Annotated in this window: 72 protein-coding genes (2 of these 72 only partly in view); 8 read left to right on the top strand and 64 right to left on the bottom strand. The window is 71.7% G+C overall.

The genetic code is table 11. From position 1 onward, the window contains the following. Nucleotides 1-501 carry the 3' portion of a TetR/AcrR family transcriptional regulator gene (locus ACWZEH_RS13145; protein ID WP_456198310.1) on the top strand. Its footprint begins 138 nt before the window's first position, so the window shows 501 of its 639 coding nt (coding positions 139-639); its start codon lies beyond the left edge, outside the window; it ends in the stop codon at nt 499-501. A 123-nt stretch (nt 502-624) separates the two neighbouring features. On the opposite strand, the gene galE is transcribed toward ACWZEH_RS13145, so the two are convergent. Both galE and ACWZEH_RS13135 read right to left on the bottom strand, forming a co-directional pair. Then, nucleotides 625-1,614 (bottom strand): UDP-glucose 4-epimerase GalE, encoded by a 990-nt coding sequence (gene galE, locus ACWZEH_RS13140; RefSeq protein ID WP_456198308.1) that lies wholly within the window; start codon nt 1,612-1,614, stop codon nt 625-627. Nucleotides 1,615-1,704: 90 nt separating this feature from the next. Next, complete coding sequence (locus ACWZEH_RS13135; protein WP_456198306.1) at nt 1,705-2,229, bottom strand: MarR family winged helix-turn-helix transcriptional regulator; 525 nt, start codon at nt 2,227-2,229, stop codon at nt 1,705-1,707. Nucleotides 2,230-2,363: 134 nt separating this feature from the next. On the opposite strand from ACWZEH_RS13135, the gene ACWZEH_RS13130 reads away from it, so the two are divergent. Next, on the top strand, nt 2,364-2,777 hold the full coding sequence (locus ACWZEH_RS13130; protein ID WP_456198305.1) for an organic hydroperoxide resistance protein: 414 nt from the start codon (nt 2,364-2,366) through the stop codon (nt 2,775-2,777). 65 nt (nt 2,778-2,842) lie between these two features. On the opposite strand, the gene ACWZEH_RS13125 is transcribed toward ACWZEH_RS13130, so the two are convergent. From ACWZEH_RS13125 to ACWZEH_RS13115, 3 genes are read right to left on the bottom strand one after another with little or no spacing between them, the layout of a single operon-like run. Continuing rightward, entirely contained in the window at nt 2,843-3,757 is a 915-nt protein-coding gene (locus tag ACWZEH_RS13125; RefSeq protein WP_456198304.1) for a carbohydrate ABC transporter permease, read from the bottom strand. Then, a complete protein-coding gene (locus ACWZEH_RS13120; RefSeq protein ID WP_456198303.1) occupies nt 3,754-5,100 on the bottom strand; it encodes a carbohydrate ABC transporter permease in 1,347 nt (448 codons plus the stop codon). The genes ACWZEH_RS13125 and ACWZEH_RS13120 overlap by 4 nt, the downstream gene beginning before the upstream one ends. Before the next feature lie 7 nt (nt 5,101-5,107). Then, on the bottom strand, nt 5,108-6,418 hold the full coding sequence (locus ACWZEH_RS13115) for an ABC transporter substrate-binding protein (protein ID WP_456198302.1): 1,311 nt from the start codon (nt 6,416-6,418) through the stop codon (nt 5,108-5,110). On the opposite strand from ACWZEH_RS13115, the gene ACWZEH_RS13110 reads away from it, so the two are divergent. Continuing rightward, nucleotides 6,399-6,659, top strand: a complete 261-nt coding sequence (locus tag ACWZEH_RS13110; protein WP_456198300.1) for a hypothetical protein — start codon at nt 6,399-6,401, stop codon at nt 6,657-6,659. The genes ACWZEH_RS13115 and ACWZEH_RS13110 overlap by 20 nt on opposite strands. Nucleotides 6,660-6,824: 165 nt before the next feature. Here ACWZEH_RS13110 and ACWZEH_RS13105 read toward each other — a convergent pair whose 3' ends face one another. Continuing rightward, the gene (locus ACWZEH_RS13105) at nt 6,825-10,679 is read right to left on the bottom strand and encodes an FHA domain-containing protein (RefSeq protein ID WP_456199582.1); all 3,855 of its coding nucleotides are present in this window, start codon (nt 10,677-10,679) and stop codon (nt 6,825-6,827) included. Between the two features lie 900 nt (nt 10,680-11,579). Here ACWZEH_RS13105 and ACWZEH_RS13100 point away from each other — a divergent pair. Further along, the gene (locus ACWZEH_RS13100; protein ID WP_456198299.1) at nt 11,580-11,816 is read left to right on the top strand and encodes a helix-turn-helix domain-containing protein; all 237 of its coding nucleotides are present in this window, start codon (nt 11,580-11,582) and stop codon (nt 11,814-11,816) included. Between the two features lie 457 nt (nt 11,817-12,273). On the opposite strand, the gene ACWZEH_RS13095 is transcribed toward ACWZEH_RS13100, so the two are convergent. Beyond that, nucleotides 12,274-12,492, bottom strand: a complete 219-nt coding sequence (locus ACWZEH_RS13095) for a hypothetical protein (protein ID WP_456198298.1) — start codon at nt 12,490-12,492, stop codon at nt 12,274-12,276. Then, entirely contained in the window at nt 12,489-12,860 is a 372-nt protein-coding gene (locus ACWZEH_RS13090; RefSeq protein ID WP_456198296.1) for a hypothetical protein, read from the bottom strand. Before ACWZEH_RS13090 ends, ACWZEH_RS13095 begins: the two co-directional genes overlap by 4 nt. A gap of 156 nt (nt 12,861-13,016) precedes the next feature. On the opposite strand from ACWZEH_RS13090, the gene ACWZEH_RS13085 reads away from it, so the two are divergent. After that, entirely contained in the window at nt 13,017-13,274 is a 258-nt protein-coding gene (locus ACWZEH_RS13085) for a GntR family transcriptional regulator (RefSeq protein WP_456198295.1), read from the top strand. Between the two features lie 103 nt (nt 13,275-13,377). Here ACWZEH_RS13085 and ACWZEH_RS13080 read toward each other — a convergent pair whose 3' ends face one another. The 34 genes from ACWZEH_RS13080 to ACWZEH_RS12915 form a co-directional block, all read right to left on the bottom strand. Next, nucleotides 13,378-13,734 (bottom strand): hypothetical protein, encoded by a 357-nt coding sequence (locus ACWZEH_RS13080; protein ID WP_456198293.1) that lies wholly within the window; start codon nt 13,732-13,734, stop codon nt 13,378-13,380. A gap of 1 nt (nt 13,735) precedes the next feature. Further along, entirely contained in the window at nt 13,736-14,095 is a 360-nt protein-coding gene (locus ACWZEH_RS13075; RefSeq protein ID WP_456198291.1) for a hypothetical protein, read from the bottom strand. Nucleotides 14,096-14,166: 71 nt separating this feature from the next. After that, a complete protein-coding gene (locus tag ACWZEH_RS13070; RefSeq protein ID WP_456198290.1) occupies nt 14,167-14,433 on the bottom strand; it encodes a hypothetical protein in 267 nt (88 codons plus the stop codon). Between the two features lie 41 nt (nt 14,434-14,474). Then, the gene (locus tag ACWZEH_RS13065) at nt 14,475-15,317 is read right to left on the bottom strand and encodes an N-acetylmuramoyl-L-alanine amidase (protein WP_456198288.1); all 843 of its coding nucleotides are present in this window, start codon (nt 15,315-15,317) and stop codon (nt 14,475-14,477) included. 16 nt (nt 15,318-15,333) lie between these two features. Continuing rightward, nucleotides 15,334-15,816, bottom strand: a complete 483-nt coding sequence (locus ACWZEH_RS13060; RefSeq protein WP_456198287.1) for a hypothetical protein — start codon at nt 15,814-15,816, stop codon at nt 15,334-15,336. A 1-nt stretch (nt 15,817) separates the two neighbouring features. After that, entirely contained in the window at nt 15,818-17,026 is a 1,209-nt protein-coding gene (locus tag ACWZEH_RS13055; RefSeq protein ID WP_456198285.1) for a hypothetical protein, read from the bottom strand. Continuing rightward, entirely contained in the window at nt 17,023-18,108 is a 1,086-nt protein-coding gene (locus ACWZEH_RS13050) for a hypothetical protein (RefSeq protein ID WP_456198283.1), read from the bottom strand. Before ACWZEH_RS13050 ends, ACWZEH_RS13055 begins: the two co-directional genes overlap by 4 nt. 15 nt (nt 18,109-18,123) lie before the next feature. Beyond that, entirely contained in the window at nt 18,124-19,536 is a 1,413-nt protein-coding gene (locus ACWZEH_RS13045; RefSeq protein WP_456198281.1) for a phage distal tail protein, read from the bottom strand. 2 nt (nt 19,537-19,538) lie between these two features. Next, nucleotides 19,539-23,084, bottom strand: a complete 3,546-nt coding sequence (locus tag ACWZEH_RS13040; RefSeq protein WP_456198280.1) for a hypothetical protein — start codon at nt 23,082-23,084, stop codon at nt 19,539-19,541. Nucleotides 23,085-23,088: 4 nt separating this feature from the next. After that, nucleotides 23,089-23,241 carry a hypothetical protein gene (locus tag ACWZEH_RS13035; protein ID WP_456199580.1) on the bottom strand — a complete coding sequence of 51 codons (153 nt, stop codon included), beginning with the start codon at nt 23,239-23,241 and terminating at the stop codon, nt 23,089-23,091. Further along, entirely contained in the window at nt 23,214-23,729 is a 516-nt protein-coding gene (locus ACWZEH_RS13030; protein WP_456198278.1) for a hypothetical protein, read from the bottom strand. The genes ACWZEH_RS13035 and ACWZEH_RS13030 overlap by 28 nt, the downstream gene beginning before the upstream one ends. Nucleotides 23,730-23,829: 100 nt before the next feature. Then, complete coding sequence (locus ACWZEH_RS13025; RefSeq protein WP_456198276.1) at nt 23,830-24,393, bottom strand: phage tail protein; 564 nt, start codon at nt 24,391-24,393, stop codon at nt 23,830-23,832. Nucleotides 24,394-24,425: 32 nt separating this feature from the next. Beyond that, nucleotides 24,426-24,707 carry a hypothetical protein gene (locus ACWZEH_RS13020; RefSeq protein ID WP_456198274.1) on the bottom strand — a complete coding sequence of 94 codons (282 nt, stop codon included), beginning with the start codon at nt 24,705-24,707 and terminating at the stop codon, nt 24,426-24,428. After that, a complete protein-coding gene (locus tag ACWZEH_RS13015) occupies nt 24,704-25,156 on the bottom strand; it encodes a hypothetical protein (RefSeq protein ID WP_456198273.1) in 453 nt (150 codons plus the stop codon). The genes ACWZEH_RS13020 and ACWZEH_RS13015 overlap by 4 nt, the downstream gene beginning before the upstream one ends. Further along, complete coding sequence (locus tag ACWZEH_RS13010; protein ID WP_456198271.1) at nt 25,156-25,629, bottom strand: HK97-gp10 family putative phage morphogenesis protein; 474 nt, start codon at nt 25,627-25,629, stop codon at nt 25,156-25,158. Before ACWZEH_RS13010 ends, ACWZEH_RS13015 begins: the two co-directional genes overlap by 1 nt. After that, entirely contained in the window at nt 25,629-26,315 is a 687-nt protein-coding gene (locus ACWZEH_RS13005; RefSeq protein ID WP_456198270.1) for a hypothetical protein, read from the bottom strand. The genes ACWZEH_RS13010 and ACWZEH_RS13005 overlap by 1 nt, the downstream gene beginning before the upstream one ends. Before the next feature lie 3 nt (nt 26,316-26,318). Further along, nucleotides 26,319-26,609: a hypothetical protein gene (locus ACWZEH_RS13000; protein WP_456198269.1), complete on the bottom strand. Its 291-nt coding sequence runs from the start codon at nt 26,607-26,609 to the stop codon at nt 26,319-26,321. Nucleotides 26,610-26,684: 75 nt separating this feature from the next. Then, a complete protein-coding gene (locus ACWZEH_RS12995) occupies nt 26,685-28,001 on the bottom strand; it encodes a phage major capsid protein (RefSeq protein WP_456198267.1) in 1,317 nt (438 codons plus the stop codon). 217 nt (nt 28,002-28,218) lie between these two features. Next, nucleotides 28,219-28,875: an HK97 family phage prohead protease gene (locus tag ACWZEH_RS12990; RefSeq protein ID WP_456198265.1), complete on the bottom strand. Its 657-nt coding sequence runs from the start codon at nt 28,873-28,875 to the stop codon at nt 28,219-28,221. After that, nucleotides 28,872-29,219, bottom strand: a complete 348-nt coding sequence (locus ACWZEH_RS12985) for a hypothetical protein (protein ID WP_456198263.1) — start codon at nt 29,217-29,219, stop codon at nt 28,872-28,874. Before ACWZEH_RS12985 ends, ACWZEH_RS12990 begins: the two co-directional genes overlap by 4 nt. Further along, the gene (locus ACWZEH_RS12980; protein ID WP_456198261.1) at nt 29,219-29,416 is read right to left on the bottom strand and encodes a hypothetical protein; all 198 of its coding nucleotides are present in this window, start codon (nt 29,414-29,416) and stop codon (nt 29,219-29,221) included. Before ACWZEH_RS12980 ends, ACWZEH_RS12985 begins: the two co-directional genes overlap by 1 nt. A 2-nt stretch (nt 29,417-29,418) precedes the next feature. Further along, the gene (locus tag ACWZEH_RS12975) at nt 29,419-31,752 is read right to left on the bottom strand and encodes a phage portal protein (RefSeq protein ID WP_456198260.1); all 2,334 of its coding nucleotides are present in this window, start codon (nt 31,750-31,752) and stop codon (nt 29,419-29,421) included. 8 nt (nt 31,753-31,760) lie between these two features. Next, nucleotides 31,761-33,107, bottom strand: coding sequence for a terminase large subunit domain-containing protein (locus ACWZEH_RS12970; RefSeq protein WP_456198258.1), 1,347 nt, complete (start codon nt 33,105-33,107; stop codon nt 31,761-31,763). 7 nt (nt 33,108-33,114) lie between these two features. Continuing rightward, the gene (locus tag ACWZEH_RS12965) at nt 33,115-33,372 is read right to left on the bottom strand and encodes a hypothetical protein (protein ID WP_456198257.1); all 258 of its coding nucleotides are present in this window, start codon (nt 33,370-33,372) and stop codon (nt 33,115-33,117) included. Next, on the bottom strand, nt 33,369-33,794 hold the full coding sequence (locus ACWZEH_RS12960; RefSeq protein ID WP_456198255.1) for a hypothetical protein: 426 nt from the start codon (nt 33,792-33,794) through the stop codon (nt 33,369-33,371). The genes ACWZEH_RS12965 and ACWZEH_RS12960 overlap by 4 nt, the downstream gene beginning before the upstream one ends. 129 nt (nt 33,795-33,923) lie before the next feature. After that, the gene (locus ACWZEH_RS12955) at nt 33,924-34,334 is read right to left on the bottom strand and encodes a DUF6221 family protein (protein ID WP_456198253.1); all 411 of its coding nucleotides are present in this window, start codon (nt 34,332-34,334) and stop codon (nt 33,924-33,926) included. Nucleotides 34,335-34,358: 24 nt separating this feature from the next. Beyond that, nucleotides 34,359-34,847 (bottom strand): hypothetical protein, encoded by a 489-nt coding sequence (locus tag ACWZEH_RS12950; RefSeq protein ID WP_456198252.1) that lies wholly within the window; start codon nt 34,845-34,847, stop codon nt 34,359-34,361. Nucleotides 34,848-35,000: 153 nt separating this feature from the next. Continuing rightward, nucleotides 35,001-35,138: a hypothetical protein gene (locus ACWZEH_RS12945; RefSeq protein ID WP_456198250.1), complete on the bottom strand. Its 138-nt coding sequence runs from the start codon at nt 35,136-35,138 to the stop codon at nt 35,001-35,003. 39 nt (nt 35,139-35,177) lie between these two features. Beyond that, a complete protein-coding gene (locus ACWZEH_RS12940; RefSeq protein ID WP_456198248.1) occupies nt 35,178-35,324 on the bottom strand; it encodes a hypothetical protein in 147 nt (48 codons plus the stop codon). Nucleotides 35,325-35,460: 136 nt separating this feature from the next. Further along, a complete protein-coding gene (locus tag ACWZEH_RS12935; protein ID WP_456198246.1) occupies nt 35,461-36,063 on the bottom strand; it encodes a hypothetical protein in 603 nt (200 codons plus the stop codon). Beyond that, nucleotides 36,060-36,572, bottom strand: a complete 513-nt coding sequence (locus ACWZEH_RS12930) for a hypothetical protein (protein ID WP_456198245.1) — start codon at nt 36,570-36,572, stop codon at nt 36,060-36,062. Before ACWZEH_RS12930 ends, ACWZEH_RS12935 begins: the two co-directional genes overlap by 4 nt. After that, nucleotides 36,569-36,907: a hypothetical protein gene (locus ACWZEH_RS12925; RefSeq protein WP_456198243.1), complete on the bottom strand. Its 339-nt coding sequence runs from the start codon at nt 36,905-36,907 to the stop codon at nt 36,569-36,571. Before ACWZEH_RS12925 ends, ACWZEH_RS12930 begins: the two co-directional genes overlap by 4 nt. A gap of 209 nt (nt 36,908-37,116) precedes the next feature. Further along, nucleotides 37,117-37,263, bottom strand: a complete 147-nt coding sequence (locus ACWZEH_RS12920; RefSeq protein WP_456198242.1) for a hypothetical protein — start codon at nt 37,261-37,263, stop codon at nt 37,117-37,119. 5 nt (nt 37,264-37,268) lie between these two features. Continuing rightward, on the bottom strand, nt 37,269-38,150 hold the full coding sequence (locus ACWZEH_RS12915) for a DUF2637 domain-containing protein (protein ID WP_456198240.1): 882 nt from the start codon (nt 38,148-38,150) through the stop codon (nt 37,269-37,271). 187 nt (nt 38,151-38,337) lie between these two features. Between ACWZEH_RS12915 and ACWZEH_RS12910 the strand changes: the two genes are divergently transcribed. Then, nucleotides 38,338-38,619, top strand: a complete 282-nt coding sequence (locus tag ACWZEH_RS12910; RefSeq protein ID WP_456198239.1) for a hypothetical protein — start codon at nt 38,338-38,340, stop codon at nt 38,617-38,619. A 176-nt stretch (nt 38,620-38,795) separates the two neighbouring features. Here the strand turns inward: ACWZEH_RS12910 and ACWZEH_RS12905 are convergent, their stop codons facing one another. The 21 genes from ACWZEH_RS12905 to ACWZEH_RS12805 form a co-directional block, all read right to left on the bottom strand. Further along, complete coding sequence (locus tag ACWZEH_RS12905; RefSeq protein ID WP_456198237.1) at nt 38,796-38,972, bottom strand: hypothetical protein; 177 nt, start codon at nt 38,970-38,972, stop codon at nt 38,796-38,798. 70 nt (nt 38,973-39,042) lie between these two features. After that, nucleotides 39,043-40,122 carry a coiled-coil domain-containing protein gene (locus tag ACWZEH_RS12900; protein ID WP_456198235.1) on the bottom strand — a complete coding sequence of 360 codons (1,080 nt, stop codon included), beginning with the start codon at nt 40,120-40,122 and terminating at the stop codon, nt 39,043-39,045. Further along, nucleotides 40,119-40,358, bottom strand: a complete 240-nt coding sequence (locus ACWZEH_RS12895) for a hypothetical protein (RefSeq protein ID WP_456198234.1) — start codon at nt 40,356-40,358, stop codon at nt 40,119-40,121. Before ACWZEH_RS12895 ends, ACWZEH_RS12900 begins: the two co-directional genes overlap by 4 nt. Nucleotides 40,359-40,458: 100 nt before the next feature. Beyond that, a complete protein-coding gene (locus ACWZEH_RS12890; protein WP_456198233.1) occupies nt 40,459-40,872 on the bottom strand; it encodes a hypothetical protein in 414 nt (137 codons plus the stop codon). 24 nt (nt 40,873-40,896) lie between these two features. Next, nucleotides 40,897-41,457 (bottom strand): WhiB family transcriptional regulator, encoded by a 561-nt coding sequence (locus ACWZEH_RS12885; protein WP_456198232.1) that lies wholly within the window; start codon nt 41,455-41,457, stop codon nt 40,897-40,899. 44 nt (nt 41,458-41,501) lie between these two features. Then, a complete protein-coding gene (locus ACWZEH_RS12880; protein WP_456198230.1) occupies nt 41,502-42,185 on the bottom strand; it encodes a zinc finger domain-containing protein in 684 nt (227 codons plus the stop codon). Then, on the bottom strand, nt 42,182-43,084 hold the full coding sequence (locus ACWZEH_RS12875; RefSeq protein WP_456198228.1) for a hypothetical protein: 903 nt from the start codon (nt 43,082-43,084) through the stop codon (nt 42,182-42,184). The genes ACWZEH_RS12880 and ACWZEH_RS12875 overlap by 4 nt, the downstream gene beginning before the upstream one ends. Before the next feature lie 89 nt (nt 43,085-43,173). Next, complete coding sequence (locus tag ACWZEH_RS12870) at nt 43,174-43,611, bottom strand: hypothetical protein (RefSeq protein WP_456198227.1); 438 nt, start codon at nt 43,609-43,611, stop codon at nt 43,174-43,176. 38 nt (nt 43,612-43,649) lie between these two features. Then, the gene (locus ACWZEH_RS12865; RefSeq protein WP_456198226.1) at nt 43,650-44,024 is read right to left on the bottom strand and encodes a VVA0879 family protein; all 375 of its coding nucleotides are present in this window, start codon (nt 44,022-44,024) and stop codon (nt 43,650-43,652) included. Beyond that, nucleotides 44,021-44,320, bottom strand: a complete 300-nt coding sequence (locus ACWZEH_RS12860) for a hypothetical protein (protein ID WP_456198225.1) — start codon at nt 44,318-44,320, stop codon at nt 44,021-44,023. The genes ACWZEH_RS12865 and ACWZEH_RS12860 overlap by 4 nt, the downstream gene beginning before the upstream one ends. Further along, entirely contained in the window at nt 44,317-44,766 is a 450-nt protein-coding gene (locus ACWZEH_RS12855; RefSeq protein WP_456198223.1) for a hypothetical protein, read from the bottom strand. Before ACWZEH_RS12855 ends, ACWZEH_RS12860 begins: the two co-directional genes overlap by 4 nt. After that, nucleotides 44,763-45,263 carry a hypothetical protein gene (locus ACWZEH_RS12850; RefSeq protein WP_456198221.1) on the bottom strand — a complete coding sequence of 167 codons (501 nt, stop codon included), beginning with the start codon at nt 45,261-45,263 and terminating at the stop codon, nt 44,763-44,765. The genes ACWZEH_RS12855 and ACWZEH_RS12850 overlap by 4 nt, the downstream gene beginning before the upstream one ends. Continuing rightward, complete coding sequence (locus ACWZEH_RS12845) at nt 45,256-45,495, bottom strand: hypothetical protein (protein WP_456198220.1); 240 nt, start codon at nt 45,493-45,495, stop codon at nt 45,256-45,258. Before ACWZEH_RS12845 ends, ACWZEH_RS12850 begins: the two co-directional genes overlap by 8 nt. Then, a complete protein-coding gene (locus ACWZEH_RS12840; RefSeq protein ID WP_456198219.1) occupies nt 45,492-46,283 on the bottom strand; it encodes an ERF family protein in 792 nt (263 codons plus the stop codon). The genes ACWZEH_RS12845 and ACWZEH_RS12840 overlap by 4 nt, the downstream gene beginning before the upstream one ends. Before the next feature lies 1 nt (nt 46,284). Then, nucleotides 46,285-47,319 (bottom strand): YqaJ viral recombinase family nuclease, encoded by a 1,035-nt coding sequence (locus tag ACWZEH_RS12835; protein WP_456198217.1) that lies wholly within the window; start codon nt 47,317-47,319, stop codon nt 46,285-46,287. Continuing rightward, nucleotides 47,316-47,699 carry a hypothetical protein gene (locus ACWZEH_RS12830; RefSeq protein WP_456198215.1) on the bottom strand — a complete coding sequence of 128 codons (384 nt, stop codon included), beginning with the start codon at nt 47,697-47,699 and terminating at the stop codon, nt 47,316-47,318. Before ACWZEH_RS12830 ends, ACWZEH_RS12835 begins: the two co-directional genes overlap by 4 nt. Continuing rightward, complete coding sequence (locus ACWZEH_RS12825) at nt 47,696-47,947, bottom strand: hypothetical protein (protein ID WP_456198213.1); 252 nt, start codon at nt 47,945-47,947, stop codon at nt 47,696-47,698. Before ACWZEH_RS12825 ends, ACWZEH_RS12830 begins: the two co-directional genes overlap by 4 nt. Further along, nucleotides 47,944-48,177: a hypothetical protein gene (locus ACWZEH_RS12820; protein ID WP_456198212.1), complete on the bottom strand. Its 234-nt coding sequence runs from the start codon at nt 48,175-48,177 to the stop codon at nt 47,944-47,946. Before ACWZEH_RS12820 ends, ACWZEH_RS12825 begins: the two co-directional genes overlap by 4 nt. Further along, on the bottom strand, nt 48,174-48,839 hold the full coding sequence (locus ACWZEH_RS12815) for a hypothetical protein (RefSeq protein ID WP_456198210.1): 666 nt from the start codon (nt 48,837-48,839) through the stop codon (nt 48,174-48,176). Before ACWZEH_RS12815 ends, ACWZEH_RS12820 begins: the two co-directional genes overlap by 4 nt. Beyond that, nucleotides 48,836-49,216 carry a DUF6197 family protein gene (locus ACWZEH_RS12810; protein WP_456198208.1) on the bottom strand — a complete coding sequence of 127 codons (381 nt, stop codon included), beginning with the start codon at nt 49,214-49,216 and terminating at the stop codon, nt 48,836-48,838. Before ACWZEH_RS12810 ends, ACWZEH_RS12815 begins: the two co-directional genes overlap by 4 nt. A gap of 148 nt (nt 49,217-49,364) precedes the next feature. Further along, the gene (locus ACWZEH_RS12805) at nt 49,365-49,643 is read right to left on the bottom strand and encodes a hypothetical protein (protein ID WP_456198206.1); all 279 of its coding nucleotides are present in this window, start codon (nt 49,641-49,643) and stop codon (nt 49,365-49,367) included. 536 nt (nt 49,644-50,179) lie between these two features. Here ACWZEH_RS12805 and ACWZEH_RS12800 point away from each other — a divergent pair. Both ACWZEH_RS12800 and ACWZEH_RS12795 read left to right on the top strand, forming a co-directional pair. Then, the gene (locus ACWZEH_RS12800; protein WP_456198205.1) at nt 50,180-50,581 is read left to right on the top strand and encodes a hypothetical protein; all 402 of its coding nucleotides are present in this window, start codon (nt 50,180-50,182) and stop codon (nt 50,579-50,581) included. 165 nt (nt 50,582-50,746) lie between these two features. Next, the gene (locus ACWZEH_RS12795) at nt 50,747-50,965 is read left to right on the top strand and encodes a hypothetical protein (RefSeq protein ID WP_456198203.1); all 219 of its coding nucleotides are present in this window, start codon (nt 50,747-50,749) and stop codon (nt 50,963-50,965) included. 129 nt (nt 50,966-51,094) lie between these two features. Here ACWZEH_RS12795 and ACWZEH_RS12790 read toward each other — a convergent pair whose 3' ends face one another. Next, nucleotides 51,095-51,765: the 3' portion of a tyrosine-type recombinase/integrase gene (locus tag ACWZEH_RS12790; RefSeq protein WP_456198202.1), read on the bottom strand. It continues 265 nt past the right edge of the window; only the last 671 of its 936 coding nucleotides appear in the window; its start codon lies beyond the right edge, outside the window; the stop codon is at nt 51,095-51,097.

The following is a 51,765-nucleotide window of genomic DNA, read 5'->3' as shown; positions in this document are numbered from 1 at the left end:
GGCTACGCGCGGATGTCCATCGAGGGCATCGCGCGCCGCGCGGGCGTCGGCAAGACCGCCGTGTACCGTCGCTGGCGCTCCAAACTGCACCTGGTCCTGGACCTGGTCTCGGCGATCGCCGTGCAGGGCCTGCCCGCGCCGGACACCGGCTCCCTGGAGGGTGACCTGCGGCTGCTGTACGAGGTCACCTCACGCGCCCTGCGCCATCCCGTCGCCTCGCAGGTCCTCCCCGACCTCCAGGCCGAGGCCGCCCGCAACCCCGACATCGCCGAGGCGCTGCAGAAGGCGCTGCGGGAGGGCCAGGACGGGGTCGCCAAGGGTGTCGTCACGGCGGCGCAGGAGCGGGGCGAGGTGCGCCCCGGCGTCGACCACGCCCTGGCCCTCGACCTGATCTCGGGCCCGCTGTACTGGCGCTCGGTCATCATCCGCAACCCGAAACTCCCGAAGGGCTACCTGGCAGCCCTGGCGAGGGCGACGACCGCGGCGCTCAGGGCGCTGTAGGTGGGTTCAGCCGCACAGCCGCCGGGCGAGGAGGGGGGCGCCCAGGGCGTCGCCGACGGCGGAACCGACGACGGCGCCCACGGCGCGTTCGGAGGGTGTCGGGGCAGAGGGCATCGGCGCGGGTCAGCCGCGTCCCGCCGCCGGGTGCAGGCGCTGCCAGCCGGACCAGGCCGAGGTGATCATGTCGTCGACGCCGTGGCGGGCCTTCCAGCCGAGTTCGGTGGCGGCGCGGTCGGAGGAGGCGACGACGCTCGCCGGGTCGCCGGGGCGGCGGGGGGCGATCGTGGGCTGGAGGTCGTGGCCGGTGAGGGCGTTGATGCGGTCGATCATGCCCCGGACCGAGACGCCCTCGCCGCGGCCGATGTTGAGGGTGAGGTCCCGGCCGGGTGCGGTGCGCAGGGCGCGTGCCGCGGCCACGTGCGCCTCGGCCAGGTCGACGACGTGGATGTAGTCGCGGACGCAGGTGCCGTCCGGGGTCGGATAGTCCTCGCCGAACACCCGCGGGGGCTCGTTCGCGGTCAGCTTCTCGAAGACCATGGGAACGAGGTTGAAGACGCCCGTGTCGGCGAGTTCCGGGCGCGCGGCGCCCGCCACGTTGAAGTAGCGCAGGGAGGCCGTGGACAGGCCTGTCGCCCGGCCCGTGGCGCGGACCAGCCACTCGCCGGCCAGCTTCGTCTCACCGTAGGGGGACATCGGCAGGCAGGGGGTGTCCTCGGTGACCAGCTCGGCGCCGGAGGGCGGCGTGCCGTACACCGCCGCCGACGACGAGAACACGAAGGACGACACCGCGTCCGCCGCCGTCACCGCCTCCAGCAGGACGCGCAGGCCCTCGACGTTCTCCCGGTAGTAGTGCAGGGGCAGTTCCACCGACTCGCCGACCTGCTTCTTCGCCGCCAGGTGCACGACGCCGGTGACCTCGTGGTCGGCGAGGGCGCGCGCCACCCGCTCGCCGTCCAGGACCGAACCGACCACCAGCGGTATGCCGTCCGGCACGCGGTCGGGGATGCCGGCGGACAGGTCGTCGTACACCACCGTCCGTTCCCCCGCCTCGGTCATCGCGCGTACGACGTGCGCCCCGATGTAACCGGCGCCGCCGGTGATCAACCAGGTCATGTGCGGCCGTCCCCTCGTCGTTGGCCCCGTGGCGGTGCGGTGGGTGGTCGGTCTCCACCGTGCGTCCGGTCCCCGCCGTAGGTCAGGATCCTAGGCTCCGTTCGCCGCCGCCGCGTCCAGTGCGGTGGTGAGCCGGTCCAGACGGGCCCTCAGTTCCTCGATCTCGTCGAACCCGGAACCGGTCGCGGTGGCGATCCGGCGCGGGACGTCGAGGGCCCGCTCGCGCAGCGCGACGCCTTCCCCGGTGGGCCGCACCTCCACCGAGCGCTCGTCGCGCGCGCTGCGCTCCCTGCGGACCAGGCCGGCCGCCTCCAGCCGCTTGAGCAGCGGGGACAGCGTGCCGGAGTCGAGCCGCAGGTGCTCGCCGAGCGTCTTGACGGGCAGCGTGCCGTGCTCCCAGAGGGCCAGCATCACCAGGTACTGCGGGTAGGTGAGGCCGAGGTCCTTGAGGACCACGCGGTACACGCCGTTGAAGGCGCGCGAGGCGGACTGCAGGGAGAAGCAGATCTGCTGGTCGAGGCGGAGCCAGTCGCCGGCGGGCCCGGGCGTCCGGGCGGCCGGCTCCGGAGCCGGTCCGGGGTTCGGGGTCGGTCCGGGGTTCGGGGTCGGTGTCATGGCTCCAGGGTAGCTCTTTCGAGCCATTTAGTTGTGCGCAATTTAATTGTGTGCTTTGCTTGTGGTCGTGCGGAGGTCCGGGTCACCGACGGACCGGCCGCCGCACGACCATCACTCGAGAGGGAAGGGTTCCCATGGACGCGCTCTACACCGCTGTCGCCACCGCCACCCACGGCCGTGACGGCCGCGCCGTCACCTCCGACGGCAAGCTGGACCTCGGCCTCAGCGCCCCCGTGGAGCTGGGCGGCAACGGCGAGGGCACCAACCCGGAGCAGCTGTTCGCCGCCGGTTACGCGGCCTGCTTCGGCAGCGCCCTCGGTCTGGTCGGCCGGTCCGCCAAGGTGGACGTCAGCGAGGCCGCGGTGACCGCCGAGGTCGGCATCGGCAAGCAGGGCGAGGGCTTCGCGCTCGCCGTGACGCTGCGCGTCGAGCTGCCCGACGCGGTGGACCAGGAGACCGGCCGCAAGCTGGTCGAGCAGGCCCACCAGGTCTGCCCCTACTCCAACGCCACCCGCGGCAACATCCCGGTCGAGCTCGTCATCGAATAGGCCTTTGGACCCCGCCCCGCTCCGGGCCCCGGAGCACGTCGCGTCCGGGGCCCGTGCGCGGTGTCTCACTTCACCGCGCCCGCCATCACGCCGGAGACGAACTGCCGCTGGAAGGCGAAGAACACGGCCAGCGGGATCACCATCGAGATGAACGCGCCCGGCGCCAGCACGTCGATGTTGTTGCCGAACTGCCGTACCTGCGTCTGCAGCGCGACCGTGATCGGCTGGCTCCCGGAGTCCGTGAAGATCAGCGCGACCAGCATGTCGTTCCACACCCACAGGAACTGGAAGATGCCGAGCGAGGCGATCGCCGGCCCGCCCAGCGGCATCACCACCCGTGCGAACAGGCGCAGTTCGCCGGCGCCGTCCAGCCGGGCCGCCTCCAGCAGCTCCTTCGGGATCTCCGCGAAGAAGTTGCGCAGCAGGAACACCGCGAACGGCAGACCGAAGCCGACGTGGAAGAGGATCACGCCGACGATCGAGCCGAAGACTCCGATGGCGCCGAAGAGTTCGGCGATCGGGATCAGCGCCACCTGCACCGGCACCACCAACAGCCCCACCACCCCCAGGAACCACCAGTCCCGGCCCGGGAACTCCATCCAGGCGAAGGCGTATCCGGCCAGCGAGCCGATCACCACCACCAGCACCGTCGCCGGGACGGTGATGTACACCGTGTTCAGCAGGGAGCCGGTGATGTCGTCGTTCTCCAGCAGGGTCTCGTAGGCGCCGAACGTGAGCTGCGACGGCTCGGTGAGCACCGTCCACCAGCCGTCGGCGGCCATGTCCTGCGGGGTGCGCAGACTGGCCAGCAGCAGACCGAGCGTCGGGACCAGCCAGAACAGGCCGACGACGATCAGGAAGACGCGGACCAGTCCGCCGCTCACCCACTCGCCGAGCCTCGAACCCAGTGACCGCTCGGCCCTGACGGCGTTGACGGGCGGTGAGGCCGCCTCGGTGACACTGCCGGCGTCTGCGCTCATCGCCGTACCTCCCGCCTCAGCCGCCGCACGTTGAACCACATCACGGGGATCACCAGGAGCAGCAGGAACACCGCGATCGCGCTGGCGATGCCCGGCTGGTCCTCGGAGAAGCCCTTGCGGTACAGCTCCAGCGCGAGAACGTTCGCGTCGTCCTGGGAGGAGCCGGGCGCGATGATGAACACCAGGTCGAACACCTTGAGCACATTGATCATCAGGGTGACGGTGACCACCGCGAGCACCGGCGCCAGCATCGGCACCGTGATCCGCCGGAACACCTGCCACTCGTTGGCGCCGTCGACCCGCGCGGCCTCCAGCAGTTCCCGCGGCATGCCCGCGAGCCCGGCCGCGATCAGCACCATCGCGAAGCCCGCCCACATCCAGATGTACGAGCCGATGACGGCCGGCGTGACCAGCGCCGGGCCCAGCCAGTTCAGGCCGTTGTACGGCTCCTGGAAGTTGCTCGCCGGCAGCCGGAGCTGTGCGCCGTCCGCCTTCGCCGACAGGGAGAACGTGCCGTCGGCACCCGCCGTGGCCGTCTCCACCACCGTGCCGTTTCTGACCGCCTCGATCCTCATGCCGGGGTAGCCCAGCTCGTCCGCGTCGACGCCGTTCAGCGTGCCGACGCCCTTGCCGCGGGTGAAGTCCTGCCAGGTCGTTCCGGTGATCCGGTCCGCCTCCGGCTCCGGCGCCGCCGCCCGCTCGGCGTCGTCGGGGATCAGGTCCGGCGCGACACCGACCAGCGGCAGCGTGACGGTCCCACCGACGCTCACCGTCGCCCTGGTGACGAAGGCGCCGCCGCCGGCCGCCTCCAGCGGCGACTCACGGCCGGGGTGGGCCTTCGGGTACGCCGACGACTGGACGAAGGTGTCGTGCACGCCCACCCACACCGCGTTCGCCACGCCCTTGTCCGGGTCCTGGTCGTACACCAGGCGGAAGATGATGCCCGCCGCCAGCATCGAGATCGCCATCGGCATGAAGACGACCAGCTTGAACGCCGTTCCCCAGCGGATCCGTTCGGTCAGCACCGCGAAGACCAGGCCGAGCGCGGTGGCGACCGTCGGCGCGAACACCACCCAGATGACGTTGTTCCTCAGGGCGGTGCGGATGCCGTCGTCGGTGAACAGGGCCCGGTAGTTGTCGAATCCGGCGAACCCGTCGCCGGACTGGTCGTAGAAGCTGCGGACGACGGAGTACCCGATCGGGTAGACCACGAGCGCACCGAGCAGCAGCAGCGCGGGCAGCAGGAACAGCGCCGCCACGGTGGTGCGGGTGCCGGTGACGCTCCTGCGCGGCTGGGGAGCGGCAGGGGCCCCAAAGGGCCCCGCCGCCGTGTCCGACGCCATCGCCGGCTCAGTTCCCGTACGCCGCGGCCGCGTCGGCCTCCAGCTGCCGCTGGGCGCCCGCGACGTCCTTCGGGTTCTTCAGGAAGTCCTGGAGCGCCTTCCACTCACCCTTGCCGGGGGTGCCGCCGAAGGCCTGCGGGGCCTGGTCGGACATGTCGAAGCGGAAGTCGTCCCCGGCGTCGACGAGCGCCCGGGCCATCTTCTGCTGCACCTCGTTCGGATAGGCCGAGTTCGGCACGTTCCTGTTCGGTGAGAGGTAGCCGCCCAGCTTCGCCTGGATGCCGGCGGCGTCCGGGGAGGCGAGGAACGTCGCCAGCGCCTGCGCCGCCTTCGAGTCCTCGAGGATCACGGCCGCGTCGCCGCCGGACACCACGGGCGGGCTGTCACCGACCGCGGGGAACGGGAACACCTTCGCGTCCGTGCCGACCTCCGCCTCGGTCTCGCCGATGTTCACCTGGACGAAGTCGCCCTCGTAGACCATGCCCGCCTCGGGCTGGTCGCCGCCGGTGAAGGTCTGCGTCACGGAGGCCGGGAACTCGGTCTGGAGCGCGCCGTCCGGGCCGCCCGCGAGGTAGTCCGGCTTGCCCCAGATCTCCGCCAGCGTGGTCAGCGCGTCCTTCACGGACGGGTCCGTCCACTTGATCTCGTGAGCGGCGAGCCGGTCGTACTTCTCCGGGCCCGCCTGGGAGAGGTAGATGTTCTCGAACCAGTCGGTGAGCGTCCAGCCGTCGGCGCCGCCGACCGAGAACGGGGTGACACCGGAGTCGTAGACCGTCTGCGCCGTGGTGAGCAGGTCCTGCCAGGTCGTCGGCTCACTCGCGCCCGCGTTCTCGAAGACCTGGGCGTTGTACCAGATCAGCGACTTGTTGGCGGCCTTGTAGTAGACGCCGTACGGCGTGCCGTCGACCGAGCCGATGTCCTGCCAGCCCTGCGAGTAGTTCTTCTCGAGCTCCGCCCGTGCCTCGGCGCCCAGCGGCTTGGCCCAGCCCTTCTCCACGGCCTGCTTGACGGCGCCCGGCTGCGGCAGCAGCGCCACGTCGGGCGGGGCGCCGCCCGCGATCTTCGAACCGAGGAAGTTGACGATGGGGTCCTGGGCGGGAACGAACGTCACCTTCGCGCCGGTGCGCTTCTCGAACTCCGCGAGGACCTTCTTGAAGTTCGCCTGTTCGGTGCCGGTCCACACGGCGGCGACCTCGAGGTCCTGGCCGTCGAGCCGGGGAAGGGTGACGGTGGAGGCGGTCTCGTCGGTGCCGCCGCCGTCCGATCCGTCACTGCCGTCGTCGTCGCCCCCGCACGCGGTGAGTGAGACCGCGAGCACGCCCGCGACCACTGCGGCCGCCGCCCTGACGGCCCTGCGGGTGCGGGGAGTCGCCGTTGCCGTGGGTGTGCCGGACGATCTGCGTGCCCGGATGATCCTGCTCGTCCTGCGCATCACTGCCCCGTTCTTCGTACCTCGTCGAACGTCGAGCGCTGTCCCGTGCGCTCTGGTGTACGCCCGTGAGGTCGCGGGCGGCAAGAGCGCGTCTCGTGTCGAGTCCGGGATCGTGACCGCGTCGTGACTCTCCGGGGCCGAAGAGTCCCGATCGGCCCCGCAGGGGCGGGCCGTACGCCCTCGATCTCCGGGGAACGTAGGGGTGTTGAGGGTGTTACGGGGTTCTGCGGGTGGGGCCGGCGGGAGGGCCGCGACGCCCGGGGAGCGGGGCGCACCGCTCCCCGGGAGCGGGTCAGAGCAGCGACGGCACCCCGGTGGCCGCGACCTCGCGGGCCGCGCGTTCCAGCGCGCTGGCGAGCAGCGCCAGGTCGGTCGGGCCGTTGCCGAGTTCCCTGACCGGGCGGCGGGCCGGCGGATCGCCCATGCGGTGCCACTCCAGCGGCACGACCGTGGGCCGCAGCGTCGCCGTGCGCGGGATGCGCCCGGTCACCCGCCCGCCCTGGAACGCGGTCACCCGGCCGTCCGTGTGGGCCAGACGCCCCCGGCCCGGCGCCGGTTCGTCCCCGCTCTCCTGGTTCGGTCCGAACGGGGAGGCGGCCCCACGGCCCGGCGTGGGCGCGTCGAGCGTCACGCGCAGGGCCGCGCGACGCGCCGGCTCGGTCTCCGCCGTACGGGCGCAGGGGCCGGTGGCCGACACCAGGTGCACGCCCAGCCGCTCACCCTCCCGCGCCACCGCCTCCAGCGCCCGCAGCACCGACCCGGCGGCGGGCCGCCCCGGTGAACCGAGTGCGGGGGAGACCAGCGCGTCCAGGTCGTCCACGACCACGATCAGCCGGGGCAGCGGCGGCGGGGTCTCGGCCCTGCGCCGGGCGGCACCGGGCCGCAGCCGCAGCGTGGAACCACTGGGCGGGGAATCCAGGTCCCCGAGGTGCTCGCCGCCACCGGCTGTCGCGGGGCCGCGGGGCGGGGCCGTGCGCTGGGCGACCATACGGTCCGCCAGTTCGCGCCCGGTGTGCCACTCCACGAAGTCCGACCGGCCGAGCAGTTCGGCACGCCGCTTCAGCTCGGCGCTCAGCGACTGGGCGAACTCCCGCATCCGCACCGGGTCGTTGGCGCTGAGATGCGTGGTGACGTGCGGTACGTCCGTACACACGCGCAGTCCGTCGCCGTGCCCGCTGTTCTGTCCGCCGCCCTGCCCGCCGCCCGTGGTGCCGGCGCGGCCGTCCACCAGCACGATGCCCAGCCGGTCCGGCCGCTCGGCCGCGGCCAGGGAGGCGACGACGGCCCGGAGCAGTTCCGTACGGCCGCTGCCGGGAGGGCCCTCCACCAGCAGATGCGGTCCGTCGGCCACGAGGTCGGCGGACACCGGGCCGCGCGGTCCGGCGCCCAGCACCGCGCACACCCGGCCGCCGAGCCGCTCCTTGTCGTCGGCCGAGTCCGCCCAACGGGCCATCAGCGAGGCCGGGGTGGCGCGGGCCAGCCCCAACTCGTCCAGCAGCCGCGCCGACCGGGGCAGCGGCGCCGACACGCGCGCGTGCCCCGCACCGGGGGCGCCCGCGGTGCGCAACGGTGCCAGGGCCCGCGCGAACCGCTCGGCCCACGCGGGGGACACCGCGTCGACCGTGGCCACCGTGCCGTGGCCGACCGGGCCCGGTGCCGCCCCCGAGCCGATGGCGGCCACCCGCAGCAGCCGCAGGGTGGTCGCCACGTCCCCGCTGAGCAGGGCGACGGCACCGCACTTTCGGAACGCGGGCGTCACCGCGCAGGCCGCCTCGTACGTCCTCGTCACCGGGGAGGAGGCCGAGGCGGCGGCCGTCTCGGCGAGACACACCAGGTGGATTCCGGCCCGCGGCCCCTCCACCGCCAGCCGTGCCATCGCGGCGCGCGCCTCGGGGCCCCCGGGGTCACCGTCCACGACGACCACGGTGTACGACCCGGCGAAGCCGCCCGCCGCACCGTCACCGGTACCGACGCCGTCGTCCCTGGGCCGGGAGGGGCGCAGGGGGGTGCCCCGGTCGGCCCCGGAGGCCCGGGGCTGCTCGGGGATGAGCGGGGCGGATGGGGTGGGTGGGGCAGATGGGGAGGTCGGGGTGGGGGAGGTGCGGGCCGCGTGGTCGTGGTCCTCCAGACGGCGCAGCAGCTCCTCGGCGCGGGCCGCCGCCTGTTCACGGTCGTGGGCGAGGAGCAGCCGGCAGTCCTGCCCGTGCCCCGGCCGCACGTGCGGCAGCCATCCCAGCCAGGCCCATTCCGCGGTGCGCTCCTCCAGGGTGCGGGAGCGGTCGGCGGTGATCAGGACGATCTCGAGCGCGTCGGGGGAGTGCAGCGCGGCGAGCTGGGCCAGTACCGCGCGGGCCAGCCCGGTGAGTCGCTCGCGCGGACCGGCCAGGCCCAGCGAGCCCACCTCGCGCAGCCCCGATGTCACCGGTACGGCGGGCAGCAGACCCGAGCCGCCGGGCACCGCCCGGTCGGCCGTGCCGAGGCGTATCGCGAGCGCCTCCGGGTGGCCCGGCCCGCGCTCCCACAGGCGGGGGCCGGGCCCCAGGGCGGTCAGCAGCAGGGTGGCGGGGTCGGGCCAGGTCTCGGGCGGTCCGGCCGCGGCGACGGCCGGCTCGGCCGGGACGGTACCGGCCGCCTCCTCGCCGTACGGGTCCGGTCCGGTGCTCTCCGGCTCCGGACGTCCCCCGGCCAGCCGGCGTGCCCACGCCGAGAGCCCGCCGCGCCGGCGTCCGCGGGAGGGCTGCGGCGCGAGGCCCGCGTCGGACGGATCGGTGCCGTGCCCCGGCGTGCCCCGGCGGCCGTCGGCGGGCCGGTCCCCGGGAGCGGCGGACCGGGCGGCGAGCCCGCCGTCGGCACCGGGCCCGGTGGGCGCGCCGTTACTGCCCGCGTGGGTGCCGGCCCCCGCCCCGTACGCCCGGCCGGACCCGCCGTCGGCCGGCCTCGGCTGCGAGACCCGGCGCCCCTTGGGGACCCGCGGCACGTCGCCCCGGGAAGCCACGTGGACCGTACGGCTGCCGCTTCCGCTGTTGCGGCCGGTGCCGGCGTCGGAGCCGCCACCGGAACCCGAGCCCGATCCCGAGCCCGTGTCCGAACGGGAGCCGTAACCCGAACGGGAGCCGGGGCTCGAGCCGGAGCCGTAGCCCGAATCCGAACCCGGGCCGGAACTTGAGCCCGGCCCCGAATCCGGGCCGGGGGCCGATCCCGAGCCCGAATCGAAGCCGGAGCTTGAGCCGGGACCTGTGTCCGAACGGAAGCCGGAAGCGGAGCCGTAGGCCGAGCCCGAGCCGTAGCCCGAGTCCGCGTCCGCGTCCGAACCGTCCCCCCGGCGGTTCCCGGGCTCCGGGGCGCCGCCCTCGCCGGGTAGCAGCGGGGTTTCCCCGGTGGTCCGGGCCGGCGCGGAACCGTGGGCGTGGTGCGTCGGCCCGTCCGGCGGACGCACGGCCGCCGACTCCGACCCGGCCCCCGAGGGCGGCTTGGCCGGCGGCCCCGCGGGCGGCTCCGGCACGCGGACGTGCCCCTCGCCGTCCGGCGTCGTCCAGGCCCGCGCCCCCGGCCCCGCGGCCGGGGTGAGCCGTAGGGCCGACTCACCGATCCGCAGCAACGCGCCCGGTGCCAGCGCGACCGGGCGGGAGCCCACCCGCCGGCCGTCCAGGGTCGTGCCGTTGGTGGAGTCGAGGTCGGCGACCGAGACCCTGCCGTCCGGGCCGACCGTCACCGCGCAGTGCAGCCGGGAGACGTCCGGGTCGTCGAGCGGCACATCCGCGTCGGCCGAGCGGCCGATGCGGATCTCGCCGCCGTGCAGCAGATGGACGCCGCCCGCGTCGGGACCGGCGACGACATGGAGCCTGGTCGGGGCGTCGTCCAGCTCGGGATGCGGCTCGGGCTCGCCCGGGGCGCCCACGGCCAGCACCGCGCCGTCGATCAGTGGAGGCTCGCCGAGCGTGCAGCGCTGGGCGTCCAGCCGCTGGTCACCGGCGTACAGCACCGGGGTGCCGGAGGAGCCCGGGGAACCGTCGCCGCCGGAGACCGCGGAGACCAGCGCGGCGGCCACCGCCGCCAGGGCCGTACCGGCGGGGGCGGTGACGACCACATGACCTCGCGCGGGGGAGGGCGTGCCCAGCGGATCTACCACGGTCAGCCGGATCTGCATCGCCGTGAGCGGTCCCTTCTGCGCGAGCGCCCGCGGTACGGAGGACGGAACCGCCCCGCGGTCCCCCACCGCGGATTTCCCCCACCACCACACGCGCACGTACGGCCAGTACTCCCCGCATCCTCGCACCTGCCACCGACAACGCGCCCGCCTCCCGGCATCGAATGATCTTGATTGGTCGGCTCTGCCCTCAAAAGTGCCTGACCAATGCGTTGTGAATGATCGTTCCGCCGCCACTTGAGATCGGTCACGTCCGGCCGTCGGCAACCAGGGGACCGGGTCGGGCGTCTTTGCTTCACACGTGTCTCCCCGCCCGGGGGCGGGGTCCGCGCGGGCCCCGTACGAGAAGCCGGGAAGGGACCGGGAGGGAAGTCGTCGACGGTGTCAGGCCGGTGTCCCGTGCCGCGGCATTACAGTGGGGCGGAACATTTCCGAGCACGACGCATCACGGTGTACGCCAGTCAAGCAAGCAGCAGGGAGCGCATGACGTGCGGCCGGTAGGCAGCAATTATCACGCTGCGAGCGCTGTACTGGATGCCGTTTGACCTGCTGAGCGGTGAGCGTGTTTATCGCAGTTATCTGCCCCATCTTCCGCCCTGGTTCCACCGGGCCGGCTGGTGGCCGACTGTGGGGAACTGCCAGTCGGGATAAGAAGGCGGCTTCGGACTGAACGCGAGACCGCCCCGACCCTTTCGCGGGTCGGGGCGGTCGACCGGCCGCGGTTCCGCCATCTGGGCGGGGACACCTCGTGCAGAGAGTCGCCGCGGCCGGCCTGTCCGCCGAAGCGGACAGCGTGCGAGGGGGGTGGTTCGCCTGAGCGATACCCGCATCCCCTCGAAGATCAAACAAATTAGGGTCGGCCCTAGTCCACTTTGATCATGGGGCCGGGAGCGTGGACGGGTGCCGCGCCCCACACCGCCCGACGACCGGGTCATCGCCCGCCGTCGCCAGGTCGGGGAGCGGATCAGGCGTGTGCGGGAGCATCACAACCTCACCCAGCTCGATGTGTGCGGCAGGAGCGGCATCGATGTCGCCACGTACAGCCGCATCGAGCAGGGCCACTCCTCGCCTCTGCTCGACACCCTCATCCGTATCGCCGACGCCATCGGCGTGGACCTGGCCGACCTGGTGAGATGAGCGGTCCGCCGCCGACAGCAGAAGGCCCCGCCCATCCGCTACGGCGAAGGAGCGGGGCCAGCCGTACCGCTAGCTCGGCTCCTCCGCGCCGTGAGACAAGGGGCAGACGTCCACCCCAGCCACGAGCGGGATCATCTCCTGGGCGGGATGCACTTTGCAGTGCCGCCGTCCCCGCCCTCGGTCGATGGTCAGCTCGTCCTCGGCCATTTCGCGAGGTGTGGGCGGTCGGTGCCAGTGGCTAGCGGTCATCAGCTACTCCGAGGGGGTGGGCGGGTCGTCTTCCGGGCGGGGAACGATGGGCTCGAAGTCCCCGTCCTCTCCGCCGTTCCTCACTGTGTCCAGTGTGAGTCGCATGTCTGCCTCCTTTCTGCGGGTCGGCTGGTACCGGTCAATACCGGTCGGTTCCTTGACGGTGGCCGCCCCGCCACGGGGGCGGGCGAGGGCGGCCACCTACCCACTACTGGCGTCGGCGCGAGCCAGCAGCGGGGGTCTGGTGGGGGTGGCGGCGGATGTGGACGTTGCAGTCGGAGACACGCGTCCAGTCGCCATCGCCGCGGGCGTCCGTCCGCTCGCGCGCCCATGCCCGGCAGCGAGGGCAGCCGGGGGCGGGCTCCGGGTCGGGGAGCGGCATGCCCAGGAGCGGCGCGGGCTCCAGGCTCATCAGCGGCTCGGTCATCGCCGGCCCTCGAGGGCCAGGGCGCGCAGCGCGCGCCGGTCCGGGCACCGCTTCTCGTCCTCGTCCCATCCCGGGCGCGCCTGCTCGTCCCTGATGCAGTGCTGGCACGAGGCGGCGTGGAGGCCGGCGACGCGGCGGGCCGCGGTGCGGACGCACGGGGTGCAGCCGCGGGGCCAGATACGCACACCCTCCGACGTCGGCCGCTCGCCCAGGTCCCGGGCGGTCTCGGCGGTGAGCGGAGTGCTGCACCACACGCACTCGGCGCCGCGGCGCTGCTCCTCGGTCAGGCCGATGACCTGCGGCAGCGGCAGCATGGGCAGCGCGCTGGACTCTGTTCGTGGGATGACAGAGTGCGTACTCTCCTCCATGGCGATGCTCCTCACAGCGTCGTCCACGCCCCCGAGCCCGGCCAGGCTGCGGGGGTTTTCGTAACGCGGACCTTACCGCGCCTTACCGAGGGTTGCCGAGGTATGGCGCAGGATTCTGCGGTCGCGCGGCATAGCGCGGCTGCCTACGTTCGCTGCATGAGCGCTGATCTTGACCGGACGCGGGCCGTGTGGCGACAGGTCGCCAACATCGTCATCGGCCGTATCAAGGACGGCACCTACCCGCCCGGCTCCCGCATCCCCGGCACGCTGGAGCTGGCGACCGAGCTGGGTGTTGCGTCGTCCACCAGCCAGAAGGCGCTCGCCTACCTACGGCGCGAGGGCTACCTCAGGGGCGAGACCGGCATCGGCACGTTCGTCGCCGACCAGCCACCCACCGACCAGCCCCCGGCATGACGGTGCCCCCGCCCTCCCCATGAGCAGGGAGAGCGGGGGCATACGGACGGACAGGGAAAAGGACACCCCGGGCCGGCCTCCCACCACGGGGCCGGGCCGGGGCTCACAACCCCACGTCGTGCAGGAACGGTTCCGCCTCCCGAGGAACAGGCTGCGGCGGAGCCGGCGGCTCCAACCGGGACTGCCGGATGAACCCCACCAACGACCGCACCCACCCGACGAGATACCGGATCGTGAAGTCCTGCGCCGTGATCCTCTCCTGCGCCTGTTCCGCTCTCGCCTCCTGCTCCGTAACCCGCCGCTCGAGGCGTTCGATGTCCTTATCCAGCCGGGCAGTGACCGCAGTGAAATCGTCGCGGCGTTGCTGCCCGCGAGGCTGCCGGCGGCCGATAACGGCCGTCACGACTCCGCCCACGGCCGTCACCCCAGCGACGACAAGCGCGCTCAGCGCGGTCAGCATCTCAGGTCTCACGCGGCACCTCAGTCCGTGCAGGCGGCGGTTCGTCCCAGCCGATCGCCACCAGGCAGACCAGGCCGAACGCGCCGAAGATCATTGCGACGACCCAGCCCCTGGGACTCTCTCCGAGCGGCCACCATGACAGCAGGTACGCCATAGCCCACGGTGTAGCGATCACCCATACCGCGAGGAACCCGGGCCAGTCCCGGCGGGGTGGCAACCATGCGCAGACGAGGGCGACCGCACCCGCGACGATCCACGCCCACCCCCAGAACTCGAGCGGCCGCAGTTTCAGCAGCAGCGCCAAGCCGTCGCGGTCACCCGTCGGCTGGACGATCTGCCCGGAGCCGTAGCCCATGGCCATGACTCCCTTGAGCGTGAGGAGCGCACCACGGCGGCCCAGCTGCTGCCTGAGCCGCCGAACCGCCGCGCACATCAGACGCTCGGCGCCGAGCTGGCGCTGTTCCTCGCACCCACCACCCGGGCCAACAGCCCCTTCACGAGGGTCACCACCGCCGCTATGCCCGCGACGGCGACGCTCTCCCAGAACGAGGCGGACAGCATGTCGGCCGGGCCCGCCGCGAGAGCGACCGCGCTGGCCGCGCCGAGGAACGTCCAGAGCACGCGCTCGATCAGGTCGACCGCGTACGTGCGGGCGGTCTTCACCACGGTCTCGGCCGGGGGGATGTTGAGGTTGGACATGTCACTTCTCCTGTGAGTGTCGTGCAGTTGGGCCGGTCGGCTCAGCTGCTGGGGGTGCCGGTGACGTCGACATCGACCTTCACCACGGCGTCCCGGATCGCGTCCCGAACCGCGGCCACCACGGCGTCGGTGTCGACGCCGGAGCCGACGAGCCCGGCAAGCTTGGTGATCGCGGCGGACTGCGCGGCGAGCTGCCGCTCGGTCCGGCGCGTGACGATCTCGATGTTCCGCACCGACGTCGTCAGCGCGATGTGCGTGTTGGTCTTCGCGCTGGCCGGGTTCGGGTTGGGGATGATGCCGTCCGTGGTGAGGACCGCCTTCGCGATCTTCCGGGCGTCGGCGTCGGTGATGGCCATCTCAGGTTCCTCCTCGTTGCTGCTGGGTCGTTGTGCTCCTGCCTTGACCCACCGGTAGACCGCGTCTCCGGGGCAGGCGGTGGCGTAGCCGTCGCGGTGCCCGCCGAGCCAGTCCCCGGCCGGGCCCTCCTCGCGGCAGTAGTCGATGGCGTCGCGGGCGCCGTGCAGCTGCTCGTCGGTCGGCTCGGCGAGTCCGGAGGAGCCGACGAGCAGCAAGATGGCGTAGTCCTGGTTGTTCAGGCTGGTGTTGCCGTTCGCCGAGTTGCGGCGGTGCAATCCGCGGCCCTCGTACACGTAGCCGTGCGTGCAGACCAGGAACGAATAGCCCACGTCGGACCAGCCGTTGCCGTCCATGTGCTGCGCCTGGATCTGCCGCACGTACGCGGCACACTGCGCGTGCGGGCGGTCGCTGTACGGGGTGCCGAGGTAGTGCAGTTTCACGCCGCGACGCTTGCCGCTGTACAGCGTTGCTCCGCTCGGCCGGCGGTAGTCGCGGGCCCCCCACTGGGACCGGGAAACGAGCTTCATCGTGGTGCCTTTCAGGTCAGAGGAGTCGGGCGTACTGGGGCGCGCCGCCAATGGACCCGCCGCCACCGAACTTGCCGCCGGTCGTCGCGCCCGCGGTGCGTCGCACCTGCACCCGCACCCTCAGCTGCGTCTCCGACCGATACGAGGTGAGGTCCAACGTCAGCGCGGGCCGGGTGTACGCGAACGTGGCCGGGACCGTCCCCGACGCGACGACCGTGGAATCGGCGAACACCACCTGCCACTCCCCGCCCGTGTTCGTGCCCGACACGATGTCGCCGAGGAACACCAGACCCAACTGGAGCGTGGCGGTACGCGGGGTGAACGTCGCTTCCCACAACGTGCGCCACTCGGGTGCATCGTCGTAGGCCAGCCCATGCTGTGACGCCGGATAGAGCGGCAGTTCGTCGCGCTCCCAGCCCTCACGGGCCAGCGCGTCCACACGGTCCTCGAGTTCGGCGAGCCGCTGGAGGAGATCCTTCGGCTTCTGCACCTTGGGCATGTCACACCCCCACGCAGGTCAGCCGAACCCGCTCCGGGCCGTTCCGGGCCGTGTTCTCGATGCTGACGATCCTCAGCACACCCTCACGGCCGTTCGGTGACTGCGGCTCCGGGTCGATGACGAACAGTGCCTCGTCCCCCACGCTGTAGCTACCGAACGCAGGGTCGCCGTCCGCGGCCACCTCGAACGTCGGCTGCACATCCGCCCGGGACCGGGCCGCCAGATCCGCGTTCGCGAGGCCCTGCACCTGCGCCTCATCGACCACGCCCTCATAGGTGGCCACCCCCTCGAGGAGCGGCCACCCCGAGTCAAGGAGATCCTGAGCTGCAGCGGTCTTCACGATCTTCGCCTCGCCCGTGCCGGCACCGAGCCCGGACATCTCCGTCACCAGCGACGTGCCGTCCTCGGGCCAGTCGTAGTCGATGATCGAGCCGTGCCCGCCGCCCTTGCTGAAGACGAGGCCGGCCTCGGCGCTGCGGCCCCGGCGCGGGTACCAGGTGCGCGCCCGCCGGTAGCGGCGTGGCGCCTCGTTGTTCGCCACCGACGTCCACCCGACCTCGATCCCGAAGTCAAACCCATCGTCGGCCGCCGCGAGTTCGGCGATGGCCTTGTAGATCTCGGGCCGCTCGTAGCCGTAGTAGGCCACGTTGCGGGTGACGCCGTGCCCGGTGCCGGCGAGAGGGTTGATGTCGAGGCCGATGGATCCGCCGGGCTGGTCCTGCGCGTACCGGAGCAGGCTCCACACGATGTGCTTCTGATCCACGTACAGCCGCTGTCCGCCCGCGTCGACGTAGGCCGGGTCCATCAGCAGACTCGTGTCCGTGGCCAGGGTTTTCTTCACGTACCGGTGCTGGAAGTAGGACAGGAACTCGGCGGCCTGAATGCTCTTGCCGCCCTTCACGCGGTCCCTGGTCCACACGATGCCGCCCCACACGAGGACCCCGTCACGGTCCACGTACACGGCGGTCCGGCCCGGCTGGGATGCCGTCTCCGGGTCCAGCGGAAGGGTCTCGTCGCTGTAGGGGATCGTGCCTCGCAGAGTGCCGATGCCGTTCAGCTCGAAGGAGTACGACACCGAAGACAACGGCAGTTCGGCGAGCAGAGCATCGGTGCGCAAGTCCGTGAACAGGTACGTGTACGTGTGCTCCGGCTGCGAGTCGGCGGCGGCCGCAAAGAGCTGCGCGGAGAACGCCGTCAGGTCGGCGGTCATGCGATCGGCTCCACGATCAGATGCCCGTCCATGATCGTGGTGTTGCTGGCGTTGTACGAACTGACGTTGTACTGCGGGGTGAACGTCGCGCTGGCACCCGGGGTGAGGCCGCTGCGGAGCACGGTGCGGCTGGCGTAGACACGGCTGCCCATGGTGCTTACCGAGTTCGCCGACGAGACGCTCTCGGTGAAAGCTCCCGAGGCACGCCACCGCACCCACGCTGTGCTGGTCGGCGTGTTCGTGTTGGAGCAGGACGCACCGACCGTGATGCGCAACATGCCCGACGGAGGCACCGGCACCGTGATCGGCGGCCACTGCACCGACGTGAAATCGGTGAACGCTCCAGTCACCGGGCTCGCCGGGAATCCTGCCTGGTCGGAGGACAACGACCGGATCTGCTCGCGGATCTGGCGTTTCGTGCCCGCCTGCTGCCCCACCTCGAAAACGTCCGTGTCCGTCAGGTACAGCACCTGCCCCGGGTGCAGCCGAGGCGGGGCGATGCTCGAGGACACCGGCACGATGCCGCCCGCAGCAACCGAGTAGTTGCGCAGGTCGGCGATGTTGCCCGCCGCCACCGACGTCTGGTTCGGGCCGATCGTCAGGTCTGCGAGGACCTGCGCGTTGGGCGGCAGGGAGCCCCGGACCGCCGCGCCCGCCGATGCCGCATACGGGCCCTGGATGATCTCTAGTCGCCACTCGGACGCGGTCCCGGCGTATTCGGCGTCGTACACCGAGGCGACCACCGTGTCCTTCCGGTACTGGCCAGCACTGCCGGCAGGCTGCACCGTCAGCACCAGGTCGGAGTCGTTCACGCAGACGTACGTGCCGGCGCCGCCGGTGTCGTGCTGGTCGATGAACGCGAACCCAGCACTGACGATCACCGTCATGTTCGGGGTCGGCGCCGGCCGCACCTTCAGCTGGTAGTTCTGGTACGACGGTTTCACGCCCTGCCGGATGCGCATCGGCGTCGCCTCGTCCACCGAGAAACCGGGGTACGACAGCAGTGCGGTGAGCGCCAGCCGGTCACTGCGGGCCGAGTAGCTACCGGCCTGCATCCACGTAGGCGGGTTGATCAGGGCCATCGCGTGCCCTCCTTTCTACAGGCTGGTGTCACGCCAGCTGACGGTGAGCAGGGACGACTGGCCGGTTTCACCCGGCAGTGCACTGCCCCGGTAGGCGAGTTCGTTGGAGCCCGGTTGTAGGACCGGCCACGACGACCCGGCGCGCACCCACGACCGGCGGGGCGTAGACCCCATGAGGAGCACCGCCCGGGTCCGGGTGTCGATGATCAGGTACTCGCCTGTCTGGAGCGTGGCGTCGAGCGTGAGGATGGCTCCGGTGGTGACCTGCTCGATCGCCGGGTTCGCCACGGGCCCGTCGAGTCGCAGCACCGGGTACGCCGCGGATGCGCCCTCGTTCACCGCAGTGATCCGCCCGGACGACCCGGCCGTACCGTACGAGCGGTTCGAGCCGGCGGGCCTGGCCGAGACGGACGCGTTCGGGATGCCCTCCCAGGTGCCGCCGTTGGCGCCGTCGAAGTACGGGGGCAGGCTGGTGCCGGTCACGGCCATGATTGCGTCCGCCCACCATGTGACCGCGCCCGCAGCCGAGGCTGTGGCGACGACAGCCACGCGGTCGCAGGTCTGCCCTGCGGCCACCGTGTATGAGCCGGACACCCGCGCCCATGCTCCCGGCCGGGCCTGCGCGAGAACCGAGATGGTGTTCAGGTTCGTGGTGCCGCTGCGCCACCACAGCTCGAGGGCCGCGATTCCGCTGGTGGGGATCTTCACGTACGCGCTGGCCTGGACCGTGTCCCCGGCGGCCACCGGCTCGATGGTCCACGAGGTGCCACCCTGCGCGGACGCCACCGAGATGGCGTGCTGAATGCTCCACTGCCCGGCCCACGACTCCGTGTTGACCCGGGAGCGGGTGTTGTTGCTGCCGAAGTTCGTGGTCTCCGTCGTGAACGTTTCCTCGGCGGACGGATTGAATGCCAGGTTCCGCACCCCAGGCCCGGCCCCGGCGTACACCAGCGGATACGTACGGCCGGCCGACGGAGAGTACGCGGTCGTCCAGGCAGACTCCTCGGTCAGCCCGTACAGGTAGGGGTCAGCGCAGTAGAACTCCAACGCTGCATCCCCGAGGCGCCACAGGTGCTCGGCGTCGTACGGGATGCTCCTCTTGCGCACCTTGGCCCATACAAGGGTGTCCTGATCGAGGAACTGAAGCGGCTGCGGCTGGCGCTGCGGCTGCGTCGCACCCCTCAGGGCCAGGCTCAGCGCCCGCAGGTCGTCCGGCGTCTCACCCCGCACCCCCAGCTTGAGTTGTACGACCCGGGCGCCGGTGTAGTCGGGGCCGGTGTAGTCGCCGTGCTGGCCCGGCCGGTCCATGTCCTCGGCCCGGATATCGGGGAGATCGTCCAGCCCTTCGACCGCGGTCACCGTGTACGGGCTGCCGGGCCCGAACGTCAGGTCGCCCCACTGCACACGGCCGATCGCCTGCTGCGCCATGGTCACCGCCTCCCTACGAGGCCGCGCCAGGACAGGGCGTGCAGCATCCCGTCCGGGGTCGCCTCCGTGCCGTGCAGGTGGATGGTGTTGTACTGGTCGCCCCGGCCGCCCACCGCGCCCGCAGTGACAGCGGCCAGCTGACCGGCCGTCGGCGTAACCGCGAGCGCGGCACCAGCCCCGCTCGCCACGTCCAGCGCCGCACCCGCCACCGTCCGGGCCGCCGCCCGCACCCGCGTCACGGTGGCGAGTAGACCCACCTCCAGGCCACGGCCGTCCATCTCACCGACCCAGCGGAACGCCTCCGACGGGCTGCGGGTCTGGTGGACCTTCTTGACCGTCGCCAGCATGTTCTTCGCAATCCGCGTCATCTGCGTCTCGATGGCCTTCTCCTGCGACCGCAGCCCCTTCACCAAGCCCTGCGCGGCGGCAATGCCCGCCTGATACAGGGCGTTGCCGACCGTGTCGCCGGTCGTCCCCGCCGACTTGGCGAGCTGTGCCTGAAGGTCGTTGATCCGTTTCAGCTCGGCCGGCGTCGCGCGAGCCAGTGCGGCGGCCGTCGCCCCACCAGCGGCCACGCCCGCGTCCGCGATCTGCTGGAGCAGGTCGGACCGTACGCCCGCCGTCCTCAACTTGGTGATGTCAGCCTGGAACGCCTGCGTCGCCTTCAGCGCCTGCTGCAACCCCACCGTGATCGCGCTGACGGAGTTGACGTCGGCGTGGCCGGTCGTGATGTTGGCCTCGTCGAGGATGCCCTTCGAGATGTCCCCGGACGCCTTGGTGCGGGCCTTCCGTAGGTCGTCCAGCTTCTTCTCACTGGCCGCCAGCCGCTTGACCACCGCGTCTCGCTTGGTGACCAGCTTCTCCAGCTCGGCCGTCGCCTGCTTCAGCGACCTGCCCACACCGGAGCGGACGTTCGCGGGCAGTGCCTTCGTGATCGACTCCAGCCGCGAGCGCAGTTTCGCGGTGGTGCCGTCGATGCCCTTGATGAAGCCCTCGATCAACGACCGGCCGGCCGGGGTGAGGATCTTCGCGTCCTTCTGCTTCGGGCCCTTCCAGTCCGTCAGCTTCGACGTCAGCCCTTGCAGCGTGGACTGCACAGAGCTGATTTGCGACCGGATCCCGCTGATGAAGCCCTGAATCAGCGACCGGCCCGCCGCAGCCAGGACACCGCTCAAGCCACCTAGGGCCGCCTGCGCCTTCGCAGGCAGACCGCGCACGTAGCCGACCGCTTCGGATATTTTGCCGCTGATCGCGGACGCCATGGCCCGACCGGCGGCCGTGACCACTCCGGACAGGGTGGAGCGCAGCGACGACAGGGCCGAGGACGCCCGGCCCGGCAGACCGCGCAGCCAGCCGACGGCCGCAGCGACTCCGTCACCGACCCACCGGCCGAGCGCGGTCGCCTGCTCCCCGATGAACTTTGCTGCCTTGGACACGCCGTCGCGGGCCATCTGCCAGGCCCCGGAGAAGTCGCCCGTCAGGAGCTTGGCGAGGAAGCTGATCACGGGGACGACGACGTTCGTGATCGCTCCAGCGAGGATCCCGGTCATCGTCGACGCGAGTCCGCCGAGGAGCCCGATCAAGGGCTGGATCACCGGCATGAGGGCCTGCGCCAGCTGAGCCACCAGGGCCCCGAACGCCGCGATCAGGGGGGCCAGGGCGACCATCAGTTCGGCGGCCGACGTGCCGAGTTGCACGAAGGAGGGGGCGAGTTCAACGAGGAGGTCGCCGATGACCGTCAGCCACACCGACAGGTTGTTCGCCAGCAGGTCAGCGAACGGCGTGATGATCGCCGGGAGTTCGGCGAGGACCGGAGCGAGGGTGTCTTGCAGGATGCCAGCGAGGGTGCCGACCACGGGCGCGAGCGCCTGGAAGACGGTGACCACGGCGTCCAGCAGCGGCGTCAGCGCGGGCAGCAGCGCGGCCGCGAGTTCACCGATCACCGGCAGCAGCGGAGACAGTGCCCCCACCAGTTCGCCGACGGCTTCTGCCGCCACCACCAGCACCGGGCCGAGTGCCTCGATCACTGGACTCAGCGCCTCGCCAAGGGAGCGCACCAGTTCCTGCGCGGGCGGACCCAGCGCGGACAGCACCGGGGCGACCGCGAGGAGCGCCTGGCTCAGTAGCGGGGCCACCGTCGTGGCCAGGACGCCCATCGTCTCGAAGAGGGCGCCGAGCCCGTCCTGCACCTCGTCGGTGTTGACGACGTCGGCGATCGCCTGCGTCACCGTCTGGAGCGTGCCGACGAGCCCGCCGCCGCCCTCCGGGACGGCGTTGAAGATGCCGCCGATGATCTCGGCAACGTTCCTGCCGACGTCCGCCAGATCCTTGATTAGGTCGACGGCGGTCTCAATGGCCTCCTGCATCGCTCCCGACTCGAAGGCGCGGCCGAGGCGCTCCCCGATACCGGTCGCCGCGTCGGCTGCGGCCGACGTGAGCCGCTCGAAGCTGGGCCCGGCTGCCGCGCCGATCTGTCCCAGCGCCGTGACCACCACGCCCGGGATCCCGGACAAGTTGTTCAGGCCCATGGAGGCGGAGCCGAGCGCTTTCCCGAGCGTCCCGTTGTCCGCCAGCTCTCGAGCGGACTTCATCACCCCGGTGGCCATACCGTTCAGGGCAATTCCAGCGGAGAGCAGGTTCACCCGCAGCACCGGCAGCACGCTCTTACCGGTGCGCTCCAGCTGGTCGGCGAGGCCGCGGAAGACCTCGTTCTGTACGCCCTGCTGCATGTCGCGCAGGGCCGGGCTGGCGTCGCGGACGGCGGTCGCGAACTTCCGTGCCTCCGGGCTGAGCTTCTCGAGGGCCTCGCTGAACTCGGCCGCCTTCGACGGGTCCAACGCCGCCGACAGCGCATCTTCCATGCCGACCGCGGCCAGCTTGACGGCGCCCTGCGCCAGCGCCACCGACGCCATTCCGGTGACGGCAACCCCGGCGGCCGGGGCGATGTTCGCCAGCGTCGTGGCCACCCCGGCCACCACCGGCACCACGGCACCGAGCCCGGCCGCGGCCTTCCCGATCCCGCCGATCGCACCGGCCGCGGACCCGGCCACCGCGGGGATGCGGGACAGGATGCCGGCGAGCCGGTTGGGTCGGTCCTCGTCCACGTCCACGTCGATACGGACGTCCGTACCGTCGACCTGCCGGGCGGCGGCCCGGAGTTCTTCCAGCTGTCGCAGCGCGGCCCGGGTGGTGGCTTGGACGTTGATGTTCGGGTGTGTGTCGGACAGACGCTGAAGGTGGGGTTCGAGTTCCTCGAGGCGGCGCAGGGCGTCGCCGATGGACACGTCGATGCCGATGCGTTCACCGGACAGGTCATCGAGCTGCTGGCGGACGCGGGCGAGATCACGGTCGACGTCGTCGGTGTTGCCGTCGACCGTGACCTCGGGCAGGTTCGCGAGGAGGTCACGCAGTTCGCGCTGAATGCCGCCGCCGAGGGCGGCGCCCATGCTGGAGCCCTGCCGGGACGCGTCGCCGATCGCGCCGGACACACCGTCGAGGTTGACCGCGAGATGGCTGACCAGGTTCGGCAGGTTGATGTCGTCAGCCATCGGGTCACCTCCGGTTCATCGTGGCGAATCCCAGGAGGGATGTGCCGTCGGCGGGTTCGGGTTCGCGTTGGCCGCCGGTCTGGTGGGCGGCCTGATGCTGCTCGGCCAGCGTCAGCAGCTGGCCCACGGTCATGTCCCAGAAGGCGCCGGGCTGAATGTGGAGGGCACCGACGGCGAGGAAGTAGAACTCAGCCCAGGGGAAACCGTCTCGATCGCGGCGGTCAGGTCCGGGGTCTCGTCGTCGTTTCCCAGGCTCTCGAGGGCCTTCGAGAACGCGGCGTTGAACGCGTCCACGTACTGGCTGAGGCGGCCGGGGTGGAGCAGGTCGGCGAGGTCTGCGCCGTCCGTACGGCGGCGGAACACGATGTCGCCGGAGATCTTCCGTTCGCCCTTGGCGTCCTGGTGCTCGCGGAAATGAGGTTCGAACCCGCCCGGTCCGACCGCGCCGGCGCCCACGAGTTGGATGATCGGGCCGAACGCGGCGCCTTTGCCGGTGGAGTCGATGGCGGTCTGTACGGCCTGCACGGAGCCGTACCGGGCTTCGAGGAGGGCGAGGGCGCGCATGCTGTAGCGGAGCGGCACGCTGGTGCCGTCGGCGAGGTCGACGGTTCCGCCGTCGGCGAGGAGGTCAAGGCCGTGCGTCATGGTGGTGGGTCCCTACGTGAGTGCCGGGTTTCGGCCTGCGGATGAGGGGCTGGCCGGGCGGGGCGCGTACTGAGCGAGAGACGCGGGCCCCGCCCGGAGATCAGGCGATCGCGGCGGCGGTCTCGTTGATGACCACACTGATCCACTCACCGGTGGAGATCAGTGGCACGGCCCGCGCCGCGGTCTCGATCGTGCGGTAGTCCTCCTCGGCCAGACCCAGGCCCGGGAAGGAGGAGAGGATGCACTTGTGCAGCGTGAAATGCACGTCGCCGGTGACGATGTCGGAGCCGCCGACCGGGGTGACGGCCTCGAGCTTGAAGGGCAGCGGCTTGGCACCCTGCATCAGCGACCACTCGGAGGTCTCCGCGGGGGTGGTGCCGCCGTCGGTGACGGTGCCGCCGAGGATGGCCATCAGCACGTCCAGCGACAGCTTGGCGTGCGGGAAGGACACGGTCACGTTGGAGATGGCCGAGTCGCTGTCCAGCAAGCCGTTGTCGCCGCGCAGCTCCTTCACTTCGACGTCGCCGGAGATCTCCACGCTCTTGATGCCGGGGACGTCGATGAGCGCCCCGTAGGTGGGGGTGCCCTCGGCGGGGTCGGCGGTGAGCGGCGCGATCTTCGCGTCCGCCACGGCGTACAGCTTCGTCACTCGAGAGATGGGCATGTCGTGTCCTTCCTGGTGCCGGGGTCCGGCCCTTACGTGTGGGGTGGGGTGTCGGGTGCGGGGTCAGGGACGGTGGCCACCGGACACCCCGGCAGCTCGGGCGGCGGGCCTGCGCCCTGCGGGACGATCAGCCCGTCCACGGCCCACCACAAGGTGCCGGGCCGGTCATCGGAGTCATGGACAGCGACGGCGCCATGGGTGACGGCGACGATCTCCCCGATCAGGGCGATGCGTGCGCCTGGTGGTGCCGGCCAGTACGGGCCGAGCTGCGCGAGCACCTCGTCACGCGGCAGTTCGGTGTAGGTGACCCTCATTGCGGCACCACCTCTTCGCGCAGCAGCTGCCGACGCACCTGCACGGTGATCGAGTGCCGGACCCGGTTGTCCTCGATCGGGATGCGGTCGATGTCCTGCACGCGGACGGCGGTGACCTTCGCCGGGTGCGCCGGCAGGGGGTGGCCGTGCAGGGCGTGCGCAATGGCCTCGGCAAGCCCGTACCGCTCGGTGACGCGGGTGGTGGTTGCGCCGGTCTTCACGCGGGCCTGCTGCACCAGGTCGACGGTGACGGTCTCGATAATGTTGATCTCGGCGTCCGGGTCACCGAAGTCGCCGTTGGCGGCCCGGTCCATCCCGGCGGGCATGCCCTCCTGGACGACGATGAACGGCGGCGCCTGCCCCTCCCGGGGCCCGTCGCGGAAGACGGGCACACCGAAGGCGAGGGACTCGAGGCGGGCCTTGATGGCGCCCGACGTGCTCGCGGCCATCAGCGACCACCCCGAATCTGTGAGGCGTTCGCCCGCCAGAAGATCTCGGTCATCTCGATGGCCGGGCGCAGGAACGGCTGCGCCCGGGTGCCGGGGTGGTTGACCTGCGCGACCGGATGCGCGGCCCCCGGCCAGAACAGGGCCTTCTTGTTCACCGGCTTGATGACGTGCGGGCTGGTGCCGTACTCCACGGCCGCCGCGTAGTTCACGTTCGTGCCGATGACGTACCCGACCTCCCGGCCGGAGCCCTCGGCCCGGGACACGATCGAGGAGCGCAGCCGGCCGGTGTCCACCGGTGCCCGCCGGCGGGCCTCGTTCTGCACGTCGATCCGCGTCCGGTCGACGGCGCGCTTCACATCGTCGGACATGCCGCCGAACCAGCGGCGCAACCCGCGCTCGTACTGACGGGTGTTGATCTGCGTCGACACCTGCGTGCCGAGCCGCAGACGGCCCGTCGATCGGACGCGCGCCATCACACACCGCCGATCAGGTTGTAGCCACGGTTGAGGTAGCCCGCCAACAGGGCGTCGACCTGCGTCGATCCAGTCGACGACGACGGTGCGACGACACCCGACGACGGGTCGCCGTCGGTGTCCTCGATGGCCACGTTGTTGCCCTCGTCGTCCACCTGAAGGCCGGGATCCGCAGCGGCGTCCGCGTCGGACGGGGCGGCCTTCGCCTGAAGGTCCGCAGCGAGGAGCGCGCACGCCTCCGCTACCAACTGCGGCACCGTGTCGTAGCCGAAGGAGCCGATCACCGTCACCTGCTCGGCGCCCCACCGCTTCCACAAGCCGAGCCAGCCGCCGTTGTACGACTCGGCCCCCACGACGAGGTCGTTGTAGCCGCCCCACGCCAGGTGCACGGCGTCGATCTGCCCGAGGACCCGCGAGGAGGTGACCCGGTACGCGGCGGCCGGGATCGACGGGCCGTCGTCCGGCTCCAGCACCGGCATGACGCTGGTGACTGTGCGGACGCGGCGCGGGAGGATGACCAGTCCGTCGGGCGCCACGTCCGCCACCACCACCAGGTCAGTTGGCTCGAAGCACTGCTGGGTGTACCGCTCGATGCCCTCCTGGGCAGCCGTGATCCACGCGGCGACCTCGGCATCTGAGCCGGTGACACCCGCGTTCTTCGCGGCTTCGATCGAGCAGTACGCCACAGGTCAGCCCTGCTCGCCCTCGGCGGCCTCGGCTGCGTCCAGCTCCCGCCGCACGCCCGCGGTGACCACGCTGCCCTTGGCGGCGATCTGGCGGGCGTAGCCGCCCGGGTGCTTGTGGACGACCGGGCCGGTCGGCTCGCCGGTGCCAGCAGCGTCCAGCGCGCGGAAGGCGTCGGCCGGCGCGGTCTGCCCGACCTGCCAGCCCTCGCCCGCGGAGTACTCCTGCGTGCGGACAACGGCCGGGTTCGACTGCTCGGGGGTCTCGTCGGGGGTGGGCTTACGTGTGCTCGCCATGACGGCTCCTCACGGTTGTGGCGTGACGGTGGGAGGAGGGCGCGGCCGAGGGGAGGTGGCCGCGCCCTAGGGGGATCAGGCCTCAGCGGCGGCGAAAGTGACCCTCACGAAGGCGGCCGGGGTGTGAACGGCGACGTTCGCCCTGCGCTCGGCGAGGATGACCAGCGTGTTCGCAGTGAAGTAGTCCGCGTGCGAGTCGGTCATGAGGATCGTGATGCCCTGCCGCTCCCACAGGGTGGCGCCCATGCGGTAGCCGCCGAGGAGCGCGGTGCCGGCGGTCATCGCCACGGAGGTGACGACGGTGAGGCCCCAGATCCGCATGGGTGCACCGGAGTCCGTGACGCTGGTGATGACGCGGAACTGGCCGTTCGCGTCGGTGTCCAGCTCGATGTCCTGCCAGTCGAGCGGGTTCATCACCACCGCGTCCGGCGGGTACAGCGCCAACTCCCCCTGAGTTTTGGCCTTGCGGAGGGTGATCAGCTTCGGGTCCGTGTTGCCCAGGCCCGGCTGGTACGAGCCGATACCGGGCGTCGTGAGGATGCCCTGCATCTCCGTGGTGCCGTTGCCGGTGAGGATCTCCCGGTCCAGCTTGTACTCGAGCCCGTACGTCAACCTGCCGTTGATGTAGCCCATGAGCTGGCTGTTGTCGTCGGCGGCCTGGCGGGTGATGGGCACCCAGTGCGCGACCGTCTTGAGCGTGGTCGTGATCAGGTCAAACGTGAACGGGCCGGACATGGGCTTGTCCGCGCCCTCGGCGACGACCGCGGCCTTGTTCCACGTCGACTGGGGACCGCTGGTGTCCCGCATGTACTCGAGCGTGGTGCCGTCCGACGTCTGCCTGTCCAGGAGGTTCGCGACCAGCAGCGGGAAGTCCGGGTTCTGCGGGATGATCCCCGGCACCCGAGTGTTCTGCTGCGGCTGCGTGCCCGTGGTGACCGTGCCGGCCGGGGCTGCGCGGAACTCGGCTCCGTCGACACTGAACTGGCCACGCTTGCCGTTCGCGCGGAACGCCTCGAGGGCCTTCGACCGTACGAACGCCTCGGCCACGGTAAGGGGGTGCTGGTTGCCGTGGTCGTCGGGCTGCATGCCGGGCTGGACGCGGGTGTCCGGGGTGGGGTCTCCGGCGGGGAGCTGCGCGGCCTTCAGTGCGCGGAGGCGGGCGTCGCGCTGGTTGGCCTGCTCGATCGCGGCGGCCACGTCGTCGGCGCGCTGGAGCAGCTCGGCGATGTCGCCGTCGTAGTTCGGGTCGGCCAGCAGGCGGGCGACCTCGTCGCGCTGCTCGGTCAGGGTCGGTGCGCCACCCGCGATGGGGTAGATCGGGTACCGCTTGGCCGGGTTCTCGCCGTTGGCGGCGCGGCCCTTGCGGTAGCCGAGTGCTCGGCGTGCGCTCATTGCCGGGTCCTCTCGGTCCGTGGACGGCACGACAGCCGCCCATGCGTGATGGGTTGCTGCGTCCGTCTTTCACGGCCGGTGGATCGCGCCCGGCGAGGCACTGGGCTTTTACGTCCGGTCAGTGCGGCCCGGATGTGGGGAGGGTAGATCGAATGCGGGTGTGCGTGTGGGTGGGGGCTGCAATTCGCAGCCCGGACGGGCGTCTACCGGCGTCGTCTCACCTCCGCGCCACCGTCGACAGCTTGAGCAGCGCCGCCCGACGGGCACGCTCCCGCATCTGCTTCGCGTCCTCCGCCTCGGCCGCACGCCGCTCCTGCTCCTCGCGGATGCGGTCGGCGATCGTCGGCGCGTCCACCTCGGCGTACAGGTCACCGAGCGCGGACCGGACGGTCTTCAGCTTCGAGCCGGGCACGGCCGCCATGCGGGCCGTAATCTGACTGACCTCCACCAGCCGCGCGCTGCGGATGTTGTCGAGGGCTTCCTTCCGGGCGTCCTCCTCCATCTCGTACAGCTTCTTCCAGTCCGGCAGGTCGGTGCGGACGAACCCGACGGACAGTTCCCGCGCGCTCCCGGACCGGGCCATCACGCGCGCGTCACGGCCTGCGGCGGTGTCGTCGTAGCGGCCCTCGATCCACAGGTGGTCGCCGCGCTCCTCGGCGCGGAAGGTGCCGATGGGGGACATCGGGGAGTGCATGAACAGCAGTGCGTAGTCCTGCTTGTCCAGCCCCTTCCGGAACACGCCGGGGTGGAAGGTGGTGCCGTACGAGTCCTTCTTGCCGTAGCGGCAGGCGTACCCGGCGAACGTGCCGTCGTCGCCCTCGTCGACTCGCCACTCGATGTCCTCGAGGCTGCGGAACTCGATCTCTGTCGTCATGCCTGGCCCTCCTTGGCCTTCTTCAGCGCGTTCTCGGCGTAGACCTCGGCCACGCCGTTCATCACGTCCCGGTGGGAACTGGACAAGTTGGGGGCGTACCGGTAGACGGCGCGGCCCTGGTTGTCGCGGCCGTCGTACTCGTAGACGACCTGGCCGTTCGCGAAGGTCACCAGCTTCGGGACCTCACCGCCCGCGTCCGGGCGGACGGCGAGCGCCAGCCCGTCGAACGGGCCCCGGCGGATCTCCTTGAAGGGGACGCCGGGCGGGCAGTACGCGCCCCGGTACTGGGTCGTGCCTGCGGGCTGGAGGATGACGCGGACCTCACCACGCAGCAGCGTCGCCATCAGGCCGACACCTCCCGCGTGATCCGGCTCAGCGCTGCCTCGGCTTCCTTCCGCCGCTGCGCCGGGATGCCGGTGTCGCAGCACGCCTCACGGCGGATCAGGCCGGACGGCGGGGCCGTCTTGTCACCGTGGTACCGGCAGCGGGACGGAAGCGCGTGCAGGGCCGCGCGAATGGCGGCGGCGTCGGATCGCTCCATGGTCAGGACTCCTCGTCGAACTGGAAGGTCAGCGCACACCGGCACTGGATGGACTGCGCGGCCGGGGCGGTCGGGTCCGCCGGCCAACGGGACTTCGTGAGCGTGAACCGCTTGTTCATCGCGGCCGTGTTGCCGTTCTCCTGCCGGTGTGTCTCCCGCGTCCGCTTGTCGGCAGTGGCCAACCAGGTCTTCCGCACCGCGCCCGCGTCCAGCGCGGCCAGGAACGACGCCTGCGAGTAGCCGCCGACGGTCTCCGTACGGGCGATCATCGTCGCCCGGTAGTCGGACAGGTTGGTGAACACCTTCTGCAACCGGGCGCGCAGCTCCGGAATCGACTCACCTTCGGCCACCCCTGCCGCCAGCAGCTGCGCCCGCAACACCTGCTCCGTCGTCGCAGTCACCTGACCCGACAGTTCGTCGATCCGGTCCGTGAGCGCCTGCGCCACGTCCGGCTCGTCCAGGTCGAAGCTGCCCACGATCTCCGTGCCGCCCCGGCGCCACACCCGCTCGATGAACGGCCGCAGCAGGACGCCCGTACGCCGCCGCCAGTACCCACCGTCGAAGATCTCCCGCACCCGAATGCGTTCCTCCCACCCCTCCGGGCCGGTGGCCACGTCCATGTCGGTGAGCCGCGCGGCCGGCACCTGCTCCGGGTCGGGCGGGGCGAGGGTGAGCACCTGTTCGCGGGCGAGGGCGGCGGCCTGCGTCCGGGTCTCCTCGAGCCACTGCGCGCTGCGCTGCGGTTTGGCCATCAGCCGGTCGAAGTCCCGCAGGACGCGGGCGCCCTGCTCCTTCGCGAGGGCCTGCACCGCGCGGCGGCCCGCGCCCTCGAGTTCGTCGTACGCGGCGTTGATGTCCGCCAGCGACGGCGACGACGGGGCGTCGTCCGCACGCGTCAGCTCCGGGCGACGGGGCGTCGGACGGGCGTCGACCTGCGGCGCAGGCCCGCCGAGGAGCCGGGCGAGCGCGGCCTCTACCGCGCGTTCGACGACGGCCCCGACGTCCGGCGACGACGGGGGCAGACGGGAGAAGTCCGCGTCCCACGACCGCGCCTCGTCCCCACCGGGCGCGCCCTGCACCGGGGCGAACTGCGCCCGGTACGGAGTCAGCGTGTGCTCGCCGAGCCCGTTCGGCAACGGCTCCTTCCCCAGCTCGGCGCGCGCCTCGTCGATCGTGAGCGTGTCCGCGTAGACGCTGGCTCGGGTCCGGTTCGCGATGGAGTCCCGGCCTTCTTGCAGCGCGTCGACTCCGGACAGGTCCCACGCGGCCTCTTCAGCATCGGACGGCAGGAGCCGCAGGTCGATCTCACTGCCGATGATCTCCAGCTTCGGGCCGATGGTGTCCGACCACAGGGTGGCCTTCGAGGCGGCCCGGTTCTCGTACGTGGTCCCGGCGGCCAGGTAGTCGTGGGGGATACCGAACGCCATCATGACCTCGGCCGAGTTGGCCATCCGGCTCTCGAGGTAGGCCATTTCCTCCGGGGTGAAGGTGAGCCGCTCGTAGCCGATGCCCTTCCCGCCGGCCTGCCCTCCGCCGCCCGGTGTGGAGCGGACAAGGAGGTTCTTCCCTGCGTTCTCCGGGCCCTGCATGCTGGAGCGCCACGCGGCCTTCACGGCGTTGAACTCCTGCTCGCCCATGTCGCCGAGGTAGACGACGCCCGAGGGGCGGGCTCCGTTGGCGTAGCTGGAGCGCTGCCACTCCCGCGCGAAGGCGTCCATGTCCACGGCGTGCCGGGCGGCCTTCCACGGGGCGAGGCAGCCCAGCGGGTCCCACGGGTGCGGGTAGCGCAGCCACAGCATCTCCTCGGGCAGGACGGGCACCTGTGTGCCGTCCAACCTGCGGATCATGAAGCCGATCACGTTCGCCGTCGTGGGTCGCTGCGCCACCGGTTTGTCGACAATGACGTCTACCTGATCGAAGACGAGGTGCATCTCGGCGACCGGGCCGAGGCCGGTCTCACCCCGGTCCAGCCACACGAACGCCTGCCCGGCCAACTCACCTTGCTGGAGCAGCAGCGACTTGAAGACGCGGGCGGACATGAGGGGGTTGGGCCGCTTGTTGAACAGGTGCGTGACCGGGTGCCCTTCGATGTCCTGCCCGTCGGGGCGGCGCACGACGAGGGGCACCGAGCTGCCGTTGTCGGCGATCGCGGCCACGCACCGGTACGCCACCGCGCTGTTGGCGTAGCCGCGGGCCTCCGCGTCCAGGGCCATGGTCAGCGACTGCTGTCCGCCGATGCTGGCGACGGTGATGGGCTGCCGGTCCCGCAGCGTGTCCAGGCCGGCGGCCCGCTTCTCTGCGGCCCGGCTCAGGGCTCGGTTCCGGTACTGGCTCACAGGTCCTCCTAGGCGACCGCGGCGAGGTTGCCCGCGGACGCGAGCATGAGATCGGTGAGTGCCCACACGTAGGCGTCCAGGCGGTCCGGGGAGGCGTCGCCCGGGACCCACGTCGTCAGCTGCTCCTCGAGGTCCGGGAGGCTGCCGACGATGTGCGCGCTGCCCTGGTCGGTGAGCGCGGCCACCGGCTCGGCCCGGGTGACTTTGCCTCTGGTGGCGTGCACGGTGCGGTAGTTCACGGTGGGGTCGATCTGCCGGATCACGGTGCCGATCCAATCGCCACCGTTGTTGACCTCGGCGACGATCGCGTCCGCCCGGTGCTTGTGGTACGCCCGGATCGCGGCACGGGCGGCCTCGATCGGCGGCATCCGACCGGACAGGTCATCGAGGACGAACCCGTGCTGTCGCTGGAACCCGTTGACGTCGGGGATGTACTGCTCACCCCGACCGGCGACGATGATGCCCATCTCGTCGGACTCGTCGTGGGAGGTGGCGGCGGGGTCCATGGCGACGACGACGCTGGCCAGCGGGGGCGCAGCGCCGACGCGGGCCTTGTCGAGTCCGGCCCACGACCACAGGGCGCCCTCGATGTCCTCGAGGAGGACGCCGTCCAGTTCCTGCGCCTCAATGCGGGTGCCGGCGTACTTGGCGATCAGGTGGGCGCGCTGCTCTGCGGGGAGGTGGATCGCGTCCCGGGTCCGGCCGCGGGTGACGGTGACCTTCGGGCTCTTCGTGAGGGCGCGCAGCTCCTTGCGCGGCTTGGGCGTGGTGCTGGCGATGTAGTGGGGGTTCTTGCCGATGCGGAGGCCCATCTCCGAGTGCGTGATCGCTTCGCTGAGGCGGCGCATCGCGGCTGCTTCCTCGAACCATGCGAGGCACCGGTTACCGCCGGCGCGCAACCGGTCGACGTCGTCCGGGGTGTGGGCCCCGAAGAGTTTGGCTTCGGCGCCGTTGGGCCAGCGTGCGAAGGTGCCGCCGGTCGTGGTGCGGAGGACCACCCGCGGGTCGTGCGCGCGCAGGCCCGACGGGCCGTTGACGCAGGCCTCCACCGCATCACCCTGCGTCGGGGCGATGATCGCCATGCGGTGCCCGCCGCGGAGCCGCGGGTCGCACGGGGGTCCGTTGACGTGGGCGACCATGTACCGCGCGCACCCGTCCGTCTTGCCGGTGCCGCGCCCGCCGAGCTGGAGCCACCACCCGAGCGTCTCGATCCGCTCGGGCGGCACCTGCCACGGGTACGGCTTCCACCGGTCCCACCGCTTCTGCCACAGGCGTGCCGCCAGCTCAGCCTCGAGCAGCTCCAGGGCCTCGGGGGTGAGGCCTTGCAGCTTGGCGTCCAGGTCAGTGGGCGGCACGGTGTGGCTACTCCCATTCGAAGTTCGGGGGGACGGTCATGTTCCGGTGAGGCATGCGGTTCTCGTGCCCCACGTGCAGCTCGCACCGGACGTCGGCGCGGTCGCGGTAGAGGACGGGACACCGGTCCGGCTGCGGTTCCTCGTCCTCGCCGGGGTCCGGCTGCTCGGGCAGTCCCCCGGGCGGCGTCTCCGGGTCGGTGGGCTCGGTCGGGTCCGTGGGGACGGGCTCCGGCGTCGGCTCCGGGTCGGGGATGGGCGTGGTCACGTTTCCTCCAGTTGTGCGATTTCGTCGGCGAGGGCTTTGACCCGGGCGGTCATCTCGTCGGTGATGGTCACGGACGCCTTGACGGGCGCGTACAGGCCGATCAGCTTCGCCTCGTGGTCCATGGCGCGCACGATGGCTTCACCGGCCTTGGGGGCGTGCATGCCTCCGGCGCGGACCATGGGCATGAGGCCGTCGATGATCTGTCGGCAGGTGGCGAGTTGTTCGCCGACGTACGCGCCGAACGCCTCGGTAGCTTCCTGGTGCAGGCGGGCCCGGCCGCGCTTCCACGCCTCGTAGGTGTTCTTGACGTCGGCGCCGATCGTGGCGGCGATCTCGCGGAACTCCATACGGTCGCGGGTGCGGAGGAGCATGACTTCGTCCTCGCGTTGCCGCGCTATGTCCGCGTTCTTCTTGGTCGCCATGCCGTCGCCTCCCTGTGCAGGAAGGTACGGATTTTCGGGCGGGCGGGATCTTGGGGGCTGCAATTCGCGGGCACGGGAAGGCCCCGCCGACGCAGGTCGACGGGGCCCGGGTGGTGCGGTGTGGTGGGGCTACGGCCGCCACTCGTCGCGGTAGTCGGGGTGGTCGGCGTAGGGCAGAGCGAACGCCCGTAGGACCGCTTCGAAGGCCCAGACGCCCGTCAGGTCGTCTGGTGTGACGTCGTACTTCAAGTGCTCGTACTGGCGCAGCAGCTCACGCTTCGCTTCGATCTCGGCGAGGACGCGTGCCGGGTGGTGGCGCTCGATGTGCGCGGCGCCCTCCCACGGTGACCGGATGTCGTAGCCGTGGACCTGCATGAGGACGGTGTCGTCCGTGGCCAGCTCGCCGTAGGGGCAGGTGGGGTCATTGCACATGTCGCCGTAGCCGTGCTCCCACTTCCACGCCTTGCCTCCGGCGTCCTTGGCGGCCTGCACGTCTTCATCCAGGCGTGCACGCAGGAACTGCACCAGGCCTTCGCTCATACCGTCATCCTCTCGCGGGTCCGGTCAGCAGGCGTCGTACTTCCAGGCGCCGCCCTCCCGCGCCCACGGCTGCGCCTCCTGATCCAGCTTCGGCAACCCCTCGATCTTGTACGAGACGCGCGCCATGTCCCCCGACACCTCGGCCGTCACATCCGTCGCCGGGTGGTCCGGCCCGTAGTCCTTCTTCGCCTGCCTCACAACCTCCCCGTAGACGAGCGGGTTGATCTCCTTCCGGCAACGCTCGGACAGCATGCGGTGCGCGGTGCTGGCCTCGCCAGCGAAGTACGCCTCGGTGTACGCCTTCACAGCGTCCTCCAGGACGGCCGTGTCGTCGGCGGCCGGGGCGCTGCTCTCCTCGGCGGCCGAGCTGGACGGCGTGCTGGTGGCGGCCGGCGCGGTCGGCTTCGGGTCGGCGCTGGTGTCGCCGTCGTCGGACGAGGAGCAGGCGGTGAGCGCGGCGAGCAGCAGGACGGCCGTGGTGATGGTGGCGCGGGTGTGCATGTGTCCCCCCATGGGCGGTGTGTCTGGTGGGGGCATCGTCGCATGCGGGCATGAGTGGGCCCCGCCGTCGGGGGAACTTCACGGCGGGGCCCGGAACGCGTCGCAGCCAGCAGACGCGGGTGTGCCTGACGTCTTCGACTGTACGACGCGGGTCTGACAATCAGGTCAGCAGTGGCAGCTCTCCTGCTTCTGCATGCAGTCGTCACAGCGCGGGCAGTCGCAGCCGCACGCGCAGTCGTCGTGTTCCTCGCCAACGCCGTAGCAGATGCAGCCGGATTCGCCGCAGGGCATGTTGTCGCTCATGAGGTGAGCCTCTCGTGTGGGTCTGACAACGGCGGTCGGTCAGCCGCGCCGCTTCTTCTTCGGCGTGCCCGGGACCGGCTTCTCCGGCCGCTTGATCCAGCCGCCGCGCGAGGCGCTGTAGTCCGTGCCGTGGCCGTCCAGGCGGGGGTCATCCTGGCTGATGGGCTTCTTGAATCCGAGTGCCATGATGGCGTCTCCGTCTCGTGTGTTCGGGATGGGGACCGGGGCGGCCGGACGACTTGGCGGAAGGACGGCCGCCCCGGGGTAGATGGGCCCGTAGACGGGCGGTAGATGGCGGTAGATACGCCGGTAGACGTGCAGGTCAGGCGGCGGTAGACGCGGCGGGAGACGTCTCCTGGACGGCGGCCGGGGAAGGGGTCAGGTCGACCCTGCGGACGCCCCTCGTCGGGCCCCCGCCGGGCGCCTTCACCTTGGGTTGGACGGGGATCTCCAGGGCCTCCAGAGCGGCGCGCAGATCACCCACCGTCCGGCCCTCCCACTGCCCCCTCTGCTGGAGGTGGGCGAGGACGGTGCGGAGGTGCACCGCGGGGGCGTCCCCCATCACCTCCAGGAGGAGGGTCCGGACGGCCTCCCGGTCGAGGACCGGGGCGGTCTCGGCGGGCTCCTCCTCCGGCTCCTCTTCGTGCTCCTCGGCGGCGGGGCGTCCGGCCCTCCAGGAGGCGAGCGTCCAGCCGGTGGAGAGGAGCCACATCAGGGCGGGCAGGGCGCGCACGATCCGGGCGAGGACGTACACACCGAGGGCGAGGAGTAGCAGGCGGGCGATGACGCCGAGGGCGGCGCGCCAGCCGGTGAGGTCGTCGCGACGGCCCCGGGCGCACCAGGCAGCAGTGCGGGCGGCCAGGCGGCGGGCGAGGAGGGTGGAGCCCGCGGCGAGGCGGGAGGCGGGGCGGGCGAGGCGGCTCACAGGATCCCCGCTCCCTGCACGGCGGCGACCACGCCGTCACCGGCCGCGTTCAAGGCGCCCGGGAGCCAGGACAGGGCGCCGGCCACGCCCGCGGTGAGGCACAGGACCGAGCCGACGAACGCGCCGCCCAGGATCCGCTTCTGGTCCTTCTTCCCCGCGGCCTTGTAGGCGAGGACGACGAGGGTGACGGCGATGACGACGATGACAGCGCCGGTGGCGCCGAGGCCGGTGAGCTGCCCGGTGGTCAGTCCGCTGCCCGACGTGGTGCCGGTGGCCGCGCTTCCGGCCCTCTCTCCGGCGCCGTTGGCGACGGTGCCGGTGCGGGAGTGCGCCCAGCCGAGGATGCCGCCGGGGCAGGCCGCGGCGCACGCGGCGCCGCCGAAGCCCTTCCCGAAGCTCGCGAGCTGCTTCATCTCCCGGGAGCCGGTCCACCACGGGTAGAGGTTGCAGGTGAGGATGATCAGGGCGAGGAGCAGGCCGCCCAGGGTGAGGGTGGACGTGGCGGTCATCGGTGAACTCCGGTGAGCATCAGGATGGGGTCCCACCAGTGCAGGACGCCGAGGGCGCCGAGGCTGGCGGTGACGAGGAGGGCGCGGGGTACGGCGCGGCCGGTGTGCCGGTCGAGGGCCCAGGCGGCTCCGATGGCGACGCCGGCGATGATGTAGGCGGCGGTGATGCCGGCCTCGGTGCGGGCCTGGTGGACGGTGTGCGACCAGAGGCCGACGGGGCTCTGCCCGCCCGCCCACGGGGTGAGCGCGGCGAGGAGCGCGACGGCCATGCGCCAGGTCGCCAGGCGGCCCCAGGCGCGCTCCCACCAGCGGGGCTCCGGCTCCGGCTCGGGCACCGGGACGGGGACAAGGGTGACGCGGACCTCGATCGGTCCGGGCGGGGGCGGCGGGGGGCCGGGCCACGGCGGAGGTGCGGCGGGCGGGGCCGGGGGCGGCATCCGCCACGGGGGGGCCTCCCCGGGCTCCGGCGGCCGGGCCGGGAGCGGAGCGCCAGCGAGGATGACCCGGGACGGGATGATGGGGCGTTCGGACACGGTGGGGCCCTTCAGCGGTACAGGGCCGCGGCGAGGGCGGCGAGGGTGAGGATGAACGCGGTGGTGCCGGTGACGGGCGGGATGGTGCGCCAGTCGACGAGGGCGAGGCCGAGGAGTCCGAATCCGGCGGCGAGCACGAAGAACGCGGCGAGGATCACGGGGGTCAGCCCGCGCGGTGCAGGGGCGTCGGCCGGGTGGGCAGCGCGGCCAGCTCGGGCTCGTGCTTCTCGATCTCGGCCCGGAGGACGCCGCGCAGCGTGGACCCGCCCGGGACGGCGACGCGGGCGTCCTCGAGGGCGGTCTTCATCTCGCCGGTGGTGGGCCGGAACCCCTCGTCGTACAGCGGGCGGAGGATGGCGCAGCGGGGGTCGCTGTAGCGGATGGCCGGCTGTGTGGGTGTGGGCTGCTCGAGGGCGGGCGGCTGCTCCTCTGCGGCCGGGAGTTGCGGGGCGGGCTCGGCCGCCGGGGGCACGGGCTCGGCGCGCTCCACCGTCACCGCGGCCGCCGGCTGCACCGTGTCGAGCGTCTCCAGCCGGACCCGCACCGCAGCGCGCAGTGTCTTCCACGACCGGGACGGGAACAGTAGCCAGCCGAGGAGCGGGATGTGCGGGAGGCGTTCGGCGACGAGGCCGCGGGCGGCGCGCTGCTCGTCGCGGACGTCGCGGCGGTGCAGCTCGAAGAGCAGCTCTACGGCGCCGGAGATGGAGGCGAGGCCGAGGCCGCCGACGGTGCCGCCGACTTCCCGGCCGTGGCTCCAGTTGAGTGCGCCGGACACGACGACGAACCCAAGGATCGACAGCCGGGCGAGGCCGGCGGGGGTGCCGCGTTCGATGGCGCGGCGGGCGTAGTCGGCGCAGATGAGTCCGGCCAGGTCGAACATCAGGGACAGGGCCCAGGCGAGGCGGGGGGCCATGCCCCAGTCGATGAGCTTGCCGCTGATGGACCATGCGGCGGCGGCGAGCATCATCACGAGGACGATGGACCATGCTGCGCGGATGGGGCTGCCCAGACGGCGTACGCCGCGGGTAGGCTTCGTGGAAGCCACGGGAATCACTCTCCCTGGTCAGAGCCCCGTTCGGTGTGCAACCACCTGCGGGGCTCGATTCATTTGTGGGGCGTCGTTGGGCGTCGTCGGCCTGTCGTGACGCGGTGTCGGTTACCCGACACTGGTTGACGATACCCGACACGGGCCGGTGTGTGCAGACCTACGCTCCGGCGGGGAGGTGACGGGTATGGGCGAGGAGACGGACGACGCACGTCAGGCGGCAGACGACGTGCTTGCGGCGGTGCGTGCTGCGCTGCGCCGGTTGGAGGCGATCCCGGACGCGACGGTGCGGGCGCGGGCGGCGGGCCTGGTGCTGCGGGAGTGGCCGGCCGAGCGGACGTTGCCGAAGGAGATCCGGCAGCAGGCGGTGGACACGATGCACGAGGGTGGGATGGACTTCCCGGAGATCGGCCAGGCGATCGGGACGGACCGCTCGAGGGCGTGGCGGATCTGGAAGGGCATGTCCTGAGCGCGGGGCCGCCGGAGTCTCAGCGCCTCGGGGTGGGACTTACGCCGCGTAGGGCTCCCCACCAGCCGCTGCGCCAGAGCAGCAGACGCGGCCCCGCGTTCTCAGTGTGGCAGAGACGACGACGCCCCGTCACCGGCCGTCGTGGGACGGGGTGACGGGGCGTCTGGCCTGCGTCGTCAGCTGTGCGGCTGCGCGGGGGACGTCGCGTAGGCGAAGGCCTCGGCCAGGTGGTTCAGGGCTGCGGCTGCAGCCGGGACAGTGGCCTCTTCGTTGACCTTCTCGGCCGTCTCGGTGATGGCCTTGTAGAGGGCGAGGCGTGCCTCTTCCTTCGCGTTGTCCTGCTGGGCTCCCATGCTGCTCCTTGGTCGTGTCGTGCGTGGTGGTGCTGGTGGGGACGTGTGGGGTGGGGCGGGTGGTTCCCGGTCAGTCCGTGGTGGTCTGCTCGGTGTGGGGCGTAGCCGCGGCGGCCCGGTCCGACCAGACGTGTCCCTCGCCGTCGGTGTGCCAGCCGCCCGGGCTCCGGTCGTCGCCGGTGTACACGGGCTGGTCGGTCTCGTCGTAGTGGCCGGCCGGGGCGACGCAGCGGTGGAGTGCTGCTGAACCGAGGGCGTCGGGGATGGTGGCGGTGCAGGTGCTCGGCTGCTCCGTGGTGGGCTGCTCGGTGCCGTCCAGGGCGCGGCGGACGCGGCGGGCGATCGCGGACCCGGTCCAGCTACCGCGCTCGATGTCGGCGCACTCGGCGCGCACCCGGGTGAGGGCGGCCTCAGCCTGCTCGGCGCGCTCGCGCAGCGTGTTCGTCCGGCGCTCCAGCAGTCGCTTCGTCTCGGCGGTGACGGCGTCGGCCTGCTCGGCGCGGGCCTGCGCCTGCTCCAGCTCGGCGCGGAAGCCGTCCGCGCGCTGCTCGGCGTCCTCCAGCTCGGCGGTCAGGCGGTCCCGATCGCGTTCGATCTCCTCGGCCTTCGCCTTCCACGTCGCCCGGCCGTTGATGAACTGCTCGACGCGGCGGCGCAGGGCCTCGCCTTCGCCGGGCAGGGAGAGGGCGCCGCGGGCTGCACGGTCGGCGAGGACGCGGAGTAGGTACGGCGTGTCCTCCTCGGCGGCCGGGGCGGGCTGGACGGCTACGCCTTCGGGGGTGCTCGGGTCGATGCCGAGGATGTGCACCGGGTCCATCGGCGGACGCCGGACGGGCGGGACCCACTGCTTCACCACACCGTCGGCGAGCGGGTACACCGCCTGCAAGTCGGGCCAGCTCCAGCCGCTGGAGTCGGTGTGCTGTTCGCGGTGGTGGGCGGCGCGGATGCACCAGCGCATGGGGTCGGTGCCGTTGTAGCGGGCACTGCACGTCGTCGCGGGCGTCGTCGCCTCGTCGACGGCCGTCGTCCTCGGGGCGTCGTCGGTGTCGGTGACGGGCGTCGACAGGGCGTCGGCGATGCGTCGGACCTGCGTCGTCAGGTTGTCGACGGCGCGGACGACGGCCCGCGCGTCCGGGCTGGGCTGGCTCATGCGTGGTGGTCCTTCCGGGTGCACTGGTGGTCGTGTTCGGCGCCGACCGACGTCCACCAGCGTTCGCAGCAGGCGGCGGCAAGGGCGACGCGGATCACGCCGTCCTCGAGGGAGGCGCGTTGGTTGGAGGGTCGGGCGACGTGCTCGGCGGCCATGGCGTGGCTGCGGGCGTGGTGGCGGTGGCAGAGGGTCCAGCCGGCGGCGAGGGCGAGGACGGCGACGAGGACGGTGGTCATGGCTGCTCCTGGTCGTGGTCGAAGCGGGCCCACCGGACCGTCGCGAGGTAGGTGATGGCGACGGTCACGGCGGTGACGTAGAGGGCGGCGGCGAGCTGGCTCACGGCTTCCGTTTCCGGGCGGGGCGGACGGGCACCAGGGCGCCGATGGTGTCCCGCAGGTCGGCGAGCAGCTGCTCGCGTTCGATCGGGTCCATGCCGGGGCGGACGGACAGGTGCAGCCGGGCGTCGACGGGGCCGTTGACCCAGCCGATGTCGATCGGGTCGCCGTGCGCCACCAAGGCCGCGGGCGGGGGCAGTGCGGAGGCGGCCAAGGGCCCCGGGCACTGGTCGGCCGGATGTGACTGGCGCATCGTCTTTGCCGCCGACCAGTGATGCTGGCCGCACGCCTCGACGACTTCCTCCTGGACAACGAGCCCGCACCGCGCTTTCGGGCAGGGGCAGTTGGCTTCGATGTCGTTGCTCATGCCGCGGAACGAGCGGCCTATGTGGGTGCTGGGCGCTGCGGTGGTCATGGTGCTCCGTTCGGTGGTGGTGGGTCAGGAAGCGACGGCAAGGCCGCGTGTGCCCGCTGGAGCACCCCGCAGCGTCACGGCCGCCCCAGGGGACCCCGAGCCGCTACGAGGCCGCTCACGCCCCCGCGGCGCCCGCGCGCGACGCGACCTAGCCGACTGCTCCCGCACCGCCGCCAAGCAACCCGCACACGCGTCCTCCCCCAACCGGCGGTGAACCTCGTAACCGCGAACCGACCCCCCCTTCGCATGCTCAACCTCCAGCTGCTCCCGCCGGCGCTTCTCCACCAGCGAGGCATGTGCGTCCCGGCACGGCTCGCACGGCGGCTCTCCGTCACGCACGTGCATCCGGTGGCCGCGCTCCGTCCCGCAGTGCGTCGGCACCGCGGTCATGTCCACCCCGCCCCACACCCCCCACCGCTGATCCGACTCCAGCGCGTAGAGGCGGCAGGCGAGCAGCAGGAGGCAGCCGCCGCACTGGCGGGCGGCGTAGCGGCGGTCGAGGGCGAAGTCGCTGAACCAGGGGTCGGGGTCGAGGCGGCAGGGCAGGCCGGCCGTCGTGGCGGTGAGGTCGTGAAGGCTGGTCACGGGGCCCTCCGGGGGGTTGGTCGTGGGGCGGTTGGCAGGGCTGATCAGGCGGTGGCGGGTTGGCCCGGCTGCGTGACGAGGTCGGTGCGGCTGGGGTGGGGTTCGCTGAGGCGCTTGCTGCGGTGCTCGCCGTTGGGCCGGGTCTGCTTGGCTCGGCAGGGTTCGCCTGCGGGGGCGTTGCACCAGGGGCAGGCGACGGTGAGGGGGTCGGGTTGTCCGCTACGGGCGAGGCGTTCGCGTTCGGCGCGCACGGGGCGGTGTGCGGAGAGGGCGTCGGCGACGGTGCGGGGCACGTAGGTGCCGAGGGCCTGGAGGCGGCGCTTGGCTTCTGCGGCGGCGGGGCCCGCGGTGATGGCGCGGACTTCGGCGGGCTGCTGCTGGCCGAGGACGACGGCCTGCCGCTGCTTGCGCAGGGCCTCGAGGTAGCCGGGTACGTCGTCGGGGTCGAGGCCCGGGTGGGTGTGCGGTTCGAACGTGCCGATGTCGCGGTTCATCCGCTCGCGGACGACGGTCTGCCAACGGGAGGCGATGTCGGACGGCTTGATGGGGAACGGGGACTGTGCGTAGTGCTGGCCGACGGCGTGCATGGCGAAGTCGGCGGGGACGTCGGCGAGAACACCGGCCCAGAGGGCGGCGAGGCCGGCGAGTTCCTTGCGGTCCTCGGGCAGTAGGCGGGGGTCTGCGTAGGAGACCTGCTTGAGGAGCTGGGGGATTTGGTCGGGGGTCATCGGAAGTCGCCTCCGGCTCGGAGTTGTTCGGTGAGGTCGTCGAGGTAGTCGCGTGCTGCATTGCGGCGGGCGGCGGCGGGGCTGGGTACGGGTTCGGGCGCGGGGCGGAGGGTGGGGAGCCGGGTGACGCCGTCGGGGGCCGCTGCGGGGGCTGGGGGGAGGTCGCGCCAGCCGGAGAGGAAGTAGCGGCCGTAGGAGATGCGGCGCTGTCCGCATTGGTCGACGGCGTAGCGGGCGAGGCGTTCGGTGCCGTGGCTTTTTATGAGGGCGTGGATGATCAGCCACTCGGTGGAGGCGAGGTTCCAGCGGATGGTGTCGTAGCCGGCGAGGCTGATGGTGTCGACGAGGGGTCGGGCGAAGTCGGGGATGCCGACGGCGGGGGCGGTGTCGGGCTCGCGGTCTGGCTTGCTTTCACTCCTGGTAGGAGTGGTTTGGTTGAGGGGCCCTGATTCCGGGCCCCAAGGGGCCTCGATTCCGGGCCCCCCCGGCCCTGATTCCGGGCCCCTAGCGTTTTCGCTACCGGCCCTGATTCCGGTCCCCTGCTCGACGTTAGGGGCCTCGATTCCGGGCCCCTGCTTCTTGGTTACCGGCCCTGATTCCGGGCCCCTAGAGCCGGGGGCGGGACGCACGTAGTCGACGGCGAACGGCAGTCGGTACGTCGCGGGACGGCTCCCGACGGCCGGTTCGACCTCCACCAGTTCGCCCGACTTGAGCGCCTTGTCGACCGCGTTCTGCACGACGGATCGGGAGGTGTTCAGCCGGGACCGGAACTCGGTGGTCCCCATGCGGGTCGTGCACTTGGCGTCGGTCACCTTGTCCGCGACCGCAAGCAACACCATGCGAACGTTCCCGGTGGTCTGGGAGTGGTTCCACACCCAGTGCATGGCGTCGATGGTCAACGGGGGCCTTCTCTCGGTTCGTGGTGCGGTAGGTCGCCCGGGGCGGAGGTTGTGCGGCGCCCCGCCCCGGGGCTGGGCGGGCGGAAGGGTCAGCGGACGTACTCGTCGCGGCGCGCCTGCTCCTGGCGGCGCCGGTGGGCCTTCAGCTCGTCCTCGGACGGCTTGCTGCGGGTGATGTCCAGCAGGGCGGCGTCCGGGCGCTGCGGGCCCTCCCCGACCTCGTCGAGCGTCCCGTCGATCTGCCGGCCCCTCCACATGGCGCGCTTCGCGTCCGCGAGGGCGGCGACGTCCTCGTCGGAGCGGGCGACCTCGCAGGAGGTGACGCGGACTTTGACCTGCGGGTCCTTGTCCTCGCCCTCGGCGTGCCCGGTGTAGGACTTCGAGGTGAGTTCGACGATGGCGTAGACGACCTTGCCGGGCTTCTCGAAGAGGCCGCGGCGCATGTCGCGGGTCATGGACGCTTCGATGGCGGCGGCGGCCGAGTCGAGCTTGACCTCGGGGACGTCCGCGGGGCTGAGCTTCGGCATGGGGTTCCTTCCGGTTCGGTGGTGCTCGGGCGTGGGGGTCAGGCGCTCGGGGCGAGGGGGAAGGCGTGCATGCTGCGGCCGTCCGGGAGCGTGATGGTCCAGGGGCCGCCGAAGAGGCCGTAGGCGACCCAGTCGCAGCCACGGCCGGTGTAGGTGCCGCGGCCCTTCTCCAGGACGCCGAGGGTGCGGCCGATGCACTCCTGACCGACGACGTCCGAGGCGATGACGTCCGCGCCGGTGTGGTGCTTGCGCGGCTTCTCGACGAGCGCCTCGCGGAAGTCCCCGCCGGTGGCGACGTCACCGCACGAGGGGCAGACGAACGCCCAGTTGATCGGGTCCTTCCCGAAGCGCTCGGTGGCCTCGGCGACCAACTCGGCCTGGGTGAGCTTGCGGTGTGCGGTCGTGGTGGTCATGTGGTCGGTCCGTTCTCGTGGTGGTCAACCGCGGCCTGTGCGGCGCGGTAGGTGTAGAAGCTCGAGCGGCGCTTGCCGCTCGCGATGGCACGGGCGTCGTGGACACGGGAGTCGTTCAGCGGGCTCGGCGTCGTCCACGCGCCCTCGGGGAGGCCGGGTCCCGGCTCCGGTTTCGGCAGCCCCCGCGTGGCCCACGGACTGTGGGCGTCGCACTTCCAGCCGGTGACGTAGAAGTGGACCTCTCCGTCGTGGTCGTCGCGGGGGATGTCGCACGGCTCCGGGACCCGGCTGTTCACGCCGACTGCCCGAAGATGGCGGCGTACAGGCTGTCGACCTTCCGTTCCTGCGCCCGGTCCTCGCGGTCGGAGTGGTGGCCCGGCTTCACGCAGCCGTCCCGGCCGCAGGACGGCAGGGCGTACCCCTCCGGGTCCCGGCCGGTGGCGATGCGGTACGCGATCCGGTAGGCGCTCAGGTTGCGGCCACCGTGGCGGAGCGAGGGAGAACCGTTGTGGTCGCGGTAGCCGGTCCACTCCATGTGGCCGTCGTCCAGCGGTCGCACCCGACGCCAGAACAGGTCTTCCGGGGTGGCTGCCGGCTTCACGCCTCTCTTGGCCTTGGGCAGGCCGAGCGCAGTGCGGGCAGGGGCTACGGTCTTGTTCCGGTCGACGCCGAGCTGGCGGGCGATCGCGGTGTCCGAGTACCCGGCGTGCAGCAGCTCGGCGACGTCGGCACGGACGTTCATGACGTCACCGCCCTGTACCCGAGCGGGTCCTCACCGGGGGCCAGGCCGCGGACGACGAGGACGAGTTGCCCGCCCTTCACGACCTTGCCGAGCCGCATGTCCGGGCCGACGACCCGCGTGTGGTCGTCGTCCTCGAGCACCCCGGCGTCCACCAGCCCGTCCACGGCGGCCTTGAACGAGCCGTACCAGTTGGCGGGGTCGCGGCGGCGGCCGTACGTCGACGGGTTCAGCACGCCGAGGATGTGCGCGCGCTGGAACAGCGGGCCCGATCCCGCGTCGGCGAGCGCGTCCATGAGCGCCGGGCACTCGGACACGGCCTCCATCGCGGCGGCCCGGATCTTCTTCGTCAGCCGGGCGCGGGCCTTCTCGTGGATGCGCTGGTTGGCGTTGATCAGGTCGAGGCCGGCGGGGAGTTCGATGACGAACGGGGCGTCGGGCCGGGGCCCGGCCACCGCGGGGGTGGCCGGACGCTCCGGGGCGAACAAGGTGTCAGCCACGGGGCACCGCCGTCGGCGTGACCGTGCGGCACGTCCAGCAAGTACGGGTCCGGTCCGCGTTGAACGCGTGCAGCGTCACCCGGTCCTCGGCCGGGCAGTACCCCCAGTCGTCGACCTCGGTCGGGCGCATCAGCTCGGCGAGGGTCACCGGCTCCTCGGCGACGCGCGGGCGGTGCTTCCCGGCGGGGGCGATGATCTGCCGCACGAAGCGGCGAGCACGACGCAGTCTCACGACTCACCACCCGCCGCGCGCTCCTTGCCGATCCGCACGACCATCGCGCCGATCTGCTCCTCTTCCCCGACCTCGTTCGTCACGAGCGCCCCCAGCTGACGGGTCGTGCCCAGCTCGTGATGGATCTGCCGCAGCCGCCCCGCGCTCGTGTGCGGGTTGCAGATCTCGTCCAGGTAGGTCGCCGCCGGCCGGATCGGCGTCTCTCCGCGTTCGATGCGCGTCGAGTCCGGGTCCGGGTCGTGGGTCGGCGTGATCCCGCCCGTGAGGAGCAGCACGCGCTGTGCCACAGACTGGGCCTTGGCGGTGCCCTTGTCGGCGGAGTCGAGAGCTTCCCCGCGGGACTTCAGCAGCATCGGCAGGGTGTCGCCCTTGGGGCCCATGACCAGCCAGGAGACGGTCACGGTGCACTCGCGCATCTTGCTGCCCTTGGACGTGGTGGTGTCCCGGTGCTCCGCCTCGATGCCGACGGGGAAGATGTTGATGCCGTGCTTGAGCGTGACGGGGCCGAAGGTGTTGACGACGGTGTCGACACCGCGGAAGTTGAAGCGGGTGCCGCCGCCGTTGTACTGCTCGCGCTTGGCGATGGCGCGGACTTCCTTCCGGACGCGGAGCCACGCGATGTGGACCGGGACCATCTCCGGGTCGTCGTCGCCGGGCTCGTAGTCGGCCATCGGGTCCGGCGCCGGGGCGTACTCCTCGGGCGCCTGGCCGTCGGCCATCTCGTCGAGGAGCTCGTCAGTCTTCAGCGTCCGGCCGGCGGCCGCGGCTGCGTTCTCTCGCAGGCCCATGTCAGAAGTCCCCCTTGTACTGCGGTGCGATGGAGATGCGTTCGGTCGGGTTGGGCTTCACGCACGCCCCGTAGGCGTCGGGCCAGCGCTCGGAGAGGAGCTCCAGGTCGACCTTCGGGGCAGCGTTGGAGGGCTCCAGGGAGTAGGCGCGCTCCCCAGCGATCAGGGCTTCTTGCGCGTCGTCGAGAGCGGCGATCATGCGGGCCTTCGCCGCGTTCTTCGCCTTCTTCGCGGCCGACTCAGCGCGCTGGTGGCGGTTGTAGTCGGCGAGCGCGTCGAGGGCGTCCTCGTGGCGGGCGATGTCCACCGACCCGGAGCGGGTCGGGTGCAGGCGGCGGAACAGCTTCGTCAGCGCCTCGCCGTCCCCGGACGGCTCCGGCGGCACCTGCGCTTGGACGTGCTCGGTCCAGAACTTGTCGACGGCGGTGGTGATGTCGTCGATGACATCCGTGTACTGGTCGGCGCGGACCGTGCCCTGGTGGTACTCGTTGCCACCGATCAGGACTGCGAAGTGCATGTGCTCGTAGCCGTTGACGACGATCTGCCACAGCATCTGGGCGAGGACGTCGTCCGGAGCGCCGGCGTGCCACTGCGCGTTCTTGAAGGCGGAGCGGGTCTTGACCTCCAGCGCGCACGGGGTGCGGTTCTCGGTGAGGGGGCACTCGGTGACGCGTCGGTCGAGGGTGGTCATCCAGTGCGGGTGGGTCTCGTGGGCGACGAGGCCGACGCGGCGGATGACGGAGCGGTTGCGCATGGCCCAGTGGCGGGCGACGGGCTCTTCGTGGACGTTGCCCCAGAAGGCGGCTTCGCCGGCGTCGTCGACGTCGTGGCCGAGCTTGTCGTGCCACACCTTCAGGGGCGGGTTCTTCTCGACGAGCCCGAGGAGGGCGGGGACGTCGCTGGAGCCGATGCCTGCGCGGCGGGCGGCGAGCCAGTCGGCGCGGTCGGCGTCGGCGGGGAGGACGAGCCGGCCGGTCGGTGTGACCCGCCGGCCGGCGGCCGGGACCTGAGTCCCGGCCTGCACGGTCGTCGTCATGCGGCAGCACCTCCCGCGCGGCGCTGCTCCGGGACCACGACGGGCGCCGGGGGCACGGCGGCGCGGAGCCGGTCGGCGAGCCGGGCCAGGGCCTGCTCGCGGACGGGCACCTCGTAGCCGATCAGGTCAGCGAGCCGCTCGATGCGCAGCGCCTCGGGCTCCCACCCGTCGTGGCCGCGTGCCTCGGCCCGGTCCTCGGCGATCTCGTGGAGGAGGTCGAGGAGGTCGGGGTCGTCGGCGAGGGTCTCGATGACGTGGGTGAAGTACGCCTCCAGGTCGAGGAGGACGCCGTCGGGGATGCGGCGGGTGTAGAGGGGCATGGGGCCGGTGATGGCGGGGCGCCGGGTGAGGCGGTGCCACAGGAGCCGCAGGCGGTTCATGAGCGGCGGTCCTTCCTGTACTTGAGGGTGTAGAAGCGGCCGTCCACTGGCCCGTGCTGGATCAGGTGGCCGCGGCGGGCCAGCTCGGCCAGGTCCCGGCGGGCGGTGGTGCGGCACGGGGCCTGACCGGTCAGCCGGCGCAGGTCCTGCACGCGGCCGGTGGCCGACCGGCCGCCCCAGGTGCGGATGGTGTCGAGGAGCTGCGCGAGCCGGGCCTCACGGCTGGACGCAGCGGTGCGGGTGCTCATCGCGTGGCCTCCCTGGCATCGAGGTGCCAGGCCAGGACCATCAGCCACGCGGCCAGCCGGAGCCGGGTGCGGGCGGCGGCCCGGGTGGTGGCGGCCTTGGCCTTGTTCCACGGCACGTGCGGCATGTGGAGGTCGAGGTGTGCGGCGTAGATGGCGGCGGTGTAGAGGGGGAGTGCGCTGAGGCCGATGACGGCGGCGCCCAGCCACTCGCCGGTGGTCGCGGCGTTCACTCGTCACCGTCCTGGTCGTACTCGGAGTCCAGCTCCAGGGCCGTGACGATGTAGCCCGTGACGGACTCCTCGTTCTGCCCGGCGGTGACCACCAGCTCGGCGACGCGATCCTCGTCGTCCTCGATCCAGTCGAAGGCGAGGTTGGTCCCCGTCGACCAGGAGCGGCGCTCCGTCGCCTCGCAGTGCGCACGGGCGGCGGCCTCGGTGCCGTAGTGGCCGAGGGTGATCCCGGAGTCCGGGTGTTCGGCGCGGTAGACGGTGGTCGGCGCGGCCTCCAGCTCGGCGACGCGGGCCTCCAGCCCCATCACCTTCAGCCGCGCCGAGTTCCGCTGATCCCGGGTCTCCTCCAGCGTGTCCCGCAGACCGCACGCGATCTGGAACAGGGCCCGCTCGGTGTCCGAAGCGAAGGTGCGCGGCGGCTGTGCGTACTGCTCGAGCCGCACCTCGGCCGGGGTGACGTTGTCCTGCGGCACCCGGTGCACCTCGTCCAACCGGACCCGCAGCGCGTCCGCGTAGGTGACGACGTTCTCCAGGACGAGACGCAGGTCGTCCTTCGCCATCCGGGCGCCCAGCGCGGTGCGGGCGAGGTCGAGCATCGTGCGGGACTGCGGAGCCGCACCGGTCACGGCGCGCTGCTCGGGCGTCATCGGCGTCTCGCTCATGCCGCCACCTCGTTCGCGTCCGCCGCGCCCTCGAGCACCGCAACCGCAGACTCCGCCGTCCGCGACTCCAGGTCACCCCACGCGTCGACGTGCGCCTCCAGGTCGAAGACCCCGCCGAACAGCGGGCCCTCCCCGTCGACCTCCAACCGCAGCGCCAACACGGCGATCGCCTCGTCCGCCAGCAACGACGTCCGGTGCGGGTCACCCGACACCGCGCACTTCAGCGCAGCCACGATCGACATCGGCCGCAGGAAGTGCGGCACGCACATCTCTCGGTCGAAGACGTCCGGGACGAAGTCGCCCTTGCACAGGCCGTTCGACGCGATCAGCCGAGCCGCCGCACGGAACACGCCGGGGACGGTCGTCGGCCGAGCCAACGGCGACTCATGCAGGGCCAAAACCCTGCTACTGCTCTGCAACAATGTGCCCATCGGGGCCTCTCTTTCGGATCTTGTAGGGGCGCCGAGTCGTGGGGTCGCTCAGGCCGGCAAGTCGGAGCGGCCCTTCGGCGCGTCTGGGGGTGGGTCAGGCGGCGGTCGGCTTGCCGGCCTTCGCACGGCGGGCCGCAGCGGACTTCAGGGCCATCGACGAGAAGTGCGCCTTCCGCAGGTGCGCGGCCACGCGGGCGATCTGCTCGGGCGTCGCGCCCGGGTGCATCTCGCGGGCCTGCTTCTCAAAGCGGTCGTTCGCCGCGGCTCGCGCCTTCGCCGTCCTCGACTGCGGGTCGAGCGTGTTCGCCCACGAGGTGTGCACGGCGATGCGAGCCCGGAGCGAGCGCTCCTCGGGGTTCAGTTCCGTCGGCACCGGATGCCTCCTTGCCTGTCAGGGGGTTCTCGTCCATGTCCATGGACATGGACACAGGGTGGAAAAGAGCGCGTGGGGGGAGGTGGTAGGCGTGTGCCACCCTCCGCGCCTCGGCGTCCGTCAGTGTTGGCCGGTCCTCATCTATGAGGGCCTGCACCTTGCTCTTGCTGAGCCCTATGACGGCGGCGAGTTCGCGGACGCTCGCCGGCTCGTCGTCGCGGTGGTCATCGAGCAACCTCCGCAGCAGGTCACCGGCATGCAGTCGGTAGCGGTCGTCCACGTTTCTCCGTTCGCGTCCACGTTTCTGGACACGAGAAGCATCGCACTTAGTACAGCGCTTGTCCAGTTTCCTGGACAAGCGGATGTCCACGCCGAAGGTAAGGAGTGCGCCAAAGACGGCAGGCCCGGTAGCTATGCCCAACAGCAACCGTGGACAATGGTGTCCACGGTTGAGGGTTGCCTAACCGCCCGAAACCCTGGGGTGTTGCCGGTGAGGCAACCGCGATGGTGTGGACACTTGGCAGGAAGAGGCACGAATGCCGGAACAGGACGATGCGCTGACACGCCTCGTGCAGCAGCACGTGGGCCGAGGCAAGCGCCTCACGTTCCGGGCTTTCGAAGAGCAGGCCGTTGACCCACGCACCGGTCGCCGCATCGGCAAGTCCACCGCCCAGAACGTGACTCGCGGCCACCAGATCAAGGTCACCCCCGAAGTGCTGCGCGCCATCGCTGCCGGCATCGACGTGGACATCAGTCTTGTGCGCGCAGCTGCGATTCGTCAGTACATCGGAATCGAGGTGACTGACCCGTATGGCGCGGAGTCCGGCGCTGACGACGCCGTGGTCCGCGTAGCGCACGAAGTGGGCGCAAGTGCGGCCGAGTTGGAGCGGGCGAGGCGGGTTCTGGACAACCCATCCGGAGAGCGTGACCCGGAGTAGCCGCCCCGGCCTGCGGTTTTCCATGCCCCTCTGGTTTAACTTCGGCCATTCAGGTCACTCCCTGAGTAAGCATGTTCCGCGTACAGTGATCGCACCTCGTGCAGATCGAATGCATGTGCGAACGGTGCTGCCTGCCCACGCACGTGCGTGGGAAGTGGGGGTCGAGTGAAAGCACCAGAGGTGACGGTCTACGCCGCCGATCTCGGCGGCAGAGCACCAGCCGCACTGAGGGACTCAGTAGAAGAATTCCGCCTGGCGATCGACTTCAGCCGCCCGCCCGAGGAGATAGCAGCCAGTCTGACGCTGCTCTTCCAGGAGAGCGTCGACACCCGCCGCTGGATGCGGCGACAGGGTCCCGACGCAGATGAAGGGGCGGACCTCTAGGTTCGCCCCCTACGCACTACTTGAGACGGTCGCCTGGGCTCAGGTCCCGGTGCTGCTGTCGGCCCGTTCCTCGCCTGCGGACGCGCCGCACCACGACAGTACCTACCGGGACCGCCCTCTGACATCGCCCTACAGCCGGTCTCCGGGGCTCAACTTCCGGTGCTGCTCCCGCGCCCGCTCGGCGCCGGCCGACCGCGCATACCGGTCCACCATGCTGCGCGACTTCCACCCCGTGATCCGCATCAGGTCCGTCTCGTTGCCGCCGGCCGCCAGCCACATGTGCGCGAACGTGTGACGGAACTGGTGCGGGTGGATCCTTCCGAGCCCAGCCGCCTCCGACCGTCGCGCCAACAACTTCCCCGCACCGGACACGGTGAGCGGCATCTTCGTCTTCTGCCCGATCCACAAGTGTTCCACCGTCTTGCCGTACGAGTGGCGGGCGCGGACACGGAGGTAGCGGTCAACGGCCTGAGCGGTCTTCGTGCCGAACGGGACGGCCCGGCCGCGGCGGCCCTTGCCCATGACGTGGAGAACCTGGGTGTCGAGATCGACGTCATCCAGGCTGCGGTTCACCACCTCGGCGAGCCGGACGCCGGAGTCGAGCCACAGGAGGATCATGGCCCGGTCGCGGACCTCGGGGAACTCCTTACCCTGGATGCTCTTCAGCAGGGTCTGGAGCTGGTCGGTACTGAGGACGGGTACCTCTGGGTCCTCCACGGCCGGGGCCGACACGCCTTCGGCGGGGGAGCGGGCGATCTCCTCCTCGGCGACCATCCACTTCAGCCACTGCTGCACGCCGA

Source organism: Streptomyces yamdrokensis, assembly GCF_053890455.1.
This window is presented reverse-complemented; position numbering and strand designations above follow the sequence as displayed.

Bases quoted from the DNA above. Each gene is read 5' to 3' on its own strand.
- ACWZEH_RS12905 (WP_456198237.1), bottom strand. From the start codon at position 38,972: ATGGGAGCCCAGCAGGACAACGCGAAGGAAGAGGCACGCCTCGCCCTC.
- ACWZEH_RS12880 (WP_456198230.1), bottom strand. From the start codon at position 42,185: ATGACCCCCGACCAAATCCCCCAGCTCCTCAAGCAGGTCTCCTACGCA.
- galE (WP_456198308.1), bottom strand. From the start codon at position 1,614: ATGACCTGGTTGATCACCGGCGGCGCCGGTTACATCGGGGCGCACGTC.
- ACWZEH_RS12985 (WP_456198263.1), bottom strand. From the start codon at position 29,219: ATGGCGACGCTGCTGCGTGGTGAGGTCCGCGTCATCCTCCAGCCCGCA.
- ACWZEH_RS12840 (WP_456198219.1), bottom strand. From the start codon at position 46,283: ATGGGCCTGCGAGAGAACGCAGCCGCGGCCGCCGGCCGGACGCTGAAG.
- ACWZEH_RS12895 (WP_456198234.1), bottom strand. From the start codon at position 40,358: ATGACCACCGTCCTCGTCGCCGTCCTCGCCCTCGCCGCCGGCTGGACC.
- ACWZEH_RS12830 (WP_456198215.1), bottom strand. From the start codon at position 47,699: ATGAACCGCCTGCGGCTCCTGTGGCACCGCCTCACCCGGCGCCCCGCC.
- ACWZEH_RS13025 (WP_456198276.1), bottom strand. From the start codon at position 24,393: ATGCCCATCTCTCGAGTGACGAAGCTGTACGCCGTGGCGGACGCGAAG.
- ACWZEH_RS13050 (WP_456198283.1), bottom strand. From the start codon at position 18,108: ATGGCCCTGATCAACCCGCCTACGTGGATGCAGGCCGGTAGCTACTCG.
- ACWZEH_RS12930 (WP_456198245.1), bottom strand. From the start codon at position 36,572: ATGACCGCCACGTCCACCCTCACCCTGGGCGGCCTGCTCCTCGCCCTG.
- ACWZEH_RS12995 (WP_456198267.1), bottom strand. From the start codon at position 28,001: ATGAGCGCACGCCGAGCACTCGGCTACCGCAAGGGCCGCGCCGCCAAC.
- ACWZEH_RS12960 (WP_456198255.1), bottom strand. From the start codon at position 33,794: ATGGCGACCAAGAAGAACGCGGACATAGCGCGGCAACGCGAGGACGAA.
- ACWZEH_RS12890 (WP_456198233.1), bottom strand. From the start codon at position 40,872: ATGACCACCGCAGCGCCCAGCACCCACATAGGCCGCTCGTTCCGCGGC.
- ACWZEH_RS13060 (WP_456198287.1), bottom strand. From the start codon at position 15,816: ATGCCCAAGGTGCAGAAGCCGAAGGATCTCCTCCAGCGGCTCGCCGAA.
- ACWZEH_RS13105 (WP_456199582.1), bottom strand. From the start codon at position 10,679: ATGCAGATCCGGCTGACCGTGGTAGATCCGCTGGGCACGCCCTCCCCC.
- ACWZEH_RS13070 (WP_456198290.1), bottom strand. From the start codon at position 14,433: ATGTCCAACCTCAACATCCCCCCGGCCGAGACCGTGGTGAAGACCGCC.
- ACWZEH_RS13015 (WP_456198273.1), bottom strand. From the start codon at position 25,156: ATGGCCGCGAGCACGTCGGGCGCCATCAAGGCCCGCCTCGAGTCCCTC.
- ACWZEH_RS12865 (WP_456198226.1), bottom strand. From the start codon at position 44,024: ATGACCACCACGACCGCACACCGCAAGCTCACCCAGGCCGAGTTGGTC.
- ACWZEH_RS13075 (WP_456198291.1), bottom strand. From the start codon at position 14,095: ATGGCCATGGGCTACGGCTCCGGGCAGATCGTCCAGCCGACGGGTGAC.
- ACWZEH_RS13030 (WP_456198278.1), bottom strand. From the start codon at position 23,729: ATGACGCACGGCCTTGACCTCCTCGCCGACGGCGGAACCGTCGACCTC.
- ACWZEH_RS13125 (WP_456198304.1), bottom strand. From the start codon at position 3,757: ATGAGCGCAGACGCCGGCAGTGTCACCGAGGCGGCCTCACCGCCCGTC.
- ACWZEH_RS13085 (WP_456198295.1), top strand. From the start codon at position 13,017: ATGAGCGCTGATCTTGACCGGACGCGGGCCGTGTGGCGACAGGTCGCC.
- ACWZEH_RS13090 (WP_456198296.1), bottom strand. From the start codon at position 12,860: ATGGAGGAGAGTACGCACTCTGTCATCCCACGAACAGAGTCCAGCGCG.
- ACWZEH_RS13045 (WP_456198281.1), bottom strand. From the start codon at position 19,536: ATGGCGCAGCAGGCGATCGGCCGTGTGCAGTGGGGCGACCTGACGTTC.
- ACWZEH_RS13040 (WP_456198280.1), bottom strand. From the start codon at position 23,084: ATGGCTGACGACATCAACCTGCCGAACCTGGTCAGCCATCTCGCGGTC.
- ACWZEH_RS12910 (WP_456198239.1), top strand. From the start codon at position 38,338: ATGGGCGAGGAGACGGACGACGCACGTCAGGCGGCAGACGACGTGCTT.
- ACWZEH_RS12800 (WP_456198205.1), top strand. From the start codon at position 50,180: ATGCCGGAACAGGACGATGCGCTGACACGCCTCGTGCAGCAGCACGTG.
- ACWZEH_RS13055 (WP_456198285.1), bottom strand. From the start codon at position 17,026: ATGACCGCCGACCTGACGGCGTTCTCCGCGCAGCTCTTTGCGGCCGCC.
- ACWZEH_RS13135 (WP_456198306.1), bottom strand. From the start codon at position 2,229: ATGACACCGACCCCGAACCCCGGACCGACCCCGAACCCCGGACCGGCT.
- ACWZEH_RS13120 (WP_456198303.1), bottom strand. From the start codon at position 5,100: ATGGCGTCGGACACGGCGGCGGGGCCCTTTGGGGCCCCTGCCGCTCCC.
- ACWZEH_RS13130 (WP_456198305.1), top strand. From the start codon at position 2,364: ATGGACGCGCTCTACACCGCTGTCGCCACCGCCACCCACGGCCGTGAC.
- ACWZEH_RS13000 (WP_456198269.1), bottom strand. From the start codon at position 26,609: ATGGCGAGCACACGTAAGCCCACCCCCGACGAGACCCCCGAGCAGTCG.
- ACWZEH_RS12945 (WP_456198250.1), bottom strand. From the start codon at position 35,138: ATGAGCGACAACATGCCCTGCGGCGAATCCGGCTGCATCTGCTACGGC.
- ACWZEH_RS13020 (WP_456198274.1), bottom strand. From the start codon at position 24,707: ATGAGGGTCACCTACACCGAACTGCCGCGTGACGAGGTGCTCGCGCAG.
- ACWZEH_RS13065 (WP_456198288.1), bottom strand. From the start codon at position 15,317: ATGAAGCTCGTTTCCCGGTCCCAGTGGGGGGCCCGCGACTACCGCCGG.
- ACWZEH_RS12950 (WP_456198252.1), bottom strand. From the start codon at position 34,847: ATGGGGGGACACATGCACACCCGCGCCACCATCACCACGGCCGTCCTG.
- ACWZEH_RS12955 (WP_456198253.1), bottom strand. From the start codon at position 34,334: ATGAGCGAAGGCCTGGTGCAGTTCCTGCGTGCACGCCTGGATGAAGAC.
- ACWZEH_RS12870 (WP_456198227.1), bottom strand. From the start codon at position 43,611: ATGCCGAAGCTCAGCCCCGCGGACGTCCCCGAGGTCAAGCTCGACTCG.
- ACWZEH_RS13095 (WP_456198298.1), bottom strand. From the start codon at position 12,492: ATGACCGAGCCGCTGATGAGCCTGGAGCCCGCGCCGCTCCTGGGCATG.
- ACWZEH_RS12855 (WP_456198223.1), bottom strand. From the start codon at position 44,766: ATGAACGTCCGTGCCGACGTCGCCGAGCTGCTGCACGCCGGGTACTCG.
- ACWZEH_RS12900 (WP_456198235.1), bottom strand. From the start codon at position 40,122: ATGAGCCAGCCCAGCCCGGACGCGCGGGCCGTCGTCCGCGCCGTCGAC.
- ACWZEH_RS12825 (WP_456198213.1), bottom strand. From the start codon at position 47,947: ATGAGCACCCGCACCGCTGCGTCCAGCCGTGAGGCCCGGCTCGCGCAG.
- ACWZEH_RS12835 (WP_456198217.1), bottom strand. From the start codon at position 47,319: ATGACGACGACCGTGCAGGCCGGGACTCAGGTCCCGGCCGCCGGCCGG.
- ACWZEH_RS13010 (WP_456198271.1), bottom strand. From the start codon at position 25,629: ATGGCGCGCGTCCGATCGACGGGCCGTCTGCGGCTCGGCACGCAGGTG.
- ACWZEH_RS12980 (WP_456198261.1), bottom strand. From the start codon at position 29,416: ATGGAGCGATCCGACGCCGCCGCCATTCGCGCGGCCCTGCACGCGCTT.
- ACWZEH_RS12815 (WP_456198210.1), bottom strand. From the start codon at position 48,839: ATGAGCGAGACGCCGATGACGCCCGAGCAGCGCGCCGTGACCGGTGCG.
- ACWZEH_RS13080 (WP_456198293.1), bottom strand. From the start codon at position 13,734: ATGCTGACCGCGCTGAGCGCGCTTGTCGTCGCTGGGGTGACGGCCGTG.
- ACWZEH_RS12940 (WP_456198248.1), bottom strand. From the start codon at position 35,324: ATGGCACTCGGATTCAAGAAGCCCATCAGCCAGGATGACCCCCGCCTG.
- ACWZEH_RS12990 (WP_456198265.1), bottom strand. From the start codon at position 28,875: ATGACGACAGAGATCGAGTTCCGCAGCCTCGAGGACATCGAGTGGCGA.